The organism is Bradyrhizobium sp. CB2312 (assembly GCF_029714425.1).
GTDB lineage: Bacteria > Pseudomonadota > Alphaproteobacteria > Rhizobiales > Xanthobacteraceae > Bradyrhizobium.
Map to the genome: position 1 here is coordinate 9192371 of NZ_CP121668.1, position 55313 is coordinate 9247683.

Genomic DNA, 55313 nt, shown 5'->3' on the forward strand with positions numbered 1-55313 from the left:
GCAAGCCGCCAAGAAGCTGATGACCGAGACGGTCTGAGCAGGAACCTCGTCATTGCGAGGAGCAAAGCGACGAAGCAATCCAGACTGTTTCCGCGGGGGCAGTCTGGATTGCTTCGCTGCGCTCGCAATGACGGAGGATGCGGCAACGCCCGCACTTTACACACCGGCGCCATATTGACTCCCCCGAAATTCGTTATACAACATAACTATTCTGACAAGGACGCAAATGACACAGGGAAACGCCGAGACCGCTGATGCGGGCGCCTCTGGGCTGTTGAGGATCGAGAGGGCGGACCGGGTTCTGACCGTGGGTCTGAACCGGCCGGCCAAGCGCAATGCGCTCAATGACGGCATCATCCTGGAAATCGGCGAATGTTTCGCGTCGCTGCCCGAGGACATCGGCGCGGTCGTGATCCACGGCATCGGCGATCATTTCTCCTCAGGCCTCGACCTCTCCGAGCTGACCGAGCATGACGCGACCGGCGGCCTCCTGCATTCTCAGATGTGGCACCGCGTGTTCGACCGCATCCAGTACAGCCGCGTGCCTGTCATCGCGGCGCTCAGGGGCGCCGTGATCGGCGGCGGACTGGAGCTCGCCTGCGCCGCGCATATCCGCGTCGCTGAGCCCTCGACCTATTTCGCGCTGCCGGAGGGACAGCGCGGCATCTTCGTCGGCGGTGGCGGCTCGGTGCGGCTGCCGCGGCTGATCGGCGTTGCCCGGATGATGGACATGATGCTGACGGGGCGCGTCTACAGCGCGACCGAAGGCGCCTCCTATGGCTTCGCGCAATATCTGACGGAGGCCGGCAACGGGCTCGGCAAGGCGCTGGAGCTTGCGACCAAGATCGCCTCCAACGCGCCGCTGACGAATTTCGCCGTGCTCCAGGCACTGCCGATGATCGCGGAGGCCAATCCTCAAACGGGTCTGTTGATGGAGTCGCTCATGGCGACCGTCGCGCAGAGCGACAAGGAGGCCAAGCGCAGGATCCGCGAGTTCCTCGAACACAAGACCGCCAAGGTAAAGCCGAAGTCATGAGCGCGCAGCCGTCCTCTTCGTCCAGCATGGAGCGCGGCGCGAGCACTTCCCCGCTACGGCCCATTTCGTTCGGCGATCCCGTCGTCAACATCGAGCGGCGCGACGACGGCACGATCTATCTCAGGCCCAAGCAGCCGCTCGGCGACTATCCGGCTCGCATCACCGACCGCCTGCATCATTGGGCGACGACGACGCCGGACCGCGTCTTCATGGCCGAGCGCGACGGCGGCCGCTCCTGGCGCAAGATCACCTATGCCGAGCTGCTCACCGCGAGCCGGCACATCGCATCGAGCCTGATTGCGCGCGGCCTGTCGGCCGAGCGGCCGGTCGTGATCCTCTCCGGCAATTCGATCGACCATGTGCTGCTCGCGTTCGGCGCATTCTATGCGGGCGTCCCGTTCTGCCCGGTGTCCCCTGCCTATTCGCTGGTGTCGAAGGACTACGGCAAGCTCTCTTACCTGATGAAGCTGCTGACGCCCGGCCTCGTCTTCGCCGACGATGCCGATAAGTTTGCCGATGCGCTCGCGGCCAATGTCTCGCTCGGCACCGAGATCGCGGCGTCTTACGGCAGCGTGCCCGGCCGCGACGTCACCCTGCTCGCTGATCTCATGGCGACGCCGATCCGCGACGACCTCGACGCAGTGCACGGCAAGATCGGCCCCGACACCATCGCAAAATTCCTGCTCACCTCGGGCTCGACCGGCAATCCCAAGGCCGTCATCAATACCCAGCGCATGATCTGTGCCAACCAGGTGATGCTGCGCGAGACGCTCGCCTTCCTCAAGGACGAGCCCCCCGTCATCATCGACTGGCTGCCCTGGAACCACACCTTTGGCGGCAACCACAATATCGGGCTGACGCTCTACAATGGCGGCTCGATGTATCTGGACGCCGGCAAGCCGGTGCCCGGCGGCATCGAGGAGACCGTGCGCAATCTCCAGGAGATTTCGCCGACGGTCTATTTCAACGTGCCCAAGGGCTATGAATCGCTGCTGCCGTACTTGCGCGACGACCAGGGCCTGCGCGCAAAATTCTTCGACCGCCTGCACGCGATGTTCTTCTCCGGCGCGGCACTGTCGCCGTTCGTCTGGAACAGCCTCGACGAGCTCGCGGTGAAGGAAAAAGGCTATCGCGTGCCGATGCTGACCGGCCTTGGCGCGACCGAGACCGCGCCGTTCTTCATGTCGGTCAATCCGCGCACCAGCCGCTCCGGTCATGTCGGCCTGCCCGTTTCGGGCAACGACGCAAAACTGGTGCCGAACAACGGCAAGCTGGAGGTCCGCGCCAAGGGGCCGAACGTGATGCCCGGCTACTGGCGCCAGGCCGACATCACCGCAAAGTCCTTCGACGAGGAAGGATTTTACAAGTTAGGCGATGCGCTCAAGCCGTCCGACCCTGATGATCTCAACGCCGGCTTCGATTTCGACGGCCGCGTCAGCGAGGACTTCAAGCTCGCCAGCGGCACCTGGGTCAGCGTCGGCCCGCTGCGTGCACGCCTCACCGCCGCCTGCGCGCCGCTGGTGCGCGACGTCGTCATCGCCGGCATCAACCGCGACGAGATCTCCGCGCTGGTCGTGCTCGACCTCGACGGCTGCCGCCTGATCAATCCGACGCTGCCGGCGGACGATCTCGTCGTCGCCACGCGCGACCGGCTGGTGCGCGAGGCTTTCCGCGAGCGCCTGACCCGTTTCCTTAGCCAGGCCACGGGATCCTCGACCCGGATCACACGCGCGATCCTGATGGACACGCCGCTCTCGATCGACAAGGGCGAGGTCACCGACAAGGGCTCGATCAACCAGCGCGCGGTGCTGGAGCATCGCACGGCATTGATCGACGAGCTCTACGCTGCCAATCCGTCGGACCGTGTGATATCGGTCGCTTAAGAAATCATCGCCACAGGAGAACGCCATGTTGTTGAAGGATCAGGCAGCCATCGTCACCGGCGGCGCATCGGGACTGGGCGCGGCGACTGCGCGAAAGCTGGCGGCGCAGGGCGCCAAGGTCGCGGTGTGCGATCTCAACGCCAAGCTCGCTGAAACCGTTGCCGCCGAGATCAAGGGCGTCGCCGTGACCTGCGACGTCTCCGATGCGGCCTCCGCTGAAGCCGCGATCGCGCAGGCGACCAAGGCCCATGGCCCGGCGCGCGTGCTGGTGAACTGCGCCGGCATCGGCGTTGCAAAACGCGTCGTCGGCCGCGACGGCCCGATGGCGCTCGCCGATTTCGACAAGGTCATCAAGGTCAATCTGATCGGCACCTTCAACATGCTGCGCCTTGCCGCGACCGAGATGTCCAAGCTCGAGCCGCAGGCATCAGGCGAGCGCGGCGTCATCATCAACACCGCCTCCGTCGCTGCGTATGACGGCCAGATCGGCCAGTCCGCCTATTCGGCCTCCAAGGGCGGCATCGTCGGCATGACGCTGCCGATCGCGCGCGAGCTGGCGCAGTTCGGCGTCCGCGTGCTGACCATCGCGCCCGGCCTGTTCCTGACGCCCCTGCTCGCCAACCTGCCGCAGGAAGCGCAGGATTCGCTCGCGGCCGCGATCCCCTTCCCGCGCCGGCTCGGCAACGCCGACGAATTCGCCGCGCTCGCGCTGCACATGGTCGAGAATTCGTACCTGAACGGCGAAGTGGTGCGCCTCGACGGCTCGCTGCGCATGGCGCCGAAGTAAATGATGAGCGGGATTGCAGCAGCGATCTCGACCTTACCTCTCCCATTGGGAGAGGTGTGGCGCAGCGCTAGTGGATAGATAACGCATGTTCGTGAACCGGCGCGAGGTCCAGATCCAGTGGGGCGATTGCGACCCCGCCAACATCGTCTACTACCCGCGCTATTTCGCGATGTTCGACGATTCGACCTCGACCCTGTTCGAGGTCGCCGGCTTCTCCAAGCAGGACCTGGTCCGCAAATACGGCCTGGTGGGCATCCCCATGGTCGACACGCGGGCCAAGTTCTACATCCCCTCGACCTATGGCGACTGGATCACCATCGAGACGAAGATCGAGAGCATCAAGCGCTCGAGCTTCGAGGTGAAGCACAATGTCTACAAGGGCGAGGCACTGGCGATCGAGGGTTTCGAGACCCGCGTCCTCGTCGGCCGCGATCCCGTTAACCCCGACAAGCTGAAATCGGCACCGTTTCCTGCGGAAATGGTAGCCAAATTCACCGGGAGCTAGGCCTGGAGCTAAATCGCCGCATCACCAAAAGACGGGGCTGAATTCACGTCCGATTTCTGCTTTCAAAGAAAACACGTCAAGGGAGGAATAGATGAAACGCTTTTACCTGACCGCCGCCATTGCCGCCGCGACGCTCGCCCTGCCGGCGCTGCCAGCGCTGGCCCAGACCGCCGAAATCACCATCGGCATCACCACCACCACGACCGGCCCGGGCGCGGCGCTCGGCATTCCCGAGCGCAACGCGCTGGAATTCGTGCCGAAGGAAATCGGCGGCGTGCCGCTGAAGGTGATCGTGCTCGACGACGGCGGCGATCCCACCACCGCGACGACCAACGCCCGCCGCTTCGTGACGGAATCGAAGGCCGACATCATCATGGGCTCGGCGCTGACGCCGCCGACCATCGCGGTCTCCAATGTCGCCAATGAAGCCGGCATTCCGCATTTCGGTCTGGCGCCGTTCCCGATCACGCCCGAGCGCATGAAGTGGTCGGTGGCGATGCCGCAGCCGATTCCGATCGTCGGCAAGGTGCTGTACGACCACATGAAGTCCAAGGGTGTGAAGACGCTCGGCTATATCGGCTATTCCGACTCCTACGGCGATCTCTGGTTCAACGATCTGAAGGCGCAGGCGGTGCCGATGGGCATGACCATCGTCGACGAGGAGCGCTTCGCTCGTCCCGATACGTCGGTCACCGGACAGGTGCTCAAGCTCGTCGCCGCCAATCCCGACGCGATCCTGGTCGGCGCCTCCGGCACCGCGGCCGCGCTGCCGCAGACCGAGCTGCGCGAGCGCGGCTATCAGGGCCTGATCTACCAGACCCATGGCGCCGCCAGCATGGACTTCATCCGCATCGCCGGCAAAGCGGCCGAAGGCGTGCTGATGGCATCCGGCCCGGTGATGGACCCCGAGGACCAGCCGGACGAAGCCGCCACCAAGAGGCCGGGCCTCGCGCTGAACTCGGCCTATGAGGCCAAGTACGGCCCGAACAGCCGCAGCCAGTTCGCCGGCCATTCCTACGATGCCTTCGAGATCCTGAAGCGCATCATCCCGGTGGCGTTGAAGACGGCCAAGCCGGGCACGCCGGAATTCCGCGAAGCGATCCGTCAGGCGCTGCTGTCGGAGAAGGAACTCGCGGCGAGCCAGGGCGTCTACAACTTCACCGAAAAGGACCGCTACGGCGTCGACGAGCGCGCGCGCATCCTGCTCACGGTGAAGAACGGCAAGTACACGCTGGTGAAGTAGGCACAGCGACAGTTCGAGACGACGAGAGCCGGCCCGACGGGCCGGCTCTTTTGTTTTTGGATCTGAGATTAGCGAGCGTGAAGTCGAATCGGGTTCGGCCAAAAGCAGCGCTCTCTCCGTTCCCTCCCCCCTTGCGGGGGAGGGTCAGGGAGAGGGGTGCCACACGGGGATTCTATCGATCCCGCACCTGCTCTTGGCGCCTCATCGACAACCGGCACCTTTTGCTGGGCTACCCCTCTCCCTTGCCCTCCCCCGCAAGGGGGGAGGGAACGCACCGTCACTGCAGCGCGAGTCTGGTCTCATCCATCAGGCCTCAGGCCGCCTGCCGCAGCGGGGTCCAGGCGAACTCGGGATAATAACTGTCCATCATGCGGTCGACATAGGCGGTGAGGTTCGGAAATCCCTCGGCGCGCTGGCGCAAGGCCGATTCGAAGAACGGCGTGAGGATCCCCGCGAGCATGCCGAAGGCGGCAGCATCGACGCCGCAGGGCTTGTTGCCCATCAGATAGGCCTTGTCGCCGAGCTGCACCGAGAGCGCGAACAGCGAGCGCACGGCGAGATCGACGTCGTCGTCGGGCGCGTGACGGCCGAGGCCGGAGAGCAGATAATTCTCGGCGACGCGGAATTGCGCGTCCTCGCGCAGCTTCTCGCGGTTGTGTTCCGGCGCGCCGTCGAAGAAATGCGACGGGCCCTTGGCGAAGTTGACCGGATCGACCCAGCGCGCGCCGACCAGCGCCCAATAGACGTGATGCTCGATCATCCGCTCGAACGCCCAGGCCTGCGCGCGCTCGGCCAGCGACAGGCCGGCGTCGAAATCGAAGCCGTAGCGGCGCTCGATATGGGCGCGGATGAAGGTGGAATCGGCCACCGCCTCGCCGCCATCGTCGATGAAGGGCAGCTGCCCCTTCGGGGACGCGGGCGGCATCGCGCGCTCCTTCCGGTAGGGCAGCCCTGCCATCTTGAGCTGCACCTCGGTCTTGGTGACGAAGGGGCTGATTTCCGGCAGGCCGAAGCCGGTGCCAAAGCCATAAAGCGTGATCATGCGCGTTCTCCTGGTCTACCGAAAACTTTGACGGAACCTAGTGCCGGGCTGCTGCCACCATGGTGGCAGCAGCCGTGATATCTTCTGCGAAACGGGCCCCCCGCCAGGCGCGGGCCATGACGTGGCGGACCAGCGCGTCCGCAGCCTGGGTCAGCGAGCGTGCCACCACGCTTGCAAGCGCAAACCGGAGGTCGACGGCCATGAGATCGAGCGAAACGAGGCGGCCGAATGCCGATGCGGACCACGCCTGGGCCCGCAGCATCGGAAGTGCCGGGCCGAAATGGGTTGGAATGATCATGGACAAATCCTCTTCAGTCGATGTGTTGTCCCGGTATAGAACCCCCCTGCTGCCAACATCCTGTCAGCAGCAGCGCGCCGCTTTCTGATCCGATCCCGATAAGAGAATTGTCATGAGACGCGCCGACCGGCTGTTTCAGATCATCCAGGTGCTGAGGCGCACGCGTAAGCCGCTGACGGCGGACGCGATCGCGGCCGAGCTCGAGACCTCCAAGCGCACGATCTATCGCGACATCGCGACGCTGATGGGCCAGCGCGTGCCGATCCGCGGCGAAGCCGGCATGGGCTATATCCTCGAAAAGGGTTTTGACCTGCCGCCCCTCATGCTGACACCCGACGAGATCGAGGCCGCGGTGCTCGGCGCGCAATGGGTGGCGGGCCATGCCGATTCCGCGTTGGCGCGTGCCGCCGAAGATCTGATGGCCAAGATCGCCGACACCGTGCCTGAGCGCCTGCGTCCCTTCGTGCTGGAGCCCGCGAGCCGCGCTCGGCCGAGCTGGAACAGGGAGCCGGATCGTCTCGACATGGTGCGCACGCGCACCCAGATCCACGAAGGCAAGAAGATCATGCTGCGCTATCGCGACGAGCAGGGCCGCCCCAGCGAGCGCATGATCTGGCCGATCTCGGTCGGCTATCTCGAGGCCGTGCGCCTGCTTGCGGCGTGGTGCGAGCTGCGCAGCGACTTCCGCAGCTTCCGCACCGATCGCGTGGTGGAGGCGACCTATCTCGACGAGAAATATCCTGAAAGGCGCGACGTGCTGCGCGCGAGATGGCGGCAGAGCCTGGTCTGGGGCCCGCCAAAGGACACGTGAGGACGATGCAAGAGATCGATCTGTCGAGCTACTGCCAGAGCTGCGGCGCGTGCTGCGGCTATTCGGAGAACTGGCCGCGCTTCTCGATCGAGAGCGACGAGGAGCTTGCGGCGATTCCCGAAGCGCTCGTCAATGCGCGTCAATCCGGCATGCGTTGCGAGGGCGATCGCTGCTCGGCCTTGCAAGGCGAAATTGGAAAGGCGACGGCGTGCGGCATCTACGCCGTGCGGCCGGAGGTGTGCCGCACCTGCATGCCGGGTGATGCCGAATGCACGATGGCGCGGCGGAAGTTCAGGCTTCCGGCGATCGAACCAACTTAGGCCGGAACGACTTCAGCGATCTCGTCGTCGAGCTCGTCGTCCAGCGGTGCGAGCACCGAGAGCGGCTTGGTCGACACCGTGATCGGCTTGCGGCCGCCCGATAGCGACGGCGACGATTTGGCCGAGCTCGCACGTGACAGCGCGTAGAGCGTCGAGCCGACGCGGCCGCCGTTCTCGATCAGGTCGCGCTCGCTGCAGCTTGCAGCGATGGCGACCGCCAGCGAGTGCAGATGGCTGCGGCGATAGCAGAACAGCGCCAGGCGGGCGCGTGCCTCAGGGGAAACACTCTCAACCAACCTCGGCAGGCCACTCTCACTGGCGCGATACATCTCGCCAAGGAGCTCGTCGCGAACCGGGCAGAAATCGCTTTCAAAAGCGTCGCGGCTTGAAAACATTACAGTTCTCCCTCGTGGTGCGGAAGATGCAACGCAATTCTCTAATGAAAGGTTAACCACGCTGCCCGGTAGTCACCCGGGGTTCTTGCGCGCCGGCCGCGAATCAGAGGGGCGCTAGTGAGGGGTCAAAGGCTCCACGGCGTCATGGCCGGGCTTGTCCCGGCCATCCACGGAGAGCCAAGCGGCGCGAAGAACGTGGATGCCCGGGACAAGCCCGGGCATGACGACCTTCTGTGCCGATAGCGACTGCCTCCACCTAGAGGCCGAGAAAAGGCCCAGCCTCAGTTCGCCGCCATGAAGATGGAGAGGCCGAAGCCGGTGAGATGGTGCAGCGCCTGGTCGACGCCGATCAGGGTCCAGAACCAGGGATGATGCAGGTCGACACCGAGATTGGCCGAGACGAATCCCTTCGCGCGATCGATGGTGATGTGGATCACGAAGTCGATGAAGGCGACGAACCAGAATCGCGGCGCGACGAGCAGGATCAGCGGCAGCGCAACCGCAAGGTGAATCAGGCAGTGCACCAGAAGCGGCAGGGCCCAGCCGTGTTTCTGGTCCTTGCCCTGCGCCATCCAGGCGGTCTGGAGCACGAAATCGGCGATGATGTGCTTGAAGGTGAGCAGCAACATCCAGCCAATGAGCGCTTCGACCGGAACCGCCGATGACATGGGTGGAAACGACAAAGCTGACGCCTCATTGACGTGACAAGAAAGCTCGGAGCGTTCAGCGCAACTTCTTCTTGGACCGGTCAAATCGCCGGGACCTCCAATTTATGACATCTCCTGCGGCAGAATGCAGCCGGGGGGAACCGGAAAATCGCCAACTGTGGCTAACTGGTGATAGGATGACCAATCGCCGCGGTCGGGAGGAGTAAGGTTACCTTCGGCTCGAAATTTGCATTCCGGTTGCGGCGCGCTATCATCGAAGACAGAGAATATCGTTCTTTTTTCAATCGCTTAGAAATTGCACGGCGCGCGCCGCAGACCACATCCGCGAGCCTGCCGCCCAGGAATAAGGCCAGCGTGCTGCCATGAGTACTGAGCATGAGTACTGAGGGCCCCGCCTCGTCACCGTCAGAGCCGCAGCCGCGGCGTCCCAAGGTGATCAAGACCAACCAGCAGCAGGTCTTGCTCTACGCCGTGCTGACCCTGCTGCTGTCGCTCGCCACCGTCTGGGGCGGGCGCGCCATGCTGCACAATTCGGAGACACTGACCTTTGCGGTCGGTGCCCCGAACAGCGACGAGGCCCTGTTCGCGGCCAAGCTCGCCGCGGTGCTGAAGAACAACGCCTCGCGCTTCCGGATCAAGATCGTCAACAGCCCTGACAATACCAAGGCGCTCGCGCAGTTCGACCGCAAGCAGGCCGACCTCGCCGTGCTGCGCACCGATGCCAAGGTGCCGCTGCGGGCGCGCACGCTCGCGATCCTCGAGCACGATCTCGTGCTGTTGCTCGGGCCCGGCAACAAGAAGATCAAGTCGCTCGCGGAATTGAAGAAGAAGAAGGTCGCCGTCCTCGCCGAGAACGACTCCTCGCTCGCCTTCGTGCGCAGCATCCTCGATATTCCCGACGGGCCGGACGCTGCGAAGATCCAGATGGCGCCGCAGGGCGCGACGCTCGACAAGCTGTTTGCGCCGGCGAACGGATACGGCGCGGTAATCGCCATCGTCCACGCCTCGAAGGCGGTGCGTGACAAAGCCTATGAGCAGGTCGCCAAGCGCGGCGGCTTCACCTTGAATGCGATCGACGAGACCAAGGCACTCGCCCGCAAATTCCCTGGCATTTCCGACGAGACGCTGACCGCAGGCACGCTGTCGGCCTCGCCCGAGATTCCCGACGACGACCTCGAGACGATCGGGCTGGAATGGCTGCTGGTCGCGCAATCCAGGATGTCGGCGTCCACGGCCGGCGATCTCGCCCGCATCGTCTACGAGAACAAGTCGGCGCTCGGGCTCGACAACGGCTTTGCCAGCAAGATCGAGCCGGCCTCGGTCGAGAAGGACGCCTACGTGATGGCGCATCAAGGCGCGGCCGACTACATCAACGACGACACCAAGTCGTTCATGGATAAGTACAGCGACATGATGTATCTGGGCGCCGCCGCGCTCAGCGTCATCGGCTCGATCTTCGCCGCGATCTACGCCAAGATCACCCGCATCGCGCCGGAGAAAGCCAGCGAGCTCTCCACTGCCATTCTCGACATCGGCGAGCGCATCGAGCACGCCCATTCGCTCGATCAGCTCGAATGTCTCCAGGACGAGCTGGAAGGCATCCTGCGCGGCGCGGTGGTCGGCCTCAGGGACGGCACCATCAGCACCGACGGGCTCGACACCTTCAAGCTCGGCTACGAATTCGTCCGCGACGAGATCGGCATGCGCCGCGACTATCTCAAGCGCCATTGCGACGAGGCCGACAAGGTCTCGGGCCCTGCTGCCCTCCACCCGCCCGACGACAGCAAGGTCGTGGTGGTGAAGACCGCGCAGAGCGCCTGATCCGAGAGGTCGGGACAACCGCCCATCTCGTGTCCCGGACAAGCTGCAATGCCAAGGCATTGCAGCGCCGAGCAGGAACCCAGAAAGCCCCACCGTCCGCTGCCGCATGGCCCCGGCTCTGCAGCGCATCACTACGGCCGCCGCTGTGTCCGGGGCACGAGACCGGATCATCGCCGGAACTCCCGGAACCGTCTCCTCCCGCAACCGTTGGCTCCTGTTACAACCGGAGAACGCGCCATGCGTACACTCCTCATCATCTTCCTTCTGGGAATGCTGGCGGCGGTTGGCTATTTTGCTTATTCCGCGATGGCGGTCGAAGGGGACCCGATCCCAACCGAAGGCTATGTCGCCCTGGCGCTGGGGGCCGGATTCTCCGTCATCGTCGGCATCGGCCTGATGATCCTGCTGTTTTTCAGCAGCCGCCGCGGCTACGACGAGCCGCCGCATTTCAGGTAACCCCGCCTCCATCTCGCGATTGGCGACGCCGAGCCCGTCGTTGACGACCCCGGCCCGGGCAGGCACTTTGGCGCCGCGGTCCCAGCCGGGACCGCAAAAGCCAAACCGAGCCGCTCTCCCGCATGTCCAAGCCGCTGATCTCTGCACTGGCCCAGTTCGCGGCCGCCACGGCCGGCCGCAACATGACCAAGGCGGCCTATGTGGCGGTGGGCGTCGGCGTGCTCAGCATGGTGCTGCTGACGATTGGCCCGGCCTACGAGGCGGCGCATCACTGGGTCGACACCCTGCTGTGGGCTTGCCTCGCCTATTTCGTATTCGAATGGGTGGTCCGGCTGCGCCACATGGCGCGAACGGAGCGCCTGTCGCTCTATTTGTCCTCCTCCGCCGGCATCGTCGACGCGATCGGTGCGTTGGCCGTTCCCCTCGCGCTGACACTCGGCGTCGAGCCAAACACGGCCTGGTTGCTCAGCGTGCTCTGGGTGCTGAAGGTGGTGCCGGGCATTCCCGGCCTGCGCCAGCTTCGCCGTGTGCTGGTGCTGGAATCCGGGCCGCTGGTGAGCGTGCTCGTGATTTTCCTGATGGTGGTGTTCCTGGCCTCGGTTGCCGAATACTTTCTGGAGCGGGACGTGCAGCCCCAGACCTTCGGCAGCGTGCCGGCCGCGTTGTGGTGGGCTGTCGTCACGCTGACCACGACAGGCTATGGCGACGTCGTGCCGGTGACGCCGCTCGGGCGCATGGTGGCGGCGCTGGTGATGATCTCCGGCCTCGGCGTGTTCGGCCTCTGGACCGGTATTCTGGCGACCGGATTCGCCGCCGAGACGAGGCGCGACAATTTCCTCAAGACCTGGGAATCCGTCAGCAAGGTGCCGTTCTTCGCCGCGCTCGGACCGGCGGCGATCGCCGACGTCACCCACATGCTGCGCACCATGGAGCTGCCGGCGCGCACCATGATCATCCGCAAGGGCGCGCAAGGCGACTGCATGTATTTCATCGCCGCCGGCGAGGTCGAGGTCGACCTGCCCGGCAAGAAGGTGCAGCTTGGCGAGGGCGCCTTCTTCGGCGAGATGGCGCTGCTGGGCAACAACATGCGCGGCGCCAATGTCTCGACCACGAAGGTGTCGCGGCTCCTGGTGCTCGACCTCGTCGATTTCCGCGTGCTGATGGCACGGCATCCCGATCTCGCCGAAACCATCGACGCCGAAGCAAAGCGCCGCGCGCTGGAAAATAAATAAAAGGAGACAAGAATGTCGGATCACGCCGACGCGGCTTCCGGCCCCGTGCTCGAGATCAACGGCGCACGCGCCACCGTCCGCCTCAACCGTCCAAAACATCTCAACCGGCTTCAGGCCGAGGATCTCGACGAATTGCTGAAGCTGTTCGACGCCGTCGAAGCCGATCCTGCGATCCGCGTGCTGGTGCTGACCGGCACTGGGCGCGCCTTCTCGGCCGGCTATGACCTCAACTCGGTCGCCGAGCGCGCGGTCAGCGCGACCGAACAGCAGAGCGCGGGCTCGGCGTTCGAGGTGGTCGTCAATCGGCTGGAGGATCTCGGCGTGCCGACGATCTGCCGGCTCAACGGCGGCGTCTATGGCGGCTCGACCGACTTGGCGCTGGCCTGCGATTTCCGCATCGGCGTCGACACCGCCGAGATGTTCATGCCGGCGGCGCGGCTCGGGCTGCATTACTACAGGAGCGGCATCAAGCGCTATGTCACGCGGCTCGGCGTCGACAATGCGAAGAAGCTGTTTTTGACGGCGCAGAAGATCAGCGCGCCGGAGATGCTGCGGATCGGCTATCTCACCGCGATGGTGCCGGAGGAGACGCTCGATGAGGAGGTCGATAAGCTCGCCACTATCCTCGCCGGCAATGCGCCGCAGGCGATGGCTGGCATGAAGCGCGCTATCAACGAATTCGCCCGCGGCGAGCTCGATGACGCGGCCGCCGACCAGCGCCACCGCGACAGCATGCGCGGCGCCGAGATCAAGGAAGGGATCAAGGCGTTCGCGGAGAAGCGGGCGCCAAGGTTTTGAGATGAGTGAGGGAGTGCGAAGACGCGCCTCATGCTCGGTGTCGTCCCGGGGCATCGCGAAGCGATGAGGCCGGGACCCATAACCACAGGGAGTGGTTATCGGGCAAGGCAGCTCACTCCAAGCCTTCGCCAAACTTCTCCCTGTGGTTATGGGTCCCGGGTTCGCGCTTTGCGCGCCCCGGGACGACGGCGGAGGTTGAGGCGCGGCCTCAGGCCCCCACAGCCTTGGCATGCTCCGCCGCCATCTCGTCATCCGCCGCAGTGATGCGCTGGAACGCCGGGCGCGACGTCATGCGCTCGGCATAGCGCACGAACACGTCCTTCTTCGGCACGATGCCGAACATCATGGTCCAGCTGAACGCGATGCCCCACAGCACATCGGCGGCCGTCATGCGCTCGCCGAGCAGATACGGCCCCTTCGCAAGCTGCGCCTCGAGCGGGCCCAGCATTGTGTCGTAATCGGCATAGGGCGACTGCGTGATCGGGGCCGGCTCGCGCTGCATGAACTTGTCGATCAGGGCCGGCTCGAACGAGGCGCCGTAATAGGCGATCCAGCGCAGGTAAGGACCGCGCAGCGGATCGCTCAGCGCGGGCGTGAGGCCGGCCTGCGGAAAGAGATCGGCGAGATAGATGGTGATCGCGACCTGCTCGGTCACGAGCGCCTCGCCGTGCTTGACAGCCGGCACCTTGCCGAGCGGATTGATCGCGAGATAGGCCGGCTGGCGCTGCTCGCCGGCCTTCATGTTGAAGACGTGAAGATCGTAGGGCGCGCCGAGCTCCTCCAGCAGCACCCGCGTGCCGGTGGCCCGGCTCTGCGGCGAATAATACAGCGTGATGCGATTGGAATCAGTCATGGCAGGTCTCCATCTGGCCGGCTGGCGATGGCTCAGCTTGTAACGGAGGATACCTGACATCCTGTGTCAGGTATGGTTTAAGGGATCATGCGCGCGAGCCGGATGCTGTCGATCCTCACCACCCTCCAGGCCAGGGGGCAGGTCACTGCGCCCGAGCTTGCGGAGGCCTGCGAGGTCTCGGTGCGCACGATCTATCGCGACATCGACGCGCTCGCGGCCTCCGGCGTTCCTGTCTATGCCGACCGCGGCGCCGAGGGCGGCTACCGGTTGCTCGACGGCTATCGGGTGCGGTTGAACGGGTTGTCGCAGAGCGAAGCGGGCGCGCTGTTCCTCGCAGGGCTCCCCGGGCCGGCCGCGGCGCTTGGGCTCGATGCGGCGATGATCGCCGCGCAGAACAAGCTGATGGCCGCGCTGCCCGCCAATCTGCGCGAGGACGCCGGCCGGATGCAGGAGCGCTTTCATCTGGATGCACCTGGCTGGTTCGGCGAAGCGGAAGAGCCGAAGCACCTGCGCAGCATTGCCGGTGCGGCTCTGCGCGGCACCTTGATCAAGATCCGCTACCGGAGCTGGCGCGCCGAGAAGCAGCGCCGCGTGGCGCCGCTCGGCCTCGTGCTGAAAGGCGGCAGCTGGTATCTCGCCGGGCAGGTCGACGGCAGCGTGCGCACCTATCGTGTCGCGCGCGTGCTCGACTGCACCGCGCTCGACGACCGCTTCGATCGTCCCGCCGATTTCGATCTCGCCACCTATTGGCAGGCCGCGACGCTGCGCCTCGAGGCCGAGATGCATCCCAATGTCGCGATCGTACGGCTGTCGCCGTTCGGCGTGAAGCTGCTCGACGCGCTGAGCCAGCCTTACGTCAAGGCGCGCACGCAGCTTGAAGAGACCACCGATGCCGACGGCTGGCGCATCGCGCGCCTGCCGACCGGCAAGACCTCCTCGCACGCTGCGGCCGAATTGCTGCGGCTCGGGTCCGAGGCGGAAGTGCTGGAGCCCGCCGATCTCCGCGAGAAGATGGCGGAGATGACGCAGGCCATGGCCGCGCGCTATCGCGCGGCGCAGAAAGCCTGATATCGGCGCACCTCGCCGCAGCCCACGAAACATTCCTGAAACACGATTCTCGGCTCGCGTCGTGAACGCATTCGCGTTTCGACCCGACGGAGATGCAGGGACACAACAACGGCCTTAGCGCCACTGGAGAATGCAAATGTTTCGTAAGCTTGCTCTTGGTCTGATCGCTGCCGGCTCGCTCGGTGCTGCCGCTCTCGCGCCCACCGCCGCTTCGGCTCACGGCTTCCATCATCACTGGGGTCCCGGCTGGGGCTTTGGCTATGGCGGCATCTATGTCAACACCGGCATCAACAACTGCTACCAGGAGCGCGTCGTCCAGACCCGCCACGGCCTGCGCGTTCGCGTCGTGAATGTCTGCGCCTACGGGATCTACTGATATCTCACCTCTTCGACAAAGCTCCGGTCGCACTGCGGCCGGAGCTTTGCTTTGAGCTAAATGCTCTGCCGATACCGGCGAAACCAGCCCCAGGTCTCGCGCGTCGTCTGAATGTAGCCGCGGCCGCGATGGACGATCTCGTCGTCGACGATCGCATTCAGCTTCGGCAGCGCGTGAAACGGGATCGAGGGATAGGCGTGGTGCTCGACATGGTAGGGCATATTCCACGCGATCCATTTGACCACCCCGCCGGTATAGGTGGTGCGGGTGTTCTGGAATGCGCTGCGGGTGCGATCGCAGCCGGTGTGCTCGGCATAGAGATAGGGCCGCAGGAAGAACTGCCCGATGACGAGCGGCACGATCCAGATCCAGAGCAGCAGCGCCGAGGAGAACCACAGCGAGAGCCCGAGCAGCAGCGCATAGAGCGCGACATAGGCGCGCGCCTCGGCCACGATGGTGGCGCGCTTGGTCTCGGGGATCCAGGGCACGACGACCTTGCCGGTGACGGCATGGCCGAGCATCAGCCGCAGGCGGCCGGCGACCTGCAACAGGCCGCTATAGGCGATCGCGAGCTGGGTGTCGGATCTCGGCTTCACGCCGACGATCAGCTCGGGGTCCTTGTCGGGATCCTGGGTGTAGCGGTGATGGTCCCAGTGGAACAGGCAGTAATATTCGTACGGCAATCCGATGATGAAGGCGGAGAGATAGCCGACCGCGAGATTGAGGCCCCGGCTTCTGAACGCGGTCTTGTGCGCGGTCTCGTGCACCGCCATGAACAGGAAGGCGACGAGATAGCCCTGCGCCGCCACCAACGGCAGCGCCCATAGGATGCCGTAGCGGGACGTGACCATCCAGATCAGCGCGCCGACCAATACGATCATGCCGTAATGACTGATGCTCTGCGCCGCGCCCCTGAGGTTCGAGCGCACCGACAATTCGCGCAGCATCGCGGTCGTGAGCGGCTTCAGGCGATGGCCGGGCTCGGAAACGGTCGCGTCAGTCATGATCGGCCTTACTTGCTGAGCAGCGCCGCGACCTCGGCCTTGAGAAAGGCCGTGTCGCGCGGATTATTGACGGGGTTGCCGGCGCGATGGCCGTGCTGCGAAGGGATCGGATGCAGCACCGCCGATTTGGCGTTGACGAGCTTGGGAAGCTCGGCCTCATTGTCGCGCGCGTCGAAATAGCGGTCGGTCGCGCCCGGCATCAGCAGCATATGCGCACTGATCGCGGCCAGCGCCCGGTCGAGATCGCCGCCGAACGCCGCGCATGCGCTGATGTCGCCGCGCTGCCAGATGCCGGCCTGCGCCAACAGATCGTTGGCGTCGCGGCGGGCGAAGGTCGTGTCCCAGTTGCGGGCGAGATAATCCTCGAGCGAGGTGAAGCCGGCCTCGCGCCAGAGCTCGTCGCGATAGAAGCCGTGCGACATCGCCCAGCCGGCATAAACGCGTCCCATCGCGCGATAGCCGGCAACCGGCTTCTCGACGAAGCGGCCGTCGCGGAAAGCGGGATCGGCTGATAGTGCGGCCTTCACGCTTTCGAGGAAGACATGATTGTAAGGCGCGCAGCGCGCGCTGCCGCAGACCACAGCGGCGCGCGCGACCATGTCGGGATGCAGTGCCGCCCAGTGATAGGTCTGCATGCCGCCCATCGACCAGCCATAGACCAGAGCAAGCCTTGTGACGCCGAAGCGCTCGGTGAGGAGACGATGCTGGACCGCGATTGCATCGTGATAGGTGATCGCAGGATAGGGGCCGGCGGTGTTCGACGGCGAGGACGACAGGCCATTCCCGAACAGGTTGGGGATGATGATGAAATAGCGCGTGGGATCGAGCACGCCGTCGGGTCCGATCAGCCATTCGGTGTCGAAGTGCTGGGCGCTGAACGAGGTCGGATAGAGGATGACGTTGTCCTTGGCCGCGTTGAGCGTGCCATAGGTCTTGTAGGCGAGCTTCATCGCGGGGAAGATGGCACCGGACTGAAGCGTGACGTCGCCAGCCTCAAAGATCTCGTAGTCGCGCTGCCCGGTCATGGACCAACTCCCTCGCGCGGCCGCAGAACGCGCCCGCCGAGGCAACGATGCATCGATCGTGCCGGACCGGCAAACGCATCGTTGCGCCGCACCTAATAACTGTACTTGTAGTACATTTATTAGAGCAAGGCAACGGGGATTTCGGCCGTCGCGCAGCTCACGCGATGGCAGCGATGTACCGCTCCACCGAGGCTGCAAAGGCGGCCTTGGCCCCTGCGGCGATGTTGCGGCCCCACCAGGCGCCGTAGATGCGGTCGAAGGCGAGCGGCGCGACGGCGGCCGCAATGCGCCGCACCGCGGCGGCATTGAGCGGCATGTAGTTGGGATAGGAGTACATGAAGCTGACGAAGCGGCGGTCCATCGTCACCTGCGCGATGTCGCCGGTGAGCAGCGCGCCCTTGCCGTCTGCGCCGCGCGACCAATGCAGCATGGTGGCGCCGGCGAAATGACCGCCGGTGCGGAGCAGCAGCACGTCGTCGGAGATGCGATGCTGATCGCCAGTCCAGTGCACGATCGAGGGATGCGGTCGTGTCACCCATTGGCGATCATCCGCGTGCAGATAGACCGGCACGCCGCCGAAGGCCTCGCTCCAGTCGGCGAGTGCGCCATAATAATGCGGATGCGAGATCGCGATCGCCTTCAGGCCGCCGAGCGAACGCACCTGTGCGACCGCCTCCGGCGTCGCCAATGGAATGCAATCCCACATCAGGCAGCCGTCGGTTAGCGGCACCAGCAGCGCGCGCTGGCCGATGGCGAAGCTCGGCTCGAGCGCGAGGCCGGTAAGGCCGAGATCGTCGCGCCAGACCAGGCGATGGCCGTCAGCCAATGCTTCGCGCGTGAGAAAGGTCTGCCCTTTCCAGCCGACGAACTGCCGTTCGTCCTCGCAGATCGGACAGGACGCCGGCGGCTTTTCGCCGGCCGGAAATTGCGCGCCGCAGGTTTCGCAGGTCCAGAGAGGCATGGTCAGGATCCAAAAAGATCGCGCGACGCGACATTGTCCCGCAGCCGCAAGCGGGAGGAACCAACGCTGTGAACGCAGGTTACGTTTTCGTCCATGCCGGCGCAATCGGCCGGTCATCACGATCAGCTTTGCACGAGACCTCTCTCGACCGGCAGGAACATTTCAGCGTCTCGATGACATCACGCTCCTCACCACCCCGCATCTGGCCGCTGTTTGCAGTCAATTTCTTCATGGCCGACATGCAGTCGGGCATCGGGCCGTTCGTCGGCGTGTTCCTGCAGGAGCGCGGCTGGGCGACCGGGCTGATCGGGACCGCGCTGACGGTCGGCAATGTCGCGGGCATGCTGGTCACGACGCCGATCGGCGGCTTCATCGATTCCAGCCGCAACAAGCGGCTATGGGTCGTCATCCCCGGCATCTGCGTGGTGCTCGCGTCCGCGATCATCCTGCTCTCGCAGAATTTCTGGGCGGTGACGTTCTCGCAGGTCGCGCAATCGCTGGCGAGTGCTGCGATCGTGCCGGCGGTGACCGGCATCACGCTCGGCATCGCCAAGCAAAAAGGCTTCAACGCGCTGAACGGCCGCAACCAGGCCTTCAACCACGCCGGCAACATGGTCGGCGCCGCGCTGTCGGGCTATCTCGGCTACAGATACGGATATGTCGCCGTGTTCGTGCTGGCGGCGGTGTTCGGCGCGATCGCCATCGCCTGCGTGCTGATGATTCCCGCCAAGGCCATCGACGATCGCCAGGCCCGCGGCAGCAAGGAGGACGAAAGCAAGAACCCGCCGGACGCCATGTCCGTCCTCCTCAAGCACAAGCCGCTCCTGGTGCTGGCGCTCGCGCTGGCCATCTTCCATCTCGGCAATGCTGCGATCGTTCCGCTCTATGGCCTGGCGGCCGTGGCTGAGGGACAGGCCAATGGCCCGAGCTTCGTTGCGACCACCGTCGTCATTGCGCAGGGCGTCATGGTCGTGACGTCGCTGGTCGCCATGCAGGTCGCGGGCAAACGCAACTATTGGCCGGTGATCCTGGTGTCCTTCATGTTCCTACCCATACGCGGCGTGCTCGCCTTCTTCGTCACGGGGTGGTGGGGCGTGGTGCCGATGCAGGTGCTCGATGGCATCGGCACCGGGCTTCAGACTGTCGCCGTCCCCGGCATGGTGGCACGCTCGCTCGACGGCACCGGCCGCATCAATCTCGGCCAGGGCGCCGTCATCACCGTGCAAGGCGTCGGTGCCAGCCTAAGCCCCGCGCTCGGCGGCTGGATCGCGCAATGGATCGGCTACGGTCCGACCTTCCTGCTGCTCGGCAGCTTCGGCCTTGCGTCGATGGCGCTGTGGCTGGCGTTCGGGACGCACGTGAAGAAGTACTGAGGCGAAGAAGCCTTAGGGAAACTCCACCACGATCTTGCCGAAGTGGCCGCCCTGCTGCATCAGCCGCAGCGCATCGGACACGGCGTCGAAACCGAACACGCGATCGATCACCGGCTTCGTGCCGTTGCGTCGGATCGCAGCCGTCATACCTTCGAACATACGCCGGCTGCCGACGGAAAGGCCTTTCACATGCAAATTCTTGGCAAACAAAGTCGGGATCGCGATTTGCTGCGAAAAGCCCGTGAGCACGCCGATCACCAGAATGGTGCCGCCGACCCGCGCCGCCTCCAGCGATTGCGCAAACGTGTCTTTGCCGCCGACCTCGACGACATGGTCGACGCCGCCGCCGGTCCACTCCGCCGCGGCCTTGCCCCACTCAGGCACCGAGCGGTAGTTGATGGTGTGGTCGGCGCCGAGCGCCTTCGCACGCTCGAGCTTGTCGTCGCTCGACGAGGTCACGATCACGCTCGCGCCGGCGAGCTTTGCGAATTGCAGCGCGAAGATCGAGACGCCGCCGGTGCCTTGCACCAGCACGGTGTCGCCGGGCTTTACATCTGCTTCCTCGAACAGTGCGCGCCAGGCGGTGAGCCCGGCGCAGGGCAGCGTCGCGGCCTCCTGAAATGACAGGTGCGAAGGAATGCGGCTGACGCCCTCGGCGTCGAGCGCCATGACCTCCTGCAGCACGCCCGGCCGCGTGCCGCCGAGCGCGTAGCGCCGGCTGGTCGCCGACACCTTTCCGTCGATCCAGGACTGAAAGAACATCGGACAAACGCGATCGCCGACCACGACGCGCGTAACGCCCTCGCCAACCGCAATGACTTCACCGGCCCCATCCGAGAATGGGATCAGCGGCAATCTACTGACGCCGCCCTTGCCCTGGATCGTGAGCAGATCGCGATAGTTCAGCGATGCCGCCTTCATCCGCACCGCGACCTGGCCGGGGCCGGGCGTCGGCTCTGGCAGATCAGCCAGCTCCATCCCCTCGATCGACCAGTCGCGCGCAACCTGCCAGGTCTTCATGGGACGCGCTCCGCCTCAGGTGCCAAAACTCTTCTGGACCGCCTTGTCGAGTGTCTCGCTGCCGACGAAGCGCTGGCGCAACTCGCGCTTGAGCAGCTTGCCGCTCGGATTCTTCGGCAAGGCATCCACGAAGATCACGCGCTTGGGCACCTTGAAATGCGCCATCTGGCCGGCGCAGTGCTTGATGACGGACTCCTCATCCAGCGTCTCGCCGGTCTTGACCACGACGATCGCAGTCACCGCCTCGATCCAGCGCGGATCGGGCAGGCCGACGACCGCGACTTCGGAGACCTCAGGGATACGGTAGACCATCTCCTCGACCTCGCGGCTCGCAACGTTCTCGCCGCCGGTCTTGATCATGTCCTTGACGCGATCGACCACGGTGATGTGGCCTTCAGCGTCAACGGTGGCGAGATCGCCGGAATGAAACCAGCCGCCGCTGAACGCTGCTGCCGTTTTCACGGGATCGTTGTAATAGCCCGACAACAGATGCGGCGAGCGGTGCACGATCTCCCCGACCTCGCCGACTTTCACATCTTCCATCGACGTGTTGACCACGCGCGTCTCGACATTGAGCACGGGCTTGCCGGCCGAGCCCGCCTTGCGGAGCTGGTCCTCGGGACGCAGCACGGTCGCGAGCGGCGCGATCTCGGTCTGGCCGTAGAAGTTCCAGAATTTGACGTTGGGCAGCCGGCGCTGCAGCTCGAGCAGCACCTCCACCGGCATGATCGAGGCGCCATAATAGCCCTTCTGAAGCGTCGACAGATCGGTCTTGTCGAAGTTCGGCGAGCGCAGCATCGCGATCCAGATCGTCGGCGGCGCGAAGAAGGACGTGATCCTGTGGGCCTGGATCAGCGCCAGGATGTTGTCGGCGGTCGGCTTGCCCGTGATGACGCCGGAAGCGCCGAGATAGATTTGCGGCCCAAGGAAGACGTCGAGCTGGGCGCAGTGATAGAGCGGCAGTGCGTGCAGGAACTTGTCGTCCACGCTCATGCCGCCGTCGATGATGCAGCTGACATACTGCCACATCACTGCTTCATGGGTCAGCATCGCCCCCTTCGGCAGGGATTCGGTGCCGCTAGTGTAGACGATCTGCGCGAGATCTCGGCTGTCGACGGAGGCCTCGAGGAACGAGCCATCGGCATGAAGCAGATCGTCGAAGGTGGTGAGACCGGCGGGCGCGCTGGCGGGATCCTCGCCCGGCAGCCAGATCATCTTCTCGACGGCGCAATCCTTGGCCGAAGCGGCCTTCGCCGGCTCGACGAAGTCAGGCCCGGTGGCGAGCAGCTTTGCGCCGGAGCTCTTCAGGATGAAGTTGATCTCGTCCGGATTGAGCATGAAGTTGATCGGCACCAGCACCGCGCCGATCCGCGCCGCCGCAAAGCGCAGCGCGGCGAAGGCATGCGAGTTGCGCGACAGCACCGCAACACGATCGCCCTTCCCGACGCCGAGCCCCAGCAGGCCGCGGCCGAGCCGATTGCAGATCGCGTCCATCTCGGCGAAGGTCCAGCTCAAGCTGCCGCAGCTCACCGCGAGCTTGTTCGGCTCGCGGCCCGCCGAGCGGCGCAAGAGATCGCCGATGGAATGCTCGCGCGCTTTCGAGATGGTGGCTGCGGTGTCGCTCGACATTTTCGTTTCCCCTGAGCTCTACGATTTGCGCAGATGCCAACCTTGACGCTCGTCAGGTCCTGGCACGCGCGCACTTTTGAGTTTGCGAGAAGCGTAGAGGGGGCCAACGTGCGCGTCAAATCGGCCGGTGGACTGGCGCCATCACGCAAGATTTGACGCCTGGTCGGAGCAAATCTAGGCTGCGCACCAATCATAAACATAAAAGGGGGAATGTTCATGTACCGGAATACTCGCGCCGTGCTCGCGGCCGGATTGCTTCTTGCGTGCTTTGCTAGTCCATCTTCCGCCCAGCAGACGCCACTCAAGATCGGCGTGCTCTCCGACTTCTCCTCGGTCTATTCCGACATCGGCGGTCAGGGGAATGTCGAAGCCACCAAGATGGCGATCGAGGATTTCGGTGGGCAGATGTTCGGCAAGCCGATCGACATGGTCTCGGCCGACGTGCTGAACAAGGCAGACGTCGCCTCCACCATCGCGCGCAAATGGTGGGAGACCGAGGGCGTCGACATGATCATCGACCTGCCGACCTCGGCCACCGCGCTTGCGGTGATGGAGCTGTCGAAGCAGTACGAGAAGATCATGATCGTGACCGATGCGGCGAGCTCCGACATCACCGGAAAGTCGTGCTCTCCCTACACCGCGCACTGGACCTACGATACCTATGCCAATGCGCACACGGTCGGCAGCGCCATCGTCAAGAACGGCGGCGACACCTGGTTCTTCCTCACCGCCGACTACGTGTTCGGCCATTCGGTCGAGCGCGATACCGGCGACGTCGTGAAGGCGGCGGGCGGCAAGGTGCTCGGCAGCGTCAAGCATCCGCTCAACACGGCGGACTTCTCCTCCTTCCTGCTGCAGGCCCAGGCCTCCAAGGCCAAGATCATCGGGCTTGCCAATGGCGGCGGTGACACCATCAACGCGATCAAGCAGGCCGGCGAGTTCGGCATCGTCGCCGGCGGCCAGAACCTCGCCGCGATCGTGATGTTCATCTCCGACGTGCACAGCCTGGGGCTGAAGCTCGCGCAGGGACTGATCATCACCGAGGCCTATTACTGGGACCTCAACGACAAGACCCGCGCCTTCGGCAAACGCTTCCTCGAGCGCGTCAAGCGGATGCCGACGATGAACCAGGCCGCGACCTATAGCGCGACCCTGCATTACCTCAAGGCCGTGCAGGCCGCCGGCACCAAGGACACCAAGACGGTGATGGCGAAGATGCGCGAGCTGCCGGTGAAGGATGCCTTCACCGACAACGGCATCCTGCGCGAGGACGGCCGCATGGTGCACAGTATGTTCCTGTTCCAGGTGAAGAAGCCCGAGGAGTCGAAAGGCCCGTGGGACTATTACAAGCTGCTCGCTGAGGTGCCGGCCGACCAGGCCTTCCGGCCGCTGAAGGACGGCGGCTGCCCGCTGGTGAAGTGAGGCGGGCGGGCGCGAAGCATCCTCGCGCGCGCCCTCCCCGCACTCAGAGCTTGTGCCCCTTCTGGCGCAGCGCCTCGATCAGGCGCTGCTTCAATTCGTCGGCGGCCTTCTGGCTGACGTCCTGGCTAATTTGCGCGCTCGCCTGCGCCAGTGCATCCGACTTCTCCAGAAACTTCTTGCCGGCTGGCTGGGCGTAAAAGGCTTCGATCTGGCGCAGCTCGTCCACCGTGAAGCTTTGGGCATAGAGCGTTGCGATCTGGTCGATCATGGACGCAACGAACGGAGCATAGATCTCCGAGCCCGGCGCCGTCAGCGCGTCGTAGTCGCGCTCGATCTCCGGCCTGTCCTGCGCGACCACGGGGCGGAGCTTGAGCAGCAGCTGCGGCAGCTGCGCGCGATACTGATCCGCGATCTTCAGAGTGACCACGAGCTTGCGAGCCGCGCTCATCGCCTCCGGCGAGGGCGCTTGCGCGGAGGCCCCGCAGACCAGGAGCAGGAGGACGCCGGCGATCGTCAACACAGGTCTGAACATGGCCCTCTCCACGAGAATACGGGCTGGCGATTGCATCAACGGGCTGCGGGCGTCGCGGCCGACGCCCTGTCCAAGTCGATGTCGGCCTCCTCGACCTCCGTCACCTTCACGAACAGGTTGGGCACCCGCCCGGCGCGGTCGAGCAGCCAGGCCGCGCCGATCATGATGACGATGCCGACGACGGAAACGGCAAGCTGCTCCCAGACGCCCTTGGTGTACTGGGTCAGGATCCAATGCGCGGAGAACGACAGGAACACCCCCAGGCAGAAGATCGGCAGCGAGTGCTGGCCGCAGAGGATCACGGGGCGCAGCCCGGGCGCGTGCAGCGCCCGCCATTTGCGCGGGACGAAATGGGTCACCCAGATCGCCAGCGCCAGAAAATGGGTGAAGCGCAGCATGTCGAGATCGGTCTTGTCGATCGGGTAGATCAGCTTGATCATCCATTTCGGGATCAAGGCCTCGAGCGCGGGGATGTGCCAGGTCATCACGATCAGGAACGCGAACACCAGCCAGGCCGCCGCCAGCGCCATCGCGGCCCTGGACCACACCAAGGTCGCGATCCTCTCGATCTGGCCGATGCCGCACCAGGCCGCGAACACGAACATCAGCTGCCAGCAGAACGGGTTGAAGTACCAGGTCGTGCCGGGCGGATAGGAGGCGACGTTCCAATCGAACCAGCGCGACAGCAGATAGAGCACGACGGACGCGGCGAGCGTCAGGGTCGGCCGGCGCACCAGGCACCAGACGATGAAGGGCGAGGCGAACACCAGCGTGATGTAGAGCGGCAGCACGTCGAGATTGACCGGCTTGTACTTGAGCACGATCGCCTGCCCGATCAGCTCGTCCGGATGCGCGAGGAAATTGAACACGTTGAACTCGTGCTCGTACATCGGATTGTCGAAGCGGCGCGCGGTGCGCGCGATCTGCGCCGTGAACAGCAGGAACAGCATGATGTGGGCGACATACATCTCGGCCGCGCGCCGCCACAGCCGCTTGACGGCGGCGAGAAACCAGCCGCCCGCAACGATCGGCCCGTAGATCCAGCCGACGAGGTAGCCCGAGATGAAGACGAAGAACTCGGCGGCGTCGCTGAAGCCGTAATTGCGCAAGGTCAGCCAGGCCACGACGTCGTGCGGGATGTGGTCGAGGAAAATCATCCACAGCCCGATGCCGCGAAACAGATCGAGCCGCAGGTCGCGCTCGACCGGCGCCAACAGAGCTGACTGGTCCCGTGTGATCATGGCCCCGCCTCGCTTGCTGGGCGTCGCGCCGTCGCGGCGCCGAAAAATCGGATGCTAAAAAATCGCGATCAATACGTCACCTAACCCTGCGGCTAGCGTACCAACGGTAGCCGACCTTGAGGCCCGCGCAAGGGATTTTGTGGACACGGCCGCCGCCGTCGCGGCAGCTTCCGCCTTGCGCCGCACAAGCGGCGGGCGGCCGCCCTGGCGGCCAACCCCTCTACAGGGTCGCCCAACAACGTGTCGCGCCTGTCCCGTCTGCCGTCACGGGCCTGTCGCATGAAGATGATCCGTTGTCTGCCGATTGTGCGCGCGCGTCGCGGTGTCGAAGCGACCGACGCGCTCATGGGGAGGAGCGGCCGATGCCCGTTGGACTGCTGGAAGTCGAAGGCACCATCGATGTCAGCCAGTTCTGGCCGGAGGGCCGGTCGGACGCCGACACCACAAAGGTGATCGTGAACGTCGCGCCCGACGCGATCCGCTTCCGCAAGAGCGACACGGCGCCATTCCATCCGACCCATGTCTTCGACAACGCCAAGGTCAAGGGCCGCACCGCGACACCGCCGATCAAGAACGGCAAGCTCACCATTCGCCTCCAGGGCGTCGATGCGCCCGAGCTGCACTATATGCCGTCGCCGCTCTCGGCCGCCGAGAAGAAGGGGCTGCCGGATGCCAAGAAGCAGGCCTATCACGAGGTCACCCATTCCTACCGGCAATTCCTCGGCGCCACCGCGAGCAAGGCGCTGCATGATTTCCTCTCTGGCCCCGGCGAAGCGGCGCTCGCCTGCCGGGTGTTCACCCATGTCGATACGCCGAACGAGGTGTTCGACACCTATGGCCGGCTGGTCGGCGACATCGAGGTGACGGTCAGCGGCAACAAGGTCGACATCAACCACTGGCTGGTCGAGCAGGGCTTTGCCTATCCGACGTTCTATTCGTCGATGAACGACGACGAGATCAAGGCCTTCCTCGCCCTCACCAAGACCGCGCGGGGAAAGAAGCTGCCGGTCTGGAAGCATCTCGCCAAGACGATAGGGGCGTTCGACTTCGACCTGATCGAGCCGAAAAAGAACGAGACCAGTGTGCTCGCGACCGACAAGGGCCCGGTGATCCTGCCAAAGCTCTACCGCCGCTACACCAACTGGTCGGCCCGCAAGAAGGCCAAGGTGACGAGCCAGAATTTCCAGAAATTCCTGAGCGAAGGATCCGGCGGCAAGCCCGACACCTGCTACGAGACCACCGACTTCCTGGACAACGGCGTGCACTCGGCGACGCCGCGCAATTTTGCGGAGTTCGTCGAGGGCGGCAAGACGATCAAGTTTCAGCCTGACAGCCTGGTGTTCGGCGAGGCCCCGTCGACGCTGGTCGGGGCGGACGGGAAGCGGATTACGAAGTTCTGAGCGGCGCGGGCCTCAAGCACGGCATGTTGCCGCGATCATGCTCCAGCCCAGCCTCTCAGGGCTGCAAGACATGCGTCTCCGCGCGCGTGACGGAGCCGCCGAGCAGACAGCCGACAGGCCTGTCGCCGGCGAAGCCGAGGCGCACCCCGATCTCGGACAGGGCTCCCATCGCCCGTCCCTGCATGATGGTGATCCGCTCGCTGTTGCGCTCCACAAGGCCGTTCCTGAGCAGTCCGAACGCGAGCGCGGCCGCGGCGATACCCGTGGCCGCATCTTCCGGGTAGCCCGACGATTTCGGGAATTGCCGCGCCTCGAAACGTCGTTCGCCCTGCTGCTCGATGGCATAGGGATAAAGGCCGGTGGATCCAATCCGACCGCAGCACGCCTCGATCTGCGCAGGCGCCGGCACCAGCGCGTTGAGCTCGCGGACGCCTTTCATCGGGATCAACGTCTTCACGCGCGACGTGACGGCGTTCTGGATCGGCAGGTCGAGCAGATCGCTGCGTGACAGCTTCAGCGCCGACAGCACGTCCTCCTCGTCGGCACGCGAGAGATCGACGACCTTGCCGGCCGGCTGGCTGATCTCGACAGATGGCTCGCCTGAGCCGGCGCCATCGACATAGCCCGTCACCGGCCCACTGCGCGTCTCGATGCGAACCTGCTCGCCGGGCAGGCGCCCCTTGGTCGCAAGCACCCACAGCGCGCCGATCGTCGCGTGGCCGCACATCTCCATCTCGTGCCGCGGCACCCAGAACCGGAAGACATAGTCGGACTCGGGACCTGACGCCGGCAGGACGAAACCCGATTCATGCCCAAAGTGCCGCGCCACCGCCTGCATCCCCTCACCTGCAAGATGCGACGCATCGATCACGATGGGACATGGATTGCCACCGGCGCCTAAGTGGGTGAACACGTTGACAAGCTCGATCTCGGTCATGGGATGGCTCATGGTCATGATGGCGCGACGGTGGCGTCAGCGTCGGTCGCAAGTTCGGGGCGCATTAGAATGCAAAAGCCCCCGAAATCGAAACGGTTTGGAGGACTTATTGTGTCCTTGGTCGCGGGGAGGCGCAACCACCGATAGCGACGTTCGCTGATCGTGGCCGTTTGCATGATGTCTAAAGGAGCGCTCGGCCTCATATGGAGCGGTCATCGCGACGCTACCCGATAGCTAAGTTTTGATATTTGACTGATCGCTAAGCTAGTCAGACGCACCGGTGAGCGACTTCCAGGCGGCGAGCGCAGCGCCCGCAATATGCTCCAGGTCCCGACGGCTAGCGCCGTCGCGCGCCTGGATCGACATGCCCTGTTGGACGGTTACATAGTATCTGGCAATGGCAGCGAGATCGGCCTTAGGCGAGATCTCGCCAGATGCAACGCCCTGTGCCAGACGCTGTCGTAAATCTTCAACGGTCTTGGCCCGCATCGCGATCAATTCGCGCCGCACCATTTCCGACTGGTCAGTGGCGTGCAGCGCTGCCAGCACGACGAGGCACCCCGGCGGCCGGCTCCGCCGTGTGAAGGCCCGCGCGGTCTGCATGAGAAAGCTTTCGATTGCCTCAAAGGCGGTGGGCGCCTGCCTGACCCCATTCCAGATCTCGGGCCCTTCGGTGGCCACGTAATATTGCAGCGCCTGTCGGAACAGTTCCTCCTTGCAGCCGAAGGCGGCGTAGATGCTTGGCGAGGCAATTCCCATGGCAGCGGTGAGATCGGCCATCGAGGCGCCTTCATAACCTTTGGCCCAAAACATTTCCATGGCGCGCTTGAGCGCGACTTCCTTGTCAAAACTCCGGGGCCGACCTCGTTCCATTCCGTCCGCTCGATTTCTGTGTCGATCGATAAAATAATTCACTTGACGGTTCGGCGCAACCATCGCTATTTTTATGTCGATCGTTACATAAATAGGAGAAACTCCATGACCGCACTCCGAGGAAAACGGGCTCTGGTCACCGGCGGCAGCCGCGGGATCGGCGCTGCAATCGCCAAACGCCTCGCCTCCGACGGCGCCGATGTTGCCTTCACCTACGAGCGTTCGGCCGACAGGGCGCAAGCGGTGGTTGCGGAGATCGAAAAACTCGGACGACGGGGGCTCGCCATCAAGGCCGACAGCGCCGATGCCGCCGCCGTCAAGGCGGCGGTGGATCAGGCCGCGGAGGCGTTCGGCGGCCTGGACATCCTGGTCAACAATGCCGGAATCTTCAGAGGCGGCCCCATCGAGACGATGACTATCGAAGACGTCGACGCGACGCTCGCGGTGAATGTTCGAGCAGTGGTCGTGGCATCGCAAGCCGCGCTCGCACATATGGGCGATGGCGGGCGCATCATCTCGATCGGCAGCAATCTCGCGACGCAGGTGCCTGCCCCCGGCATGAGCCTTTATTCCATGAGCAAGTCGGCCCTGATCGCTTGGACGCAAGGTCTCGCGCGCGATCTCGGCGGCCGCGGCATCACCGTCAACATCGTGCACCCGGGCTCGACCGATACCGACATGAACCCAGCCAACGGCACGCAGGCCGAAGGCCAACGCTCGCGCATGGCGATCCCGCAATACGGCAAGGCCGAGGACGTTGCTGCGCTGGTTGCGTACGTGGCCGGACCGCAGGCGCGCTCGATCAATGGCACCGGCCTGACGATTGACGGCGGCGCCAACGCGTGACGAACTCCAGTGTGACCGAGGCGCGCGAACTCCCGCTCGCGCTCCTGGTCGTGGCGACGGCAAGCGCCATTGTCGTCGCGACCGAGTTCATCGTCATGGGTCTGCTGCCGGTCCTGAGCCGGGATTTCGGTGTGTCGCTCGCCGTAGCCGGACGCCTGGTCGGGGCCTTCGCGCTCTCAGCCTCCCTGCTCGGACCGCCGCTGACGCTCGCCACGGCACGGATGTCGCCACGGAATGTCCTGATCGGCACCCTGCTGCTGTTCGCCACAGCCAATCTCGCGGTCCTGCTGCAGCCAAGCTTCGGCACGATGCTGACGGTGCGCATGATCCAGGGCGCAGCGTTGCCGGTGTTCATTGGAGTCGGCGCCGAGATCGTCAGCCGGTTGTCGCCACCGGAACGACGCGGCCGATCCCTGGCGCGCGCCAATACCGGCTTTGCAGTCGGCGTGGTCTGCGCCTTGCCCGCCGGCGTCGCGTTGGCCGAGGGCGGCCTATGGACACCATCCTTCGTCGCGCTCATCGTGTTCGCCGTGGCGGCAGCGGGACTGGTGGCACTGGGCCTGCCGCGTATCAGCGGGAATAGCGCGCCTCGCGCGGAGCAGGCGTGGCGCCTTGTGTGCGAACCGCGGTTCGTGATGCACCTGATGCTGTCCATCGCGGTGTTCGCCGCGATGTTTTCGGCCTACACCTATCTGACGGCCTGGTTCGCGGAGCGAGCGGGTTTCTCCAATTGGCAGATCGCGCTGGTTCTCCTGGAATTCGGGGCCGCGGGCCTGCTCGGCAACGCCGCGGCCGGCCGCGTGGCGGACCAGGCGCCGCTGTCAGCCACTGCACTGGCGGTCATCGTGGTGACGCTTGCGGCACTTGCGCTTTCGCTCGTGGACGCCCCCCTGTTGCGTCTTGTCGTGATCGGCATCTGGGGTATGGCGCACACCGCCTGCGTGACGCTGTGCCAGGTGCGCGTCACGCTGACCGGACGGTCCATGCCGGCATTTGCGATGGCGATGAACATCTCGGCCGCCAATCTCGGAATCGCGCTCGGGGCGTTGGTCGGCGGCTGGGTGGTGACGCGCTGGGGCGTGAATGCGATGGGATGGGGCAGTCTGGCTCTCACCCCGGTCATGCTTGGCCTCGCCGGGCTCTTGGGAGTTCAAGGCGAACGCGCATAGCCGATCCCCGCCTTTGCTGCGCCTGCCCGCAACGCCCGACGATCGTTCCGCCAAAACAAAAATGGCCCGCGTTGCGCGGGCCATTTTCGTATCGGATCCGGTCAATCCGAATTTGGTTGCGGGGATAGGATTTGAACCTATGACCTTCAGGTTATGAGCCTGACGAGCTACCGGGCTGCTCCACCCCGCGTTAAACCGTTGCGCGCCTTCAGCAAAATCCCGGGGACGAAGGGGTAAGGCCGGCGCTGTTCGCGTGGCTTGTCGTCCGTCCCAAAGGCTTCCTTGGAAGGCAACCCCGGGGCAAAGCCCGTCGGGTGCGAGGCGTATGTATCAAGGCGGGGTGGCTTTGGAAAGGGCCGCCGGGACGTTTTTTTCGACTTTATGACAACGCGGTGAGCCGGTTTTCGACCGGTTTGGCGCGCTCTTGCCAGAAGTTCCACAACGGGCGAGCTTGCGGCAACAAGATAACGGGGCGAATGCCGTAGACCACCCGCTGACCTGCCCCCGCCCGATGGGACCAGGATCGGGCGGCTGGAGAGGCTGCCGTCATTCCGGGGCGCGCGCAGCGCGAGCCCCGGAATGACGGCCAACAACAAAGACTCGCAAGGGGGAAGCACAATTGACCGACACATTCGATTTCGTCGTCGTGGGCGCGGGCTCCGGCGGCTGCACCGTGGCAGGACGGCTGTCGGAGGATGCGGCGACATCCGTGGCGCTGCTCGATGCCGGCGGGCGCAACGACACTTGGCGGATCACCACGCCGTTCGGGCTCGCTCTGCCCTACCGCGCGGCCAACTGGGCCTTCGATACCGTGCCGCAGAAGGGATTGAACGGCCGTATCGGCTATCAGCCGCGCGGCAAGGGCCTCGGCGGGTCCTCGGCAATCAATGCCATGGTCTACATCCGCGGCCACAAATGGGACTACGACCACTGGGCCTCGCTCGGCAATGCCGGCTGGTCGTACGCGGACGTGCTGCCCTACTTCAAGCGCGCGGAGAACAACCGCGATTTCGACGGCGAGTATCACGGCAAGGGCGGCCCGCTGCATGTCAACAGGCTGCGCTCGGACAATCCGATCCATCAGGTCTTCCATCAGGCCGCGCGCGAGGCGCAGTTCCGCATCCGCGACGACTTCAATGAAGCGGACCATGAAGGGCTCGGCAGCTATCAGGTGACGCAGCACAATGGCGAGCGCTGGAGCGCGGCCCGCGCCTATCTGCAGCCCCACATCGACAAGCGCACGAATTTGCGGGTCGAGACGGCGGCGCATGCCACGCGCATTTTGTTCGAGGGCAAGCGCGCGGTCGGCGTCGAATATGTGCAGGGCAAGCAAAAGAAGCAGCTGCGCGCCCGCCGCGAGGTGATCCTCGCCGCCGGCGCCTTCCAGTCGCCGCAGCTGTTGATGCTGTCGGGCATCGGCGATGGCGAGGCGCTCCGCGCGCACGGCATCGGCGTCACCCATCACCTGCCGGGTGTCGGGCGCAATCTGCAGGACCATCCGGATTTCGTATTCGTCTACGCCTCAGATTATCCGCACTTCGTTCACTCGTCGCTCGGCCGGCTGCCGTCCCTGCTCCGCGCCATCCAGCGCTATCGCCGCGAGCGGCGCGGCCTGATGACCACGAATTTCGCCGAATGCGGCGGCTTCCTGAAGACGCAGGGCCACCTCGACGTGCCAGACATCCAGTTGCACTTCGTCATCGCGATGCTCGACGATCACGGCCGCAAGAAGCACAAGGAGGCAGGGTTCTCATGCCATGTCTGCCTGCTCAGGCCGAAAAGCCGCGGCAGCGTATGGCTGAAGAACGCCGATCCGCTGGCTGCTCCAATGATCGATCCGAATTTCCTCGGCGAGGACTGGGATCTCGAAGCGATGGTCGCCGGCTTCAAGACCACGCGACGGCTGATGGAGACGCCGGCGCTGCGCGCCTTGCAGAAGAAGGACATGTTCACGTCCGACGTGCGAACCGACGACGACATCCGCGCCATCCTGCGCAATCGCGTCGACACCGTCTATCACCCGGTCGGCACCTGCAAGATGGGCGCGGACGCGATGGCCGTGGTCGATCCGACGCTGAAGGTGCACGGTGTGCAAGGCTTGCGCGTCGTCGATGCCTCGATCATGCCGACGCTGATCGGCGGCAACACCAATGCGCCGACCATCATGATCGGGGAGAAGGCGGCGGATATGATAGGTGCGGAGAGGCGGTAGCATCGCCTCCTCTTCGTCATTGCGAGCGCAGCGAAGCAATCCAGAATCCCGACTCTGGATTGCTTCGCTGCGCTCGCAATGACGATGTGGATAGAGCGGTGCTTGTCTCAACCAGCTGCACTCGCGGAGACTCCCCCTCACCCGGAATTTGCTCTCGCAAATTCCGGCCTCTCCCCGCACGCGGGGAGAGGCGAAGACAAGCTCAATTCAACAAGAACCCGCCATCCACCGTCACCACACTCCCCGTCATGTACCGCGACGCCTGCGAGGCCAGCAGCAGGATGGCGCCGTCGAGATCGGACTCGGCGCCGACGCGGCGCTGGGGGATGCGTTTGGCGAGGCGCTCGCCCGCCGGCGTCGACCAGAAGGCGTGGTTCATCTCGGTGTCGATGTAGCCGGGCGCGAGCGCGTTGATGCGGATGTTCTGGCCGGCGAGCTCCAGCGCCATCGCTTTCGTCGCCTGGATGATGCCGGCCTTGGAGATCGCGTAGGGCGAGACCGCCTTGAGCACGCCGGTGCCGAGCACGGAGGCGATGTTGACGATGTTACCTGACTGCTTGCGCGCGATCATGCGGCGCGCGATCTCGGTCGCGAGAAAATAGGCGCCCTTGAGATTGGCGCCGATCACCGCGTCCCAATCGGATTCGGTCTGCTCGGTCGCGAGCTTCTCGATGGCGATGCCGGCATTGTTGATCAGCACCGTGACCGGGCCGAGCGCCGCTTCTGCGGCATCCACCGCTTTCGCGATCGATGCGGTGTCGGTGACGTCGAGCGCGACCGCGGCGGCGCGGCCGCCCTTGCCGCGGATCTCGTCCTCCAGGCTCTTCAGCTTGTCGGCCTGTCGCGCCGCGAGCGCGACCGCGGCGCCATGCGCCGCCAGCACCCGGGCAAACTGCCGCCCCAGCCCCTGGCTCGCGCCTGTTACGAGGATGATTTCCTTACTGACGTCGAATAGGTCTGACATGCTGTCCTCGAGCGATTTCCCTGAGCTTTGGAGCCATCAATACCGACGATTTTAACGATCTGAAACCGGAATGATCGGCTCGGCGTTCATTCGTTCCACCTGAGACAGGGGCTCGCAGTGATGAACAGTTTCGATCTCGCGGTCTATGCGGCGCTTGCCATCGCCGTCGGCCTCGGCTTTCGGACCGGCCTGCTGCGCAGCGCCATGACCATCCTCGCCTATCTCCTCGCCGCGCCCATGGCGGTGGCGCTGATGCCGATGATCGCGCCGCAAATCGCCGGCAATCCCAACGCGCCGCTGCTCCAGAACTGGATCTGGTTTTTCGCCATCTTCGTGGTGATTGGCATGCTGCTCGGCCATATCGGCCGCGTCGCGCTGAACGACACACTCGGCGAGACCGGCATCGGCGACCGCGTCGGCGGCGCCGCGCTCGGCGCGGTCCGGGTCGGCCTCGTCGCCACCACGCTGGTTCTCGTGTTCGACCAGATCGTGCCGGCCAACCGCCAGCCGCCCTTCCTCGCCGGCTCGCATCTGCGGCCGCTTTTCTCGGCGGCCGGACAGATGGGATTCAAATCACTGCCGCCCGAGGCCGCCGCGGCGATCGACCGCCTCAAGCAGGAGCGTCGCATCTAGTGCATCGCCGCAGCCCGCGCCATGCATTTTGACGCGGGCCTCTCCCTTATCAGGGGCGCCGCAGTTGGCTAGAGTGCGCCGTCCAAAACCTGCCTGCTATTTTCGGGAGTGAAACAGTGGATCTTGGGATCAAAGGTCGCCGCGCCATCGTCTGCGCATCCAGCAAGGGCCTCGGCCGCGCTTGCGCCATCTCGCTGGCGGACGCCGGCGTTCACGTCACGCTGACCGCGCGCGGCGCCGAAGCGCTGAAGAAGACGGCCGACGAGATCCGCAAGGCCTATCCCGACGTGACCGTCACCGAGATCGTCGGCGACATCACGACGCCGGCGGGCCGCGAGGCCGTGCTGAAGGCCTGCCCCGAGCCCGATATCCTCATCAACAATGCCGGCGGCCCGCCGCCCGGCGATTTCCGCAACTGGACCCGCGACGACTGGATCAAGGCGATCGACGCCAACATGCTGACGCCGATCGAGCTGATCAAGGCGACCGTCGACGGCATGATGGCGCGCAAGTTCGGCCGCATCGTCAACATCACCTCGGCCGCGGTGAAGGCGCCGATCGACATTCTCGGCCTTTCCAACGGCGCGCGCGCCGGCCTCACCGGCTTCATCGCCGGCCTGTCGCGCAAGACGGTGATCAACAACGTCACCATCAACGGCCTGTTGCCAGGCCCGTTCGAAACCGATCGCCTGACCGGCACCGCCAAGGCCGAAGCCGACAAGCGCGGCACGACGCCGGAGCAGATCCTGGCCGAGCGCGCCAAGCTCAATCCCGCGGGCCGCTTCGGCCAGCCCGACGAGTTCGGCTATGCCTGCGCCTTCCTGTGCGGCGCCAAGGCGGGCTTCATCACGGGGCAGAACATTCTGCTCGACGGTGGCGCATTCCCGGGAACGCTGTAGGCCTTCGTGCCTTAACCGCGCAATCCGCGAAAAACCGTCATGCCCGGGCCTTGTCCCGGGCATCCACGTTCTTGGTGCGGCCAAGTGAGACGTGGATGGCCGGGGCAAGCCCGGCCATGACGATGCGGCGGCGTCGGATCTCAATCATTCCCCTCACCGCGAGGCCGGACTAGTCACCGCTGCTTGGTCGGCTCGTCCTCGTCCCGCTCGCTGGGATCGGAGGAATCGGCGGTGAGGCGCTCATCGGTCCAGTCGATGCCGAAGGCATCGAGGCCGTCCGCGAGCAGATCGCCCAGCATCGGCTCGCCGAGCAGATATTGCACGGTCTCGTGCCGGGGCTTGCGATACTCGCCCCGCGCTTCGACGGCGCGCGCGCGTAAATCGTCCCAATCATCGATCGTGCCGTCGCCGCGGCCGAGCCAAGTCAGCGCGACGAGATCGACCTGCTCGTCCTCGTTCAGGGCAACGATGAAGCCGCCGAGCTCGCTGCCGACGGGATCGGAGCCGTCGTCCTCGAGCACATCGACCGCATCGTCATCGCTCGGATTCGAACCCGAATCCGGATCGGTATCCTCTTCCTTGACGTCGAATTCGCGCGCCTTCTCGATGATGAAGGCGACCTTGTCGGCGGAAATGGCAAGCTCTGGCATGGGCTACCTCGGGCGCATCGTCTGTGGTTCCAAGTTCCCTCGATAACGCAACATCACGACAGATGATCCATTGCGCTCGGAGAGGGAAAATGTGCATCTTTCGGCAGCAAACCAAGAACATGGGGCCAACGCATGCACTGGACGATCGGCAGGGTCAAAATCACTGAGGTCGTGGAAATGGAGACGGTCGGCTCGACGCGCTTCATCCTGCCGGCCGCGACCAATGACGAGATCCGGAAGCTGCCCTGGCTGATCCCGCATTTCGCCACTGACGAGGGCCGGCTGAAGATGTCGATCCATTCGCTGGTGGTGGAAACGCCGACGCGCCGCATCGTGGTCGACACCGGGCTTGGCAACGACAAGCAAGGCCGTGGCTTTCCGACCTGGAACAACCGCAGCACGCCGTTCCTTCAGACGATGACGGCGGCGGGCTTTGCGCCCGAGACCATCGACACCGTGCTGTGCACGCATCTTCATGTCGATCATGTCGGCTGGAATACGAAGCTGGTCGACGGCAAATGGGTGCCGACATTCCCAAAGGCGCGCTACCTGTTCGGCAAGACCGAATACGAGTACTGGCGCGATCATTCCACCGAGCCGGACAAGGCGGTGGTGTTTGGCGATTCCGTGCAGCCGATCGTCGATGCGGATCGGGCCGAGCTGATCCCGGGCGACCATCGCCTGTCCGACGAGATCAGCGTGATCCCGACCCCCGGTCACAGCCCCGGGCACATGAGCGTCCTGATCGAGTCCGGCGGCGAACAGGCGTTGCTCGGCGGCGACGTCGCCCATCATCCCTGCCAGATGGCGCATCTCGACTGGTGTTCGGTCGTCGACAGCGACCCCGCCCAATCGGCGGCGACGCGCCGCAACCTGTTCAGCCGGTTCGCCGACACCCCAACGCTGGTGATCGGCGGGCATTTTTCGGCCGGGCACATCAAGCGCGACGGCGACGCGTTCAGATTTGTGGCGCTGCAATCGTAGGGTGGGCAAAGCCACCGGGGCGCGCGAACGATGACAGGCTCCGCGCGCCCACCATTCCGCGCTCCTGGAAACAGCTCGTGGGCACGGCGCTTTGCGGCTTGCCCACTCTACGATCGCCCGAATTGAGAAGGCTGCAATGCACCGCTGTTTGAGCGGTTGAATTTCCCGCCGCCCTGTTCCATGAAGCTATTTAACCGATCAGTCCATCCCAAGGGAGAAACGAGAATGAAGCTTGTTCGTTATGGCGAAAAGGGTGCGGAAAAGCCCGGCCTGATCGACAAATCCGGCCAGTTGCGCGACCTGTCGGCGCATCTGAAGGACCTCACGGGCGACGCCTATTCGCCGGAGAGCCTGAAGAAACTGGCAAGCCTCGACCCCGCCTCGCTGCCCGCCGTTTCCGGCAAGCCGCGCTTCGGCTCGCCCGTCACCGGCATCTCGAAATTCGTCGCCATCGGCCTCAACTACAGCGACCACGCCAAGGAAACCGGCGCTGCGATCCCGACCGAGCCGATCATCTTCATGAAGGCCAACACCTCGCTGTCCGGCCCGAACGACGCGGTCGAAAAGCCGCGCGGTTCGACCAAGCTCGACTGGGAGGTCGAGATCGCCGCCATCATCGGCACTCGCGCCAAATACGTCTCGGAAGCCGATGCGCTGAACTACGTCGCCGGCTATTGCGTCTGCAACGACGTCTCCGAGCGCAACTTCCAGACCGAGCGCCTGGGACAGTGGACCAAGGGCAAGTCGCACGACACGTTCGGCCCGCTCGGGCCGTGGCTCGCCACCAAGGACGAGATCAAGGACGTGCAGAACCTGTCGATGTGGCTCGACGTCAACGGCCAGCGCCGCCAGACCGGCTCGACCGCGACCATGATCTTCTCGATGGCCAAGTGCGTGTCCTATGTCTCGCAGTTCATGACGCTGCTGCCGGGCGACATCATCACCACGGGCACCCCGCCCGGCGTCGGCCTCGGCATGAAGCCGCCGACCTTCCTCAATGTCGGCGACGTCGTCACGCTCGGCATCGAAGGCCTCGGCGAGCAACGCCAGGAGATCATCGCGGCGTAAGGTCGCGATCCACACCGTCGCCACACCGTCATTGCGAGCAAAGCGAAGCAATCCAGAGATCGTCCTTCAGAGACAGCCTGGATTGCTTCGTCGCTTCGCTCCTCGCAATGACAAGCCAAACCGGTTCATTTGACGGATATCTGAAATGAAACTCTCCTTCTCCGCCGCCTCGCCCTTCGCCCGCAAGGTGCGCATCGCCGCGATCGAGCTTGGCCTGATCGACAAGATCGAGCTGATGCCCGCAACCGTGGCGCCGGGTACGGCCAATGAGGACTATTCGCGCATCACGCCGTTGAAGAAGCTGCCGGTGCTGATCACCAATGACGGCGACGTCATCCTGGATTCCTACGTCATCGTCGAATATCTCAACGAGATGGCCGGCGGCAGCCTGATCCCGGATTACGGCCCGCGGCGCTGGAAGGCCAAGACCAATCACTCGCTGATCAACGGCATGCTCGATTCCATGCTGCTGTGCCGCTACGAGAAGATGGTGCGGCCGCAGGGCCTGCAATGGCAGGCCTGGTCGGATGACCACTGGAACCGGGCCTGGACCGGCATGGCGCGCTTCGAGAACATGCCCGAGGTTTTGAACGGCCCGTTCGACATCTCGCAGATCGGCCTCGTCTGCGTGCTTGGCTATGCCGATTTCCGCTTCGCCGATTGCGGCTGGCGCAAGGCCTATCCGAAGCTCGATGCTTTCCACCAGAAGATGCTGGAGCGGCCCTCCGTGAAGATCTCGGTGCCGCCGGCGGCATAGCGGGATAGACGGGAGAATGACGATGCGCGATCATCTCTCCCGTCTCACAAGTCTCAGTGCGAGCCTCGTGCTCGCGCTGTCAGTCTCAGCCACCCATCTGCGGGCCGAGAGCATGTCGCCTGGACAAACCCATCAGGCCTGCGGATCGCCATTATCGATCGACGATGGCTGGGAGATTGCGTCGCCCAACAGTGTAAGCATGGACGACGCGCAGCTTTGTACCATCGCCGCGCGGCTCGAGCAGCGGGCAACCGCGGTCCATTCGGTCGTCGTCGTCAGGCACGGCAAGCTCGTCTTCGAGCAATATTTTCCCGGCTACGACCAGCCCTGGGGACAACCGGAAGGCCAGCACGAATTCACCGCGACGACCAGGCACGACATGCGCTCGGCATCCAAGAGCGTGATCTCACTGCTGGTTGGAATCGCGATCGATCGCAAGCTCATCGCTGGCGTCGACGAGCCCGTGCTCAAATTCTTCCCCGACACCACAGCGGTAAAGCAGGCGGGATGGGAGGCCATCACGCTGCGCCATCTGCTGACGATGTCATCCGGCATCAAATGGGACGAGGCGCGGGCCTGGACCGATCCGAAAAACGACGAACCGCATCTCACCTTCGAAGCCGATCCGATCGGCTATGTGCTCGCAAAACCAGTCGCTGCGCCGCCGGATGCGCTATGGACCTATAATGGCGGCGGGACTGAACTGCTCGGCAACATCCTCGAACGCGTCTCGGGCAAGCCGCTGGAGGCATTTGCTCGCGAGATGCTGTTCCAGCCGCTCGGGATCAGCGATTTCGAGTGGAAGGCCTATAAGAACGGCAAGATCGCGGCGGCCGCGGGCCTGCGCTTGCGACCGCGCGATGCCGCGAAGATCGGCCAGCTCGTGCTCAATCATGGCCGGTGGAACGGCCAGCAAATCGTCTCGGCCGACTGGATCGCACAATCGATCACGCCGCGCTTCCAGGCGGTCGGCTATTTCGGCGGCACGCTGTTCTACGGCTATCAATGGTGGATGGGCCGCTCGCTTGCCAATGGCAAGGAAATCAAATGGGTTGGAGCTTTTGGCTGGGGCGGGCAACGCATTTTCATCGTGCCCGAGCTTGATCTCGTCATGATGACTTCAGCCGCGCAATACGGCCAGCCGAAGGAAGGCTTGGCCGCGATCGACATCCTCACCAATATCGTCATTCCATCCGCGCACTGATCACGAGGGAAACGAGCATGAGCCTCAAATATGCGGTCGGCGATCTCACCATTCATCGCATCATCGAGCAGGAGTCTCCGTTCTTTCCGGCGCTGGAGTTCATCCCCGGGCTGACGGCGGAGATATTGGCCGAGAACCGGGCGTGGATGCGGCAGGCCAAGGCGCTGGACGATGCGGACACCCTGATCCTGTGCTTCCAGTCCTACGTGGTGAAGACGCCGCACCACACCATGCTGATCGACAGCTGCATCGGCAACGACAAGTCGGAGCGCTATTGCGACACCGACACGCTGTGCTGCACCGCGCATTTCCCCTCGCCGTCGGTGGGGAAGATCAAGCGCAAGGGCAGCGCGTTCGTGTGTGCGGCGGTGTGAGATGCCGTAGAGTGGGCAAAGGCGCGCGCTTCGCGCGCCGTGCCCACCACTCCTTATGGTGGGCACGCTCCGCTTTGCCCACCCTACGATTCCACCCGAGTGGAGAAAAGCAATGACAACACTCCCCGACATCGCTCTCCCCGCCGGAATCCGCTCGCGCTACGTCGACGGCATCAACGGCCTGCGGATGCATGTGCTGGAAGCCGGGTTCGAGACCAAGGGGCGGCCCTGCATCCTCTTGCTGCACGGCTTTCCGGAGCTTGCCTTCTCCTGGCGCAAGGTGATGCCGGCACTCGCGGCCAACGGCTATCACGTGCTCGCGCCGGATCAGCGCGGCTACGGGCGCACGACCGGGTGGACCGCGGATTATGACGGCGATCTCACCCCATTCTCGCTGCTCAACCTCGTGCGCGATGTGCTCGCCCTGGTGTCGGCGTTCGGTTACAGGCAGGTCGATCTCGCCGGACATGATTTCGGCAGCCCGGTCGCGGCGTGGTGCGCGCTGATCCGGCCCGACGTGTTTCGATCGGTGACGCTGATGAGCGCGCCGTTCAGCGGCGCGCCGACATTGCCGTTCGATACGGTCGATGGTCCGGCAAAGCCTGCCGTGGAAGATCCCGTGCATCGCGAGCTCGCCGCATTGCCCCGCCCGCGCAAGCATTATCAATGGTACTATTCGACACGACCCGCGAACGACGACATGCGGCACGCGCCGCAAGGTGTGCACGATTTCCTGCGTGCCTATTATCATCACAAGAGCGCTGACTGGACCGACAACAAGCCCTACCCGCTGCAATCGTGGTCCGCGAATGAGCTGGCGAAGCTGCCGACCTACTATGTGATGGATCTGAACGAGACCATGGCCGAGACGGTCGCGAAGGAGATGCCCTCGCCGGCCGTGATCGCCGCCAATCGATGGCTGCCGGACAGCGACCTTGCTTATTACAGCGCCGAGTACGGCCGCACCGGATTCCAGGGCGGGCTGCAATGGTACCGCTATGGCACGTCGGGCATACTCAACAAGGAGATGCAGCTGTTCTCCGGCCGCAGCATCGACGTGCCCTCGTGCTTCATCTCCGGCAAGCAGGACTGGGGCACCTATCAGCGCCCCGGCGTGTTCGAGGCGATGCAGGGTCGCGGCTGCACCAGGATGCTCGGCTGCCATCTCATCGACGGCGCCGGCCATTGGGTGCAGCAGGAGCAGCCGACCGAGGTCAGCCGGTTGCTGCTCGACTTCCTCGCAAAGGCCCGCACGGCCTGATTTGACCGGCGAACCGCGGCGCCCTATATAGTTTAGAATTATTCTAAACTAGTGAAATGGGCCCCCGTGAAGAATTTTTCCGACCTGACCGAGCGCGAGGTACTTGCGGTCGCGATCTCCTCCGAGGAGGAGGATAGCCGCATCTACATGACCTTCGCCGAGGATTTGCGCGAGCGTTATCCGGACACGGCAAAAATCTTCGAGGAGATGGCCGAGGAGGAGCGCGGTCACCGGCACCGGCTGCTCAAGCTCTACGAGGAGCGGTTCGGCCCGCATCTGCCGCCGATCCGCCGGGAAGACGTCAAAGGATTCCTGCGCCGCCGCCCGATCTGGCTGACTAAAAACCTGCCGCTCGACACGATCCGCAAGGAGGTCGAGACCATGGAGCTCGAGGCCGAGCGCTTCTACGCGCGCGCCGCCGAGCAGGCCGAGGATGTGGGCGTGCGCCGCCTGCTCGGCGATCTCGCCGAGGAGGAGAAGCACCACGAGAACCGCGCGGTGGCGCTGACCGACGAGATCCTGAAGCCCGACGTGCGCGCCGAGGAAGACCGCACCCGGCGGCGGATGTTCGTGCTGCAATATGTGCAGCCCGGCCTCGCCGGCCTGATGGACGGCTCGGTCTCGACCCTGGCGCCGCTGTTTGCGGCCGCCTTCGCCACGCACCAGAACTGGCAGACTTTCCTGGTCGGCCTTGCCGCCTCGATCGGCGCCGGCATCAGCATGGGCTTTGCCGAGGCGCTGTCGGACGACGGCTCGCTGACGGGGCGTGGCTCGCCCTGGCTGCGCGGCGTCACCTGCGGCGCGATGACGACGCTCGGCGGGCTCGGCCACACCGCGCCCTATCTCGTACCCGACAGCTGGCCCAATGCATTCTGGATCGCGACCGCGATCGCCTGCGTCGTCGTGTTCTTCGAGCTATGGGCGATCGCCTTCATCCGCTCGCGCTACATGGACACGCCGTTCCTCCAGGCCGTATTCCAGATCGTGCTCGGCGGCGCCATCGTGCTCGCGGTGGGGATCCTGATCGGGGCGGCGTAGGTCGCCAGCCTCACACTCGCTGTCATCGCCCGCGAAGTGTTTAGCCCGGACAGATCACTGACGGGTGTTCGGAGACATAGCTGACACATCAACATTGGCTGGATTGGTCCGATTCGGGAGGCCGTCCATGCCTTGGAGTGAGGTGTCAGCAATGGATCAGCGCCACGAGTTCGTGCGGCTGGCTTTGCAGGAAGGCGTCAACCGGCGCGAGCTCTGCCGTCGGTTCAACATCAGTCCTGATGTCGGTTACAAGTGGTTGCGGCGCTGGCAGGCTGGCGATCGGGAGCTGGCCGACCGTTCCCGGTGCCCGCATGCGATGCCCAAGCGCAGCAAGGCTGCGGTCGAGGCACAGGTTCTGGCTGTGCGGGACAAGCATCCCGCCTGGGGCGCACGCAAGATCGCCCATTGCCTGAAGCGGGATGGCCAGACGGTGCCGGTGCCGTCAACGGTGCACCGGATCCTGTGCCGGAACGGCCGGGTCACACCGAGTGAGACTGCGCCACCCAATCCGGGGCACCGCTTCGAGAAGGAAGCTCCCAATCTGCTGTGGCAGATGGACTTCAAGGGCCACCTGCCGCTCGCCAACGGGACACGGTGCCATCCGCTGACCGTCGTCGACGATCACTCGCGCTATGTCTTGTGCCTGAAGGCCTGCGCCGACGAGCAGCGTCTCACCGTGCAGGATCACCTGACGGCGACGTTCCGCTGCTATGGCCTGCCGGAGGCCTTCTACACCGATAACGGCTCACCTTGGGGCGATACGTCCGGCGTTCGTTGGACCGGACTGAAGGTGTGGCTGCTCAAGCTCGGCGTCAGGGTGGTGCACGCCAGGCCATGTCACCCGCAGGCCCGCGGCAAGAACGAACGCTTCCATCGCACCCTGAAGGCCGAGGTTTTTGCCATGCGTCGCTTCCGTACCCTCGCGGAAGTCCAGCGCGCCTTCGACGCCTGGCGACCGGTCTACAATCTGGAGCGCCCCCACCAAGGCATCGATATGCACGTCCCCGCCGATCGCTTCCGGCCGAGCGCCCGTGCCATGCCGGCGCGCATTCCGAAGGTCGAATACGACAGCACAGAGATCGTGCGCAGGGTCTCATCGACCAGACCCTATATCTCTTTCAAGGGACGATTTTGGAAGGTTCCCCAGGCCTTCGCACGCGAACATCTCGCGATCCGCCCGCTGGACCGCGACGGCCATTACGGAATCTTCTTCGCCAGCTGGCAGGTCGCATCGATCGACTTGACCAACGACCAACCTGTCAGTGATGTGTCCGAACAGGTGTCAGCCATGTCTCCGGACTAAACAGAAGGCGGGCGATCCAGTACGCCGCGGCGGATATGGTGAAAGCGAGATCTTAAACGCGGGTCTCTGGAATACTGGATCGCCCGGTCGAGCCGGGCGATGACAGCTGCTGACATATCAATCGCCATCAAACGGCGGTTGCAGCCTTCCGCCAAACTGCGCATCATCCCGTCAGTGAAATGCAGGAGCATGCCGTGGCCAAATCGGAATGGAGCTACAAGAGTGCGGTCGAGCTGTCGGCCGCGTTGACCGCAAAGAAGGTCTCAGCGGTCGAGCTCACGCAGGATGCGATCGATCGCATCGAACGGCATGACGGCAAGATCAATGCGATCTGCGTGCGAGATTTCGACCGTGCGCTGAGCGCCGCGCGCGAGGCAGACGCCGCATTGGCCCGCGGCGAGCGCAAGCCGTTGCTGGGCCTACCCATGACGGTGAAGGAATCCTACAACATCGCCGGCCTGCCGACGACCTGGGGCATTCCCGCGCACGAGGATTTCATCGCCAAGGAAGACGCGCTGCCGGTCACGCGCGTAAAGGACGCCGGCACCATCGTCCTCGGCAAGACCAACGTGCCGGTCGTGCTCAGCGACTGGCAGAGCTACAACGACATCTACGGCACCACCAACAACCCCTACGATCTCGGCCGCACACCCGGCGGCTCCTCCGGCGGTTCGTCGGCCGCGCTCGCCGCGGGCTATGGCCCGCTGTCGATCGGCTCCGACATCGGCGGCTCGCTGCGCGTGCCGGCGTTCCATTGCGGCATCTATGCGCACAAACCGACCTTCAACCTTCTTGCAGTGCGCGGGCATGTCGCGCCGCCGGCGCCGCCACTGCCGTTCGAGCGCGATCTCTCGGTGATTGGCCCGATGGCACGCAGTGCCGCCGATCTGTCACTTGTGCTCGACGTCATGGCCGGCCCCGACCCGATCGAAGCCGGCATCGCCTACAAGCTCGATCTTCCCGCAGCGCGCCACGCCGCATTCAGGGATTTTCGCGTGCTGGTGATCGACAGCGATCCGGTGCTGCCGACCGACACGGCGGTGCGCGGCATGATCAACACGCTTGCCGACAAGCTCGCCAAGGCGGGTGTGAAGGTCGAGCGCAGCAGTCCGCTGCTGCCGGACTTCGCGGCGTCATCGCGACTCTATATGCGGATGCTGATGTCGTTCCTTGCCGCGAGTTTTGCGCCCGATGTCTATGCCGGCGCCAAGGCGGCCGCGGCGGCGCTGCCCGAGGGCGACAACAGCCTCGCCGCCGAACGGCTGCGCGGCATCGCGCTCAGCCATCGCGACTGGGTGGCGGCAAATGCCGGCCGCACCCGGCTGCGCGCGCAATGGCGCGAGCTTTTCAAGACCTTCGACGCGGTGATCTGCCCGGTGATGCCGACGGCCGCCTATCCGCACGACCATTCGCCGGACCAGGAACAGCGCCGGATCAAGATCGACGGCAAGGAGCACGTCTATACCGACCAGCTCGCCTGGCCCGGCATCGCGACGCTGCCCGGCCTGCCCTCGACCGCAATCCCCACCGGCTTTGCGCCGGATGGGCTGCCGATCGGCGTCCAGATCGTCGGCCCGTGGCTGGAGGATCGCACGCCCCTAAAGCTGGCCGAGCTGATCGAGCGCGAATTCGGCGGGTTCGTGCCGCCGAAGATGTTTGATGATTGATGCCTCCTCGTCATTGCGAGCGCAGCGAAGCAATCAAGAGTCTTTCGACGGCAACAGCCTGGATTGCTTCGTCGCTTCGCTCCTCGCAATGACGGAGTGAAACAATATCGAGATTCCGGGTTCGCGCTTCGCGCGCCCCGGAATGACAGGGAGTGAAACGTCATGAGCCAGGACCTCGAGCAGCTCACAGCGCTCAACCGCGACTACATCGCCGCCGTGCAAAACTGCGACGTCGAACGTTTCGACGAGATCCTGGCGCCGGAATTCTACTGCTCCAATCCCGACAAGACGCTGGTCGACCGCGCCGCCTTCCTGGAGCAGACCGCGCGGCCGATCGCGATCCGCAATCTGCACGCGTACGACGTCGTCATCCGCATCATGGGCGACTTCGCCATCATCCACGCGGCGACGAGCTACACCACCGCGGACGGCCAGCAGGCGACCGGGCGATACACCGATTGCTGGGCAAAGCAGAACGGCAAGTGGCTGGCGGTGTCCGCGCACGTGTCGCGGTGAGCGAGGACATATCGGCCGCGCACTCTCCACTGTCATGCCCCGGCTTGACCGGGCATCCAGTACTCCGTGGCGGTAGTTCATTCACACCACTGGCGCCGCGGAGTACTGGATCGCCCGGTCGAGCCGGGCGATGACACCTGTGTTGCGGCTCAGCTATCAAACACAATCACGCTGCGCAGCGTTTTGCCGGCTTTCATGTTGGCAAAGCCCTCGTTGATCTCGGAGAGCTTCAGCTTGGCCGAGATCCAGTCCTCCAGGTGCAGCCGGCCGCGCAGGTAGAAATCGACCAGGCGCGGCATGTCGACGCGAAAATGGTTGGAGCCCATCGAGGAGCCCTGGATCCTGCGCTCGCGCAAGAAGTCGAAACCATGCAGCTCGATCTTCTGGCCGAACGGGATCATGCCGACGATGGTGGCGGTGCCGCCCGCGGCGAGCATGGCGAAGGCCTGCTCGGCGGTTTCCTTGCGGCCGAGCACCTCGAAGGCGTGCTGCACGCCGCCATTGGTGAGGTCGCGCACCTGTTTCACGACGTCGCCGTCGGCGGGATTGATGATGTCGGTCGCGCCCAGCTTGGTCGCGAGCTGGAGCTTTGCCGGATTGGTATCGATGGCGATGATGCGACCGGCACCGGCGATCTGTGCGCCGTTGATCGCGGCCATGCCGACGCCGCCGCAGCCGATCACCGCAACTGTCTCCCCCGCCGTCACCTTCGCCGTGTTCACCACCGCGCCGTAGCCGGTGATGACGCCGCAGCCGATCAGCGCGGCGAGGTCGAGCGGCATCTCTTTCCTGATTTTGACGATCGCGTTCTCGTGCACCAGCATCTGTTCGGCGAAGGACGACAGATTGAGGAACTGGTTCAGCTTCTCCGGCCTGTTCCACTGCATCCGATTGGACGCGCCCGGCAGCATCTTCACCGTGGTGTCGGTGCAGAGCACGGTGCGGCCCGTGGTGCAATTGTCGCAGGTGCCGCAGAACACGGACAGGCACGTGACGACGTGGTCGCCCGGCTTCACATAGGTGACGTCGGAGCCGACCTGTTCGACGATGCCGGCGGATTCGTGACCGAGCACCGCGGGCAGCGGATGCGGATAGAGGCCTTCCATGAAGTGCAGGTCGGAATGGCAGAGGCCGGCGACCGCGGTGCGGATCAGCACCTCGCGCGGGCCGGGCTTCGGCAGGCTGACATCCTCGATGACCAGGGGCGTGTTGACTTCATAGAGGACGGCGGCCTTCATCGGTGTTTCCTCATTGTTATGATTGTCGTTGAGCGGTCGTTTCCACCTCTCCCATAGGGAGAGGTCGGAAGCGCATCGACAGATGCGATTCCGGGTGAGGGGTTCAGGTCTCTCGTTGGAGCGCACCCCCTCACCCGGATCGCACTGGACGATGCTTCGCATCGCCAGGAGCGATCCGACCTCTCCCTTCGGGAGAGGCGAGAAGAGAGCCTACGCTGCCAGAACCAGTTCGCCAACCTCGCTCATGCCGGCATCGCGATCACCCAGCAGCAGCGCCGCGATCTTCGCCTGCGCCGCATTTTCCGTCAGCCGGAACGGATCGCTCGGCGTCACGCGATGGTCGATGACGAGGCGCGACAGCAGCAACCGGCGCGCATCGCCGCGCATTGCGTGGATGCGATGCGCTTCCCAGGCGAGCGCGACGGCGCTGGCGACATGATAGAGCAGGCTGGTGGCGCGGCGCGCGTCGGCCTCATTCTCGGATTTGCCCGCGACCTCGCGCGCGAAGCCGACGGCACGACCGGTGAGCCCGCGCAAATTGTCGCGCCAGGCCTGCGGCACGGAGACACTGTCATCGAGCCGCGCGTGCAGGTCGGCGGCGAGTGCGGATTCGGCGCCGTGGCGGCCGACGGCGCGACGGAGAGCATCAATGGCGACGATATTGCCGGTGCCTTCCCAGACCGAGCCGAGATGCGCGTCGCGCAGCAGGCGCGGCGTCGCGAACTCCTCGATATAGCCGATGCCGCCGCGCATCTCGAGCGCATCGCCGCAGACCTTTCGCGCATCGCGCGTCGCGCGGAATTTCAGTGTCGGCGTCAGGATGCGCAGAAGCGCCGCAGCATCCTGGCTGCCGGCTTCCGCGCGGTCCAGCGCGTCAGCGGTGAGAAAGCTCATCGACAGCGCCTGCTCGACCGGCAGCATGATCTTCAGCATCTGCCGCCGTCCGAGCGGCAGGTCGATGATGCGGCTGCCGAACACCACGCGGTTCTTCGCCACCGTCATGGCGTCATGATAGGCGCGGCGCATCAGCGCGGTGGACTTGACGCCGTTGGAGAGCCGCGAGGAGTTCACCATCTCGGCCATCTGCACGAAGCCGCGGTCGAGCTTGCCGACGGCGTAGGCGATCGCGCCTTCCAGCTTGATCTCACCTGATGCCATCGAGCGGGTGCCGAGCTTGTCCTTCAGGCGCACGATCCGGTAGTGGTTCTGCGCGCCGTCGTCGAGGAAGCGTGGCATCAGGAACAGGCCGACACCGCGCGTGCCGGGGCCCGCGCCTTCAGGGCGCGCGAGCAGCATCACCACCTTGGCGTCGGCATTCGAGCAGAACCATTTCTCGCCGTAGAGCCGCCAATGGTCGCCTTCCTGCACCGCGCGCGTCGTCAGCGTGCCGACATCGGAGCCGCCCTCCTTCTCGGTCATGAACTGGCCGCCTTGCGTCAGCTTGCTCATGTCGGTCGAGGTCAGGCCGTCGAGATACTTTGCTTTCAGCGCCTCGTCGCCGAAAGTTGCGAGCAGCTTGGCGCAGCCGTCGGTGACGTTGATCGGGCAGCCCATGCCGAATTCGGTCTGGTTGAACAGGATGGTGAAGGCGTGCTTGGCGACGACAGGATATTTGTCCGGCCAGCCCATGATGCCCTTGCGGATCGAGAGCGCGTGGATGCCGAACTCGCCGAATGCGGCGTTCTCCAGCTCGCGATAGGCCGGGTGATATTCGATCCACTGCACGTCGCGGCCGAACTTGTCGCGCTGGTGCAGCACCGGCGTGTGCCTGTCGGCCAGCCGCGCGCATTCGTCGAGATGACCGCCGGCGAGCTCGCCGAGGCGGTCGAGATGCGGCTCGATGTGGCGGAACAGATTGTCCGGCAGATGGATGCGTAAAAGGTCCGTCAACGCGGGATCGGCGCGGTAGAAATTCATGCCCGTGGTATCGGGCGCCAGCAGGCCCGATGGCTCGGCCGCGACATGTTTCGGCTGCGCTGTGACCGGCTTGGGCATGATCGTCCTCTTCGTTTCCGCCCGGCGGCAATTCTTATCGCTTGCCGCTTTGGATGATGTCGATCATGCTCCGATCGCAAAGGCGGATAAAGCCGCAAATTGTCAGGGAGGCATGATCGCCGTGAAGGAGCAATTCGCTCTGCGGAATTGTGATCGACCCGTCTGGTCGTCCGCGCAGGCCATGCATAGATCAGCGGCGTCCCGTCCCCGAGAGATCACCCCATGGAACACCCGAAATACAAGATCGCGCTCATCGTCGGTGCCGGCGAAGGCCTGAGCGCCTCGCTGGCGCGGCTGTTGTCCGCGCAAGGCATCCGCGTCGCGCTGGCCGCGCGCAAGGTCGAGAAGCTGGGCGCGCTCTGCACCGAGACCGGCGCGAAAGCCTATGCCTGCAACGCGACCGAGCCTGACGAGGTCGAGCGCCTGTTCGGCCTCGTCGAACGCGAGATCGGCACGCCCGACCTCGTCGTCTACAATGCCTCTGGCCGCTCGCGCGGCCCCTTCGTCGATCTCGTGCCGGCCGAGGTCGCGAACGCGATCGCGGTCAGCGCCTATGGCGGCTTCCTGGTGGCGCAGCAGGCGGCAAAACGCATGCTGCCGAACAAGCACGGCGCGATCCTGTTCACAGGCGCTTCGGCGAGCGTCAAGGGCTACGCGCAATCCGCGCCGTTCGCGATGGGCAAGTTCGCGCTGCGCGGCCTCGCGCAGAGCCTGGCGCGCGAATTGTCGCCGCAGGGCATCCACATCGCGCATTTCGTGATCGACGGCGGCATCCGCAGCGCGGCGCGGACTGAACCTGCCGACAAGCCGGATTCGATGCTCGATCCCGACGCGATCGCGGAGAGCTACTGGAACGTGCTGCAACAGCCGCGCAGCGCCTGGAGCTGGGAGATCGAGCTGCGGCCCTGGGTGGAGAAGTTTTAAATTGAGTTTGTCATTCAGGGGCGATGCGAAGCTGCCGTAGGGTGGGCAAAGGCGCGTAGCGCCGTGCCCACGATCTCGAACTTAAGAACCAATGGTGGGCACGCTGCGCTTTGCCCACCCTACGAGAGCAGGGAGGAACAATGAGCAGCGAAACCACCATCGACACCGGCACCAACGAACTCCTCTGCGTCATCCGCGACCGCGTCGCCGTGATCACGCTGAACCGGCCGGAGGCGCGCAACTCGCTGTCGGACACGCTGACGCCGGCACTGCGGACGATGATCCGCACCTGCGGCGAAAGCCCTGATGTCGGCGCGCTGCTGCTCACCGGGGCGGACGAGGCGTTCTGCGCCGGCGGCAACGTCAAGGGCATGGGCGCGCATCGCGATCCGAAGAAGCTAGAAATGTCGTTCGACGACAAGGTCGCCGATCTCCAGGAGCGGCAGCGGCTGCTCACCGGCGCGCTAGTGTCGGTACGCAAGCCGACCATCGCCGCCCTGCCCGGCCCCGCGGTTGGCGCGGGGCTCGCCATCGCGATGGCTTGCGACATCCGCATCGCCGCGCAATCGGCGTTTGTCACCACCGGCTATGCCCGGGTCGCGCTGTCCGGTGACTACGGCATCGCCTGGCTGCTGACACGGCTGGTCGGTACCTCGCGTGCGCGCGAATTGATGTTCACCGGCGACCGCGTCGATGCCGCGCGGGCCGAGGCGATCGGCCTCGTCAACCGCGTCGTGCCCGACGACCAGCTGCAGGCCGAGGCCTTCGCGCTGGCAAAGTCGCTCGCCGAAGGCCCGCGCCTCGCGCTGCGCTACATGAAGGACAATCTCGACGAGGCCCTGCTGTTCGACTTCGAGACCGCCAGGGATCATGAGGCCGAACGGCTGATCCGCCTCACCACGACCGCCGATCACAAGGAGGCGGTGCAGGCGTTCATCGAGAAGCGCAAGGCGGTGTTCACGGGAAAGTAGCGCGTTATCCGTAGCCCGGATGAAGCGCAGCGTAATCCGGGACGGTCCGCGATGGCGGCACGAATCCCGGATTGCGCTTCGCTCCATCCGGGCTACCCCGCAGGCGCCCGCGCGAAATCCACGAACGCGCGCAGCGCGGCCGGCAATTGGCGACGGCTCGGATAGTACAGGAAGAAGCCGGGATAGGCCGGGCACCAGTCGGCGAGCACGCGCATTAGCTTGCGTTTCGCCAGCAACGCTTCGACCTGCTGCTCGAAGACATAGGCGAGGCCGGCGCCGTCGAGCGCGGCATCGACCATCAGGTCCTGGTCGTTCATCGTCAGCGGGCCGGTGACGTCGATGGCGAGCTCGATGCCGCCGCGCTCGAACTCCCAGTGATAGAGCGCGCCTGACGTGAAGCGGTAGCGGATGCAGGGCAGGTTTTTCAGGTCGTGCGGCGTGCCTGGGGCCTTGTGCGATTTGAAGAAGGCGGGCGAGCCGACCACGGCGAAGCGGTGCCGGGGGCCGATCGGCACCGCGATCATGTCGGCGGCGATCGTCTCGCCGAAGCGCACGCCGGCATCGAAGCCGGCCGCGACCATGTCGATCAGGGCATCGTTGATGACGAGCTCGACGCTGACGTCGGGGAATTCCTTCAGGAAGCGCGTCACAATCGGCAGCAGCACGAGCTGCGCCGACTGGCGCGCGGCGGTGAAGCGCAGCGTCCCGGTGGGCTTGCCGCGGAAATTGTTGAGGTCTTCCAGCGCATCGTCGATATCGCGGAAGGCCGGCGTGATGCGGGCGAATAACCGCTCGCCGGCCTCGGTCAGCGCCACGCTGCGGGTGGTGCGATTCACCAGCCGCAGACCCAGCCGCTCCTCGATATTGCGCAAGCCGTGCGACAGCGCCGACGGCGTGACGCCGAGCTCGGTCGCCGCCGCGCGAAAACTGCGGTGGCGGGCAATGGCGAGGAAGGTCGCGAGGTCGGACGGGTCGATCCGCATTGATGAATTTCACTCAACAGCTCGCAAAATATATAGCGGATTATCTCAGCTATGGCGAGCCGCTACACCTTGCCCATCGGCTTCGGCAATCGCCGGGCCCAAATGGAAAGAGCAACACCATGCGTGTCTGGTTCATCACAGGAGCATCCCGCGGATTTGGCGCACTGATCGCCGAGGCAGCCTTGAAGGCCGGCGATGCCGTGGTCGCGACCGCGCGCGATTCGTCGACCGTCACCGCACGGCTCGGCAGCCACGAGCGGCTGCTCGCCACCCGGCTCGACGTCACCAGCGAGGCCGAAGCGCATGAGGCCGCCGGCCAGGCCGTGGAGAAGTTCGGCCGCATCGACATCCTCGTCAACAATGCCGGCTACGGCCTGCTCGGCGCGATCGAGGAGGCCAGCAACGCGGAAACGCAAAAGCTGTTCAGCACGAACGTGTTCGGCCTGCTCGGTGTCACCCGCGCGGTGCTGCCGCATATGCGCCGCCAGCGCGCGGGCCACGTCATCAACATCTCGTCGGTCGGCGGCTACGCCGGCTATCCCGGCTGGGGCGTTTATGGCGCGACCAAGTTCGCGGTCGAAGGCATCAGCGAAGCGCTGGCCGGCGAAGTCGCGCCGCTCGGCATCAAGGTCACCGTGGTCGAGCCCGGCTTTTTCCGCACCGACTTCCTCGACGAGACCTCGCTGTCGCGCACCGCGCAGGTGATCGACGATTATCATGAGAGCGTCGGCAAGACCCGCGCGCACGCGGCCGACGTCAATGGCGGCCAGCGCGGCGATCCGCGCAAGCTGGCGCAGGCCTTCCTGAAGCTGGTCGATGCGAAGAATCCGCCGCTGCGGCTGCCGCTCGGCAGCGACACCGTGGAGCGGATCGAAGCCAAGAACACGTTCGTGGCGCGGGAGCTGGCAGGATGGCGGTCGGTCGCGACCTCGACCGATTTCACCGACGACGCTGCAAAGTAAAGGCAAAAAAACGCCCGGCGCTGGCTTGGCCAGGCCGGGCTCGGAGTGGTGTCAGGCCGAGGCTGAGGGGTTATCGGCCTGACGGGAAAGAGCAGCGAGGCGCCAGCTCGCGCAGGGAATGTCCTTCGGCGCGACGTTGATCTCCTTGTCGAAGCGCACCAGCTTCCAGTCGTCGGGATGGTTGACGAAGGCAAAGCCGGATTTGCGCGCGAGCGCGATCATGCTCTCGTTGGAGCGCAGCGTGTCGCCGAACATGTGCTCGGCGCCGAGCGCGGCGGCACGGCATTCGAGATTCTTCATCAGCGCAGTGGCGATGCCATGGCCCTGCCAGCGATCGTCGACCGACAGGCCGAACTCGAGCGTCGAGGTCTCGGCATGGAAGGCATAGCGGGCCTCGGCGACGATGGTCTCGAAACCGTCGACCATCTTGGTCGCGACCACCGTGAATCGTTCGTGCGCTCCAACGTCGAGGAATTCGCTCAGCAGGCCCTTCGGCAATTCGCTGATCGCGCCGAAGAATCGGTTGTAGCGCGAGCGGGTCGTGAGCGAGCGGAAATAGTGCTGAAGCTCCTCGGTGTCGCGCGGCTCGACGAAGCGAACGTCGACCACCTCGCCGTTACGCGTGCGCAGCGTGTCCGAATGTTGATTCAGGTCTTCCAGGCGAAGCGTGCTCATGACACATGCCCCCAAAGGGACCAGAGGAAGAAGGGACCGCCGGCGCCCCCACAGTCAGGCGGCGCCGGCCTGGCGGCCTATCAGGCCCGCCAGAAGGGTTTCTCAGCCTCGTAGGCAATGTCGGACCACGACAGCCCGACGTCGTGGAGGTCGCGGGCGGTCCAGTTGGTGAGCTCGCGCCGGGTCCGGTAGCGCTCGTGCCAGACGTGAAGCGTCTCGCCGATCTGCTGGATCAGGCCGGGTGCATGATGATTTGTCATCGAATTGTCGGTCAGCGTAGACATTTTCAGCTCCTCGAGCTAACTTAACCGCTAATATCTGCCTCCCGACGCGCTGCGACAAACGACAATTTGTACCTTTTCGCATGAAATAAGCTCATGCATCCTGCTGCCAAATGACTGCCAGATTGCCTTCCCTGAACGGATTGCGGGCGTTTGAGGCCGCTGCGCGCCATCTCAGCTTCACGCTGGCGGCGTCGGAGCTGAACGTGACCCAGACCGCGATCAGCCATCAGATCCGGCGGCTCGAGGAGGAGCTCGGCATCCGCCTGTTCATCCGGCAGAACCGCGCGCTGGCGCTGACGCCGGAGGCGCGCGACTACCTCCCGGGCGTCCGCGCCGCCTTCAACGACCTGCGTCTTGCCACCGACCGCCTGCTGCGCAAGGACGACGACAAGGTGCTGACGGTCTCGACCTTGGCATCGCTCGCCGCCAAATGGCTGCTGCCGCGGCTGACCGATTTCCAGGAGCAGCATCCCGGCATCGACGTCCGGATCACGACATCGACGAGCCTCGTCGACTTCCAGCGCGACAACGTCGATGCCGCGATCCGCTACGGCCGCGGGCAATGGCCGGGCCTACGCGCCGACTGGCTGATGGCCGACGAGTTGTTTCCGGTGTGCAGCCCGTCACTGCTGCGCGGCGACAAGCCGCTGCGCCAGCCCGAGGATCTGCGCGGCTATCCGCTGCTGCACACCTCCAACGCCAACAGCGACGATTGGCGGCTGTGGCT

The 55313-nt window shown here is 64.8% G+C and carries 58 protein-coding genes and 1 tRNA gene (2 of these 59 running past the window's edge); 36 read left to right on the top strand and 23 right to left on the bottom strand.

Going from position 1 to position 55313, the window contains the following annotated elements:
* From QA642_RS43815 to QA642_RS43840, 6 genes are all read left to right on the top strand, one after another.
* Positions 1-37 carry the final stretch of a type II toxin-antitoxin system HicB family antitoxin gene (locus QA642_RS43815; RefSeq protein WP_283082353.1) on the top strand. Its footprint begins 362 nt before the window's first position, so only the last 37 of its 399 coding nucleotides appear in the window; its start codon lies off the left edge, out of view; the stop codon is at positions 35-37.
* Positions 38-226: 189 nt separating this feature from the next.
* A complete protein-coding gene (locus QA642_RS43820; RefSeq protein ID WP_011090568.1) occupies positions 227-1036 on the top strand; it encodes a crotonase/enoyl-CoA hydratase family protein in 810 nt (269 codons plus the stop codon).
* Positions 1033-2919 (top strand): feruloyl-CoA synthase, encoded by a 1887-nt coding sequence (locus QA642_RS43825; RefSeq protein WP_283082354.1) that lies wholly within the window; start codon positions 1033-1035, stop codon positions 2917-2919. The genes QA642_RS43820 and QA642_RS43825 overlap by 4 nt, the downstream gene beginning before the upstream one ends.
* A gap of 25 nt (positions 2920-2944) precedes the next feature.
* Positions 2945-3706, top strand: a complete 762-nt coding sequence (locus QA642_RS43830; RefSeq protein ID WP_212426096.1) for an SDR family NAD(P)-dependent oxidoreductase — start codon at positions 2945-2947, stop codon at positions 3704-3706.
* 85 nt (positions 3707-3791) lie between these two features.
* Positions 3792-4211, top strand: coding sequence for a thioesterase family protein (locus QA642_RS43835; protein ID WP_061029942.1), 420 nt, complete (start codon positions 3792-3794; stop codon positions 4209-4211).
* A gap of 91 nt (positions 4212-4302) precedes the next feature.
* On the top strand, positions 4303-5454 hold the full coding sequence (locus tag QA642_RS43840) for an ABC transporter substrate-binding protein (RefSeq protein ID WP_235543200.1): 1152 nt from the start codon (positions 4303-4305) through the stop codon (positions 5452-5454).
* Between the two features lie 313 nt (positions 5455-5767).
* Here QA642_RS43840 and QA642_RS43845 read toward each other — a convergent pair whose 3' ends face one another.
* Both QA642_RS43845 and QA642_RS43850 read right to left on the bottom strand, forming a co-directional pair.
* The gene (locus tag QA642_RS43845; RefSeq protein WP_283082355.1) at positions 5768-6496 is read right to left on the bottom strand and encodes a glutathione S-transferase family protein; all 729 of its coding nucleotides are present in this window, start codon (positions 6494-6496) and stop codon (positions 5768-5770) included.
* Between the two features lie 37 nt (positions 6497-6533).
* Positions 6534-6794, bottom strand: a complete 261-nt coding sequence (locus QA642_RS43850; RefSeq protein WP_027565052.1) for a hypothetical protein — start codon at positions 6792-6794, stop codon at positions 6534-6536.
* A 112-nt stretch (positions 6795-6906) separates the two neighbouring features.
* Between QA642_RS43850 and QA642_RS43855 the strand changes: the two genes are divergently transcribed.
* Positions 6907-7605, top strand: coding sequence for a YafY family protein (locus QA642_RS43855; protein ID WP_283082356.1), 699 nt, complete (start codon positions 6907-6909; stop codon positions 7603-7605).
* A 5-nt stretch (positions 7606-7610) separates the two neighbouring features.
* Positions 7611-7925: a YkgJ family cysteine cluster protein gene (locus QA642_RS43860; protein WP_283082357.1), complete on the top strand. Its 315-nt coding sequence runs from the start codon at positions 7611-7613 to the stop codon at positions 7923-7925.
* On the opposite strand, the gene QA642_RS43865 is transcribed toward QA642_RS43860, so the two are convergent.
* Both QA642_RS43865 and QA642_RS43870 read right to left on the bottom strand, forming a co-directional pair.
* Positions 7922-8320 (bottom strand): hypothetical protein, encoded by a 399-nt coding sequence (locus QA642_RS43865; RefSeq protein ID WP_283082358.1) that lies wholly within the window; start codon positions 8318-8320, stop codon positions 7922-7924. The genes QA642_RS43860 and QA642_RS43865 overlap by 4 nt on opposite strands.
* Before the next feature lie 281 nt (positions 8321-8601).
* On the bottom strand, positions 8602-8949 hold the full coding sequence (locus tag QA642_RS43870; protein ID WP_283087103.1) for a DUF3307 domain-containing protein: 348 nt from the start codon (positions 8947-8949) through the stop codon (positions 8602-8604).
* Positions 8950-9363: 414 nt separating this feature from the next.
* Between QA642_RS43870 and QA642_RS43875 the strand changes: the two genes are divergently transcribed.
* The 4 genes from QA642_RS43875 to QA642_RS43890 all read left to right on the top strand — a co-directional run bounded on the left by QA642_RS43875 (position 9364) and on the right by QA642_RS43890 (position 13295).
* Complete coding sequence (locus QA642_RS43875) at positions 9364-10809, top strand: TAXI family TRAP transporter solute-binding subunit (protein ID WP_283082359.1); 1446 nt, start codon at positions 9364-9366, stop codon at positions 10807-10809.
* Between the two features lie 237 nt (positions 10810-11046).
* Complete coding sequence (locus QA642_RS43880; RefSeq protein WP_092220713.1) at positions 11047-11265, top strand: hypothetical protein; 219 nt, start codon at positions 11047-11049, stop codon at positions 11263-11265.
* A 122-nt stretch (positions 11266-11387) separates the two neighbouring features.
* Complete coding sequence (locus QA642_RS43885; protein WP_283082360.1) at positions 11388-12497, top strand: cyclic nucleotide-gated ion channel; 1110 nt, start codon at positions 11388-11390, stop codon at positions 12495-12497.
* Between the two features lie 12 nt (positions 12498-12509).
* Complete coding sequence (locus QA642_RS43890) at positions 12510-13295, top strand: enoyl-CoA hydratase/isomerase family protein (protein WP_283082361.1); 786 nt, start codon at positions 12510-12512, stop codon at positions 13293-13295.
* 208 nt (positions 13296-13503) lie between these two features.
* Here the strand turns inward: QA642_RS43890 and QA642_RS43895 are convergent, their stop codons facing one another.
* The gene (locus QA642_RS43895; protein ID WP_283082362.1) at positions 13504-14148 is read right to left on the bottom strand and encodes a glutathione S-transferase family protein; all 645 of its coding nucleotides are present in this window, start codon (positions 14146-14148) and stop codon (positions 13504-13506) included.
* A gap of 87 nt (positions 14149-14235) precedes the next feature.
* Between QA642_RS43895 and QA642_RS43900 the strand changes: the two genes are divergently transcribed.
* Complete coding sequence (locus tag QA642_RS43900; protein WP_283082363.1) at positions 14236-15216, top strand: YafY family protein; 981 nt, start codon at positions 14236-14238, stop codon at positions 15214-15216.
* A 136-nt stretch (positions 15217-15352) separates the two neighbouring features.
* Positions 15353-15592, top strand: coding sequence for a hypothetical protein (locus QA642_RS43905; RefSeq protein WP_283082364.1), 240 nt, complete (start codon positions 15353-15355; stop codon positions 15590-15592).
* Between the two features lie 56 nt (positions 15593-15648).
* Here QA642_RS43905 and QA642_RS43910 read toward each other — a convergent pair whose 3' ends face one another.
* The 3 genes from QA642_RS43910 to QA642_RS43920 all read right to left on the bottom strand — a co-directional run bounded on the left by QA642_RS43910 (position 15649) and on the right by QA642_RS43920 (position 18582).
* A complete protein-coding gene (locus tag QA642_RS43910; RefSeq protein ID WP_283082365.1) occupies positions 15649-16596 on the bottom strand; it encodes a fatty acid desaturase in 948 nt (315 codons plus the stop codon).
* Positions 16597-16604: 8 nt separating this feature from the next.
* The gene (locus QA642_RS43915) at positions 16605-17621 is read right to left on the bottom strand and encodes an alpha/beta fold hydrolase (RefSeq protein ID WP_283082366.1); all 1017 of its coding nucleotides are present in this window, start codon (positions 17619-17621) and stop codon (positions 16605-16607) included.
* 157 nt (positions 17622-17778) lie between these two features.
* The gene (locus QA642_RS43920) at positions 17779-18582 is read right to left on the bottom strand and encodes an MBL fold metallo-hydrolase (protein ID WP_283082367.1); all 804 of its coding nucleotides are present in this window, start codon (positions 18580-18582) and stop codon (positions 17779-17781) included.
* A 173-nt stretch (positions 18583-18755) separates the two neighbouring features.
* On the opposite strand from QA642_RS43920, the gene QA642_RS43925 reads away from it, so the two are divergent.
* Entirely contained in the window at positions 18756-19955 is a 1200-nt protein-coding gene (locus QA642_RS43925) for an MFS transporter (protein ID WP_283082368.1), read from the top strand.
* 12 nt (positions 19956-19967) lie between these two features.
* Here QA642_RS43925 and QA642_RS43930 read toward each other — a convergent pair whose 3' ends face one another.
* Positions 19968-20975: an NAD(P)-dependent alcohol dehydrogenase gene (locus QA642_RS43930; protein WP_283082369.1), complete on the bottom strand. Its 1008-nt coding sequence runs from the start codon at positions 20973-20975 to the stop codon at positions 19968-19970.
* A gap of 15 nt (positions 20976-20990) precedes the next feature.
* Positions 20991-22604 carry an acyl-CoA synthetase gene (locus QA642_RS43935; protein WP_283082370.1) on the bottom strand — a complete coding sequence of 538 codons (1614 nt, stop codon included), beginning with the start codon at positions 22602-22604 and terminating at the stop codon, positions 20991-20993.
* A 216-nt stretch (positions 22605-22820) separates the two neighbouring features.
* Between QA642_RS43935 and QA642_RS43940 the strand changes: the two genes are divergently transcribed.
* Complete coding sequence (locus QA642_RS43940) at positions 22821-24026, top strand: ABC transporter substrate-binding protein (RefSeq protein WP_283082371.1); 1206 nt, start codon at positions 22821-22823, stop codon at positions 24024-24026.
* Between the two features lie 43 nt (positions 24027-24069).
* Here the strand turns inward: QA642_RS43940 and QA642_RS43945 are convergent, their stop codons facing one another.
* Both QA642_RS43945 and QA642_RS43950 read right to left on the bottom strand, forming a co-directional pair.
* Positions 24070-24558 (bottom strand): DUF2059 domain-containing protein, encoded by a 489-nt coding sequence (locus tag QA642_RS43945; RefSeq protein WP_283082372.1) that lies wholly within the window; start codon positions 24556-24558, stop codon positions 24070-24072.
* Positions 24559-24593: 35 nt separating this feature from the next.
* Complete coding sequence (locus QA642_RS43950; RefSeq protein ID WP_283082373.1) at positions 24594-25799, bottom strand: OpgC domain-containing protein; 1206 nt, start codon at positions 25797-25799, stop codon at positions 24594-24596.
* Between the two features lie 362 nt (positions 25800-26161).
* On the opposite strand from QA642_RS43950, the gene QA642_RS43955 reads away from it, so the two are divergent.
* Complete coding sequence (locus QA642_RS43955) at positions 26162-27199, top strand: thermonuclease family protein (RefSeq protein WP_283082374.1); 1038 nt, start codon at positions 26162-26164, stop codon at positions 27197-27199.
* Between the two features lie 55 nt (positions 27200-27254).
* Here QA642_RS43955 and QA642_RS43960 read toward each other — a convergent pair whose 3' ends face one another.
* Both QA642_RS43960 and QA642_RS43965 read right to left on the bottom strand, forming a co-directional pair.
* On the bottom strand, positions 27255-28136 hold the full coding sequence (locus QA642_RS43960) for a PhzF family phenazine biosynthesis isomerase (RefSeq protein WP_283082375.1): 882 nt from the start codon (positions 28134-28136) through the stop codon (positions 27255-27257).
* Positions 28137-28400: 264 nt separating this feature from the next.
* Positions 28401-29072, bottom strand: a complete 672-nt coding sequence (locus tag QA642_RS43965) for a TetR/AcrR family transcriptional regulator (protein ID WP_283082376.1) — start codon at positions 29070-29072, stop codon at positions 28401-28403.
* Positions 29073-29114: 42 nt separating this feature from the next.
* Between QA642_RS43965 and QA642_RS43970 the strand changes: the two genes are divergently transcribed.
* On the top strand, positions 29115-29855 hold the full coding sequence (locus QA642_RS43970; RefSeq protein ID WP_283082377.1) for an SDR family NAD(P)-dependent oxidoreductase: 741 nt from the start codon (positions 29115-29117) through the stop codon (positions 29853-29855).
* Positions 29852-31024, top strand: coding sequence for an MFS transporter (locus QA642_RS43975; RefSeq protein WP_283082378.1), 1173 nt, complete (start codon positions 29852-29854; stop codon positions 31022-31024). Before QA642_RS43970 ends, QA642_RS43975 begins: the two co-directional genes overlap by 4 nt.
* Positions 31025-31137: 113 nt before the next feature.
* On the opposite strand, the gene QA642_RS43980 is transcribed toward QA642_RS43975, so the two are convergent.
* Positions 31138-31214, bottom strand: a tRNA-Met gene (locus QA642_RS43980).
* A gap of 429 nt (positions 31215-31643) precedes the next feature.
* On the opposite strand from QA642_RS43980, the gene QA642_RS43985 reads away from it, so the two are divergent.
* The gene (locus QA642_RS43985) at positions 31644-33236 is read left to right on the top strand and encodes a choline dehydrogenase (RefSeq protein WP_283082379.1); all 1593 of its coding nucleotides are present in this window, start codon (positions 31644-31646) and stop codon (positions 33234-33236) included.
* 202 nt (positions 33237-33438) lie between these two features.
* Here the strand turns inward: QA642_RS43985 and QA642_RS43990 are convergent, their stop codons facing one another.
* Complete coding sequence (locus QA642_RS43990) at positions 33439-34200, bottom strand: SDR family NAD(P)-dependent oxidoreductase (protein WP_283082380.1); 762 nt, start codon at positions 34198-34200, stop codon at positions 33439-33441.
* Positions 34201-34320: 120 nt separating this feature from the next.
* Between QA642_RS43990 and QA642_RS43995 the strand changes: the two genes are divergently transcribed.
* Both QA642_RS43995 and QA642_RS44000 read left to right on the top strand, forming a co-directional pair.
* Positions 34321-34833 (top strand): CvpA family protein, encoded by a 513-nt coding sequence (locus QA642_RS43995; protein ID WP_283082381.1) that lies wholly within the window; start codon positions 34321-34323, stop codon positions 34831-34833.
* 116 nt (positions 34834-34949) lie between these two features.
* Complete coding sequence (locus QA642_RS44000) at positions 34950-35732, top strand: SDR family oxidoreductase (protein ID WP_200496429.1); 783 nt, start codon at positions 34950-34952, stop codon at positions 35730-35732.
* Between the two features lie 173 nt (positions 35733-35905).
* Here QA642_RS44000 and QA642_RS44005 read toward each other — a convergent pair whose 3' ends face one another.
* Positions 35906-36382: a DUF3775 domain-containing protein gene (locus QA642_RS44005; RefSeq protein WP_283082382.1), complete on the bottom strand. Its 477-nt coding sequence runs from the start codon at positions 36380-36382 to the stop codon at positions 35906-35908.
* A gap of 132 nt (positions 36383-36514) precedes the next feature.
* On the opposite strand from QA642_RS44005, the gene QA642_RS44010 reads away from it, so the two are divergent.
* The 8 genes from QA642_RS44010 (at position 36515) to QA642_RS44045 (ending at position 44371) form a co-directional block, all read left to right on the top strand.
* Positions 36515-37366, top strand: a complete 852-nt coding sequence (locus tag QA642_RS44010; RefSeq protein WP_283082383.1) for an MBL fold metallo-hydrolase — start codon at positions 36515-36517, stop codon at positions 37364-37366.
* A gap of 225 nt (positions 37367-37591) precedes the next feature.
* On the top strand, positions 37592-38434 hold the full coding sequence (locus QA642_RS44015; protein WP_283082384.1) for a fumarylacetoacetate hydrolase family protein: 843 nt from the start codon (positions 37592-37594) through the stop codon (positions 38432-38434).
* A 145-nt stretch (positions 38435-38579) separates the two neighbouring features.
* The gene (locus tag QA642_RS44020; protein ID WP_283082385.1) at positions 38580-39191 is read left to right on the top strand and encodes a glutathione S-transferase family protein; all 612 of its coding nucleotides are present in this window, start codon (positions 38580-38582) and stop codon (positions 39189-39191) included.
* 22 nt (positions 39192-39213) lie between these two features.
* Positions 39214-40395 carry a serine hydrolase gene (locus QA642_RS44025; protein WP_283082386.1) on the top strand — a complete coding sequence of 394 codons (1182 nt, stop codon included), beginning with the start codon at positions 39214-39216 and terminating at the stop codon, positions 40393-40395.
* A gap of 17 nt (positions 40396-40412) precedes the next feature.
* The gene (locus QA642_RS44030) at positions 40413-40769 is read left to right on the top strand and encodes a hypothetical protein (RefSeq protein ID WP_283082387.1); all 357 of its coding nucleotides are present in this window, start codon (positions 40413-40415) and stop codon (positions 40767-40769) included.
* Positions 40770-40881: 112 nt separating this feature from the next.
* Positions 40882-42030, top strand: coding sequence for an alpha/beta hydrolase (locus QA642_RS44035; RefSeq protein WP_283082388.1), 1149 nt, complete (start codon positions 40882-40884; stop codon positions 42028-42030).
* A gap of 66 nt (positions 42031-42096) precedes the next feature.
* Complete coding sequence (gene mbfA, locus QA642_RS44040) at positions 42097-43068, top strand: iron exporter MbfA (RefSeq protein ID WP_283082389.1); 972 nt, start codon at positions 42097-42099, stop codon at positions 43066-43068.
* 127 nt (positions 43069-43195) lie between these two features.
* Complete coding sequence (locus QA642_RS44045; protein WP_283079492.1) at positions 43196-44371, top strand: IS481 family transposase; 1176 nt, start codon at positions 43196-43198, stop codon at positions 44369-44371.
* Here QA642_RS44045 and QA642_RS44050 read toward each other — a convergent pair.
* Positions 44368-44562 carry a hypothetical protein gene (locus tag QA642_RS44050; RefSeq protein WP_283082390.1) on the bottom strand — a complete coding sequence of 65 codons (195 nt, stop codon included), beginning with the start codon at positions 44560-44562 and terminating at the stop codon, positions 44368-44370. The two genes, QA642_RS44045 and QA642_RS44050, sit on opposite strands and share 4 nt — an antisense overlap.
* Before the next feature lie 3 nt (positions 44563-44565).
* Here QA642_RS44050 and QA642_RS44055 point away from each other — a divergent pair, with 3 nt between their 5' ends.
* Both QA642_RS44055 and QA642_RS44060 read left to right on the top strand, forming a co-directional pair.
* Positions 44566-46038, top strand: coding sequence for an amidase (locus tag QA642_RS44055; protein WP_283082391.1), 1473 nt, complete (start codon positions 44566-44568; stop codon positions 46036-46038).
* Between the two features lie 162 nt (positions 46039-46200).
* Positions 46201-46554 carry a nuclear transport factor 2 family protein gene (locus tag QA642_RS44060; RefSeq protein WP_283082392.1) on the top strand — a complete coding sequence of 118 codons (354 nt, stop codon included), beginning with the start codon at positions 46201-46203 and terminating at the stop codon, positions 46552-46554.
* Between the two features lie 149 nt (positions 46555-46703).
* On the opposite strand, the gene QA642_RS44065 is transcribed toward QA642_RS44060, so the two are convergent.
* Positions 46704-47792 carry a Zn-dependent alcohol dehydrogenase gene (locus QA642_RS44065; protein ID WP_283082393.1) on the bottom strand — a complete coding sequence of 363 codons (1089 nt, stop codon included), beginning with the start codon at positions 47790-47792 and terminating at the stop codon, positions 46704-46706.
* 210 nt (positions 47793-48002) lie between these two features.
* Complete coding sequence (locus QA642_RS44070) at positions 48003-49787, bottom strand: acyl-CoA dehydrogenase family protein (RefSeq protein ID WP_283082394.1); 1785 nt, start codon at positions 49785-49787, stop codon at positions 48003-48005.
* A gap of 222 nt (positions 49788-50009) precedes the next feature.
* Between QA642_RS44070 and QA642_RS44075 the strand changes: the two genes are divergently transcribed.
* Positions 50010-50711 carry an SDR family NAD(P)-dependent oxidoreductase gene (locus QA642_RS44075; protein ID WP_283082395.1) on the top strand — a complete coding sequence of 234 codons (702 nt, stop codon included), beginning with the start codon at positions 50010-50012 and terminating at the stop codon, positions 50709-50711.
* 140 nt (positions 50712-50851) lie between these two features.
* Complete coding sequence (locus QA642_RS44080) at positions 50852-51682, top strand: enoyl-CoA hydratase (protein WP_283082396.1); 831 nt, start codon at positions 50852-50854, stop codon at positions 51680-51682.
* Positions 51683-51774: 92 nt separating this feature from the next.
* Here the strand turns inward: QA642_RS44080 and QA642_RS44085 are convergent, their stop codons facing one another.
* Positions 51775-52665, bottom strand: a complete 891-nt coding sequence (locus QA642_RS44085; RefSeq protein WP_283082397.1) for a LysR family transcriptional regulator — start codon at positions 52663-52665, stop codon at positions 51775-51777.
* 119 nt (positions 52666-52784) lie between these two features.
* Between QA642_RS44085 and QA642_RS44090 the strand changes: the two genes are divergently transcribed.
* The gene (locus QA642_RS44090) at positions 52785-53627 is read left to right on the top strand and encodes an oxidoreductase (RefSeq protein WP_283087104.1); all 843 of its coding nucleotides are present in this window, start codon (positions 52785-52787) and stop codon (positions 53625-53627) included.
* 51 nt (positions 53628-53678) lie between these two features.
* On the opposite strand, the gene QA642_RS44095 is transcribed toward QA642_RS44090, so the two are convergent.
* Positions 53679-54302: a GNAT family N-acetyltransferase gene (locus QA642_RS44095; protein ID WP_283082398.1), complete on the bottom strand. Its 624-nt coding sequence runs from the start codon at positions 54300-54302 to the stop codon at positions 53679-53681.
* Between the two features lie 80 nt (positions 54303-54382).
* A complete protein-coding gene (locus QA642_RS44100) occupies positions 54383-54586 on the bottom strand; it encodes a DUF1127 domain-containing protein (RefSeq protein ID WP_283082399.1) in 204 nt (67 codons plus the stop codon).
* A gap of 110 nt (positions 54587-54696) precedes the next feature.
* Between QA642_RS44100 and QA642_RS44105 the strand changes: the two genes are divergently transcribed.
* A protein-coding gene (locus QA642_RS44105; protein ID WP_283082400.1) for a transcriptional regulator GcvA crosses the window boundary here: on the top strand, positions 54697-55313 show its 5' portion. The gene runs 283 nt beyond the window's last position; the window shows 617 of its 900 coding nt (coding positions 1-617); the start codon lies at positions 54697-54699; its stop codon lies beyond the right edge, outside the window.

Excerpts from the sequence above, each read along its gene's own strand:
- QA642_RS43820 (WP_011090568.1), top strand. The coding sequence starts at position 227 with ATGACACAGGGAAACGCCGAGACCGCTGATGCGGGCGCCTCTGGGCTG.
- QA642_RS43825 (WP_283082354.1), top strand. The coding sequence starts at position 1,033 with ATGAGCGCGCAGCCGTCCTCTTCGTCCAGCATGGAGCGCGGCGCGAGC.
- QA642_RS43830 (WP_212426096.1), top strand. The coding sequence starts at position 2,945 with ATGTTGTTGAAGGATCAGGCAGCCATCGTCACCGGCGGCGCATCGGGA.
- QA642_RS43835 (WP_061029942.1), top strand. The coding sequence starts at position 3,792 with ATGTTCGTGAACCGGCGCGAGGTCCAGATCCAGTGGGGCGATTGCGAC.
- QA642_RS43840 (WP_235543200.1), top strand. The coding sequence starts at position 4,303 with ATGAAACGCTTTTACCTGACCGCCGCCATTGCCGCCGCGACGCTCGCC.
- QA642_RS43845 (WP_283082355.1), bottom strand. The coding sequence starts at position 6,496 with ATGATCACGCTTTATGGCTTTGGCACCGGCTTCGGCCTGCCGGAAATC.
- QA642_RS43850 (WP_027565052.1), bottom strand. The coding sequence starts at position 6,794 with ATGATCATTCCAACCCATTTCGGCCCGGCACTTCCGATGCTGCGGGCC.
- QA642_RS43855 (WP_283082356.1), top strand. The coding sequence starts at position 6,907 with ATGAGACGCGCCGACCGGCTGTTTCAGATCATCCAGGTGCTGAGGCGC.
- QA642_RS43860 (WP_283082357.1), top strand. The coding sequence starts at position 7,611 with ATGCAAGAGATCGATCTGTCGAGCTACTGCCAGAGCTGCGGCGCGTGC.
- QA642_RS43865 (WP_283082358.1), bottom strand. The coding sequence starts at position 8,320 with ATGTTTTCAAGCCGCGACGCTTTTGAAAGCGATTTCTGCCCGGTTCGC.
- QA642_RS43870 (WP_283087103.1), bottom strand. The coding sequence starts at position 8,949 with ATGTTGCTGCTCACCTTCAAGCACATCATCGCCGATTTCGTGCTCCAG.
- QA642_RS43875 (WP_283082359.1), top strand. The coding sequence starts at position 9,364 with ATGAGTACTGAGGGCCCCGCCTCGTCACCGTCAGAGCCGCAGCCGCGG.
- QA642_RS43880 (WP_092220713.1), top strand. The coding sequence starts at position 11,047 with ATGCGTACACTCCTCATCATCTTCCTTCTGGGAATGCTGGCGGCGGTT.
- QA642_RS43885 (WP_283082360.1), top strand. The coding sequence starts at position 11,388 with ATGTCCAAGCCGCTGATCTCTGCACTGGCCCAGTTCGCGGCCGCCACG.
- QA642_RS43890 (WP_283082361.1), top strand. The coding sequence starts at position 12,510 with ATGTCGGATCACGCCGACGCGGCTTCCGGCCCCGTGCTCGAGATCAAC.
- QA642_RS43895 (WP_283082362.1), bottom strand. The coding sequence starts at position 14,148 with ATGACTGATTCCAATCGCATCACGCTGTATTATTCGCCGCAGAGCCGG.
- QA642_RS43900 (WP_283082363.1), top strand. The coding sequence starts at position 14,236 with ATGCGCGCGAGCCGGATGCTGTCGATCCTCACCACCCTCCAGGCCAGG.
- QA642_RS43905 (WP_283082364.1), top strand. The coding sequence starts at position 15,353 with ATGTTTCGTAAGCTTGCTCTTGGTCTGATCGCTGCCGGCTCGCTCGGT.
- QA642_RS43910 (WP_283082365.1), bottom strand. The coding sequence starts at position 16,596 with ATGACTGACGCGACCGTTTCCGAGCCCGGCCATCGCCTGAAGCCGCTC.
- QA642_RS43915 (WP_283082366.1), bottom strand. The coding sequence starts at position 17,621 with ATGACCGGGCAGCGCGACTACGAGATCTTTGAGGCTGGCGACGTCACG.
- QA642_RS43920 (WP_283082367.1), bottom strand. The coding sequence starts at position 18,582 with ATGCCTCTCTGGACCTGCGAAACCTGCGGCGCGCAATTTCCGGCCGGC.
- QA642_RS43925 (WP_283082368.1), top strand. The coding sequence starts at position 18,756 with ATGACATCACGCTCCTCACCACCCCGCATCTGGCCGCTGTTTGCAGTC.
- QA642_RS43930 (WP_283082369.1), bottom strand. The coding sequence starts at position 20,975 with ATGAAGACCTGGCAGGTTGCGCGCGACTGGTCGATCGAGGGGATGGAG.
- QA642_RS43935 (WP_283082370.1), bottom strand. The coding sequence starts at position 22,604 with ATGTCGAGCGACACCGCAGCCACCATCTCGAAAGCGCGCGAGCATTCC.
- QA642_RS43940 (WP_283082371.1), top strand. The coding sequence starts at position 22,821 with ATGTACCGGAATACTCGCGCCGTGCTCGCGGCCGGATTGCTTCTTGCG.
- QA642_RS43945 (WP_283082372.1), bottom strand. The coding sequence starts at position 24,558 with ATGTTCAGACCTGTGTTGACGATCGCCGGCGTCCTCCTGCTCCTGGTC.
- QA642_RS43950 (WP_283082373.1), bottom strand. The coding sequence starts at position 25,799 with ATGATCACACGGGACCAGTCAGCTCTGTTGGCGCCGGTCGAGCGCGAC.
- QA642_RS43955 (WP_283082374.1), top strand. The coding sequence starts at position 26,162 with ATGCCCGTTGGACTGCTGGAAGTCGAAGGCACCATCGATGTCAGCCAG.
- QA642_RS43960 (WP_283082375.1), bottom strand. The coding sequence starts at position 28,136 with ATGACCGAGATCGAGCTTGTCAACGTGTTCACCCACTTAGGCGCCGGT.
- QA642_RS43965 (WP_283082376.1), bottom strand. The coding sequence starts at position 29,072 with ATGGTTGCGCCGAACCGTCAAGTGAATTATTTTATCGATCGACACAGA.
- QA642_RS43970 (WP_283082377.1), top strand. The coding sequence starts at position 29,115 with ATGACCGCACTCCGAGGAAAACGGGCTCTGGTCACCGGCGGCAGCCGC.
- QA642_RS43990 (WP_283082380.1), bottom strand. The coding sequence starts at position 34,200 with ATGTCAGACCTATTCGACGTCAGTAAGGAAATCATCCTCGTAACAGGC.
- QA642_RS43995 (WP_283082381.1), top strand. The coding sequence starts at position 34,321 with ATGAACAGTTTCGATCTCGCGGTCTATGCGGCGCTTGCCATCGCCGTC.
- QA642_RS44005 (WP_283082382.1), bottom strand. The coding sequence starts at position 36,382 with ATGCCAGAGCTTGCCATTTCCGCCGACAAGGTCGCCTTCATCATCGAG.
- QA642_RS44010 (WP_283082383.1), top strand. The coding sequence starts at position 36,515 with ATGCACTGGACGATCGGCAGGGTCAAAATCACTGAGGTCGTGGAAATG.
- QA642_RS44015 (WP_283082384.1), top strand. The coding sequence starts at position 37,592 with ATGAAGCTTGTTCGTTATGGCGAAAAGGGTGCGGAAAAGCCCGGCCTG.
- QA642_RS44020 (WP_283082385.1), top strand. The coding sequence starts at position 38,580 with ATGAAACTCTCCTTCTCCGCCGCCTCGCCCTTCGCCCGCAAGGTGCGC.
- QA642_RS44025 (WP_283082386.1), top strand. The coding sequence starts at position 39,214 with ATGCGCGATCATCTCTCCCGTCTCACAAGTCTCAGTGCGAGCCTCGTG.
- QA642_RS44030 (WP_283082387.1), top strand. The coding sequence starts at position 40,413 with ATGAGCCTCAAATATGCGGTCGGCGATCTCACCATTCATCGCATCATC.
- QA642_RS44035 (WP_283082388.1), top strand. The coding sequence starts at position 40,882 with ATGACAACACTCCCCGACATCGCTCTCCCCGCCGGAATCCGCTCGCGC.
- QA642_RS44045 (WP_283079492.1), top strand. The coding sequence starts at position 43,196 with ATGCCTTGGAGTGAGGTGTCAGCAATGGATCAGCGCCACGAGTTCGTG.
- QA642_RS44050 (WP_283082390.1), bottom strand. The coding sequence starts at position 44,562 with ATGCTCCTGCATTTCACTGACGGGATGATGCGCAGTTTGGCGGAAGGC.
- QA642_RS44060 (WP_283082392.1), top strand. The coding sequence starts at position 46,201 with ATGAGCCAGGACCTCGAGCAGCTCACAGCGCTCAACCGCGACTACATC.
- QA642_RS44065 (WP_283082393.1), bottom strand. The coding sequence starts at position 47,792 with ATGAAGGCCGCCGTCCTCTATGAAGTCAACACGCCCCTGGTCATCGAG.
- QA642_RS44070 (WP_283082394.1), bottom strand. The coding sequence starts at position 49,787 with ATGCCCAAGCCGGTCACAGCGCAGCCGAAACATGTCGCGGCCGAGCCA.
- QA642_RS44075 (WP_283082395.1), top strand. The coding sequence starts at position 50,010 with ATGGAACACCCGAAATACAAGATCGCGCTCATCGTCGGTGCCGGCGAA.
- QA642_RS44080 (WP_283082396.1), top strand. The coding sequence starts at position 50,852 with ATGAGCAGCGAAACCACCATCGACACCGGCACCAACGAACTCCTCTGC.
- QA642_RS44085 (WP_283082397.1), bottom strand. The coding sequence starts at position 52,665 with ATGCGGATCGACCCGTCCGACCTCGCGACCTTCCTCGCCATTGCCCGC.
- QA642_RS44090 (WP_283087104.1), top strand. The coding sequence starts at position 52,785 with ATGCGTGTCTGGTTCATCACAGGAGCATCCCGCGGATTTGGCGCACTG.
- QA642_RS44095 (WP_283082398.1), bottom strand. The coding sequence starts at position 54,302 with ATGAGCACGCTTCGCCTGGAAGACCTGAATCAACATTCGGACACGCTG.
- QA642_RS44100 (WP_283082399.1), bottom strand. The coding sequence starts at position 54,586 with ATGTCTACGCTGACCGACAATTCGATGACAAATCATCATGCACCCGGC.